We start from the raw sequence: 57,671 nt of genomic DNA on the forward strand, positions 1-57,671 counted from the left end.
CCATCGTGGTGCCGGCGTCGAGTGCGGACAGTTGGTCGTCGAGCACGTCGTCGGTGACCGCGCCGCCGCAGGCGACGAAGCGGAAGCTGGCCGGTGAGTTGGCCGCCGCCCACAGCGGCGCGTACGAGCGGTCGCTGCGCAGGCAGGTCGTCTCGTAGGGGCCGGCGCCGACGCCGGACGAGAACGAGTCGCCGAGGGCGACGTAGTGCACGGCAGGGGCGGCCTGCGCCGGGGCGGTGGCCGCGACGACGCCGACGCCGGTGGCGCCGAGGGTGACGGCCAGCGCGAGGGCGGCGCGGGCCAGGGGACGGAGGGGCATGGACGGACCTCACAAGGATGGGGGGATCCTCGTGGCCGCGCGCGTGGCCGTGGGGAGTAACGGTTGTTACTAGCCGGTAATGCTATCGAAACATCTGCATCCCCGAAAGAGGTACACAGCGGCGACCCCGATCCCTCCGGTGGGGCCCCGGGCACCTGTGCCGTTCAGCCTTGATGCCACAGGTGCATCTTGATGCACCTGTGGCATCAAGGCTGCCGAGTGAGTCTCACCCGGGCAGGCTACTCAGAGTCACCGAGATCACCGCAGGCTTGAACGCGTCGACGAAGTCCACGCCAGCAACGGGCAGCGCTGGGTCAGCGGGCGGCGAGCGGTTGCGCCGTCGGCACCACCGGTGCCGGCAACTCCCCCACCCCACCGAGGTACGAGTGGATGGCGGCAGCCGCCGCTCGTCCCTCGGCGATCGCCCACACGATCAGCGACGCCCCCCGGTGCATGTCACCGGCGACGAAGACCCCCTTGGTGGCGGTCTGCCAGTCACCGTCGGAGTCGATCGCCCCGCGCCGGTTACGGACCAGCCGCAGCTGCTCCAGCAGCGGCTGCTGCTCGGTGCCCTCGAACCCGATCGCCAGCAGCACCAGGTCCGCCGGCAGTTCCCGCTCGGTGCCCGGCACCACGGTCAGGATCCGCTCGCCGTCACGCTTGGTAACCGTCACCTCGGCGATCCGCACCGCACGTACCGCACCGGTGCCGTCGTCGACGAACTCCTGCACCGCGACGGCGAAGACCCGCTCGCCGCCCTCCTCGTGCGCCGGGTACTCGCGCAGCACCCACGGCCAGGTTGGCCACGGATCCCGGGCCTCGTCGCGGGCGCTCGGCGGCTCCGGGTAGAGGTCCAGCTGGTACACCCCGGCCGCACCCTGCCGGTGCGCCACCCCGAGGCAGTCGGCGGCGGTGTCACCACCGCCGATGATCACCACATGCCGGCCGGCCGCGTCGATCGCCGGCCGGTCCACCGGTACGCCGTCCACGTGCGACGACCCGGCGTCGGATGGCGGCTCGACGGCCACCACCCCGGCCGCCTCGGCCGTGCGGGCGTGCGCCGCCGCGGCCGCCACCACCCGGTTCGACTCGACCAGGTGCTCCATCGCCAGGTGCACCCCGCGCAGCGCCCGGCCCGGCGTCGCCGGGGTGTCCCGGCCGGCCAGCGCCCCGCAGGCCAGCAGCACCGCGTCGTGGTCGGCGCGCAGCTGCTCGGCGGTCACGTCGACGCCGACGTTCACCCCGGTGCGGAACTGCACGCCCTCGGCCGCCAACTGGGCCAACCGCAGGTCGATGTGCTCCTTCTCCAACTTGAAGTCGGGGATGCCGTACCGCATCAGGCCACCGATGGCGTCGTCGCGCTCGAAGACGGTGACCGCGTGCCCGGCGCGGGCCAGCTGCTGGGCGGCGGCCAGCCCGGCCGGGCCGGAGCCGACCACCGCGACCCGCCGGCCGGACGGCTCCGGCACCGGATGCGGGGTGACCAGGCCGGCGCCGACCGCCCGGTTGATGATCTCCACCTCGACCTGCTTGATGGTGACCGGCGCGCCGCCGGCGATACCCAGCACGCAGGCCGCCTCGCAGGGCGCCGGGCAGAGCCGGCCGGTGAACTCCGGGAAGTTGTTGGTGGCGTGCAGCGACTCGATCGCCGCCGCCCAGCCACCGGTACGGACCAGGTCGTTCCAGTCCGGGATCCGGTTGCCCAGCGGGCAGCCGTCGTGGCAGAACGGGATGCCGCAGTCCATGCAGCGGGTCGCCTGCTCGCGGATCAGCTCGTCGGTGGCCGGCGGGTAGACCTCCCGCCAGTCCATGATCCGCACCGGCACGGGTCGGCGTTGCGGCAGCCGCCGGTCGATCCGCAGGAATCCGGTCGGGTCAGGCACGAGCCACCTCCATGACGGCCTCATCCACGTCACGGCCGGCGGCTTCGGCGGCCCTCATCGTCTCCAGCACCCGTCGGTAGTCGCGCGGGACCACCACGGTGAACTCCTCCACCGCCTCCGGCCAGCGCTTGAGCAGCGCCTCGGCCACCGCCGAGTCGGTCTCGGCGAAGTGCCGCTCGACCAGCTCACGCAGCATCGGCTCGGCGTCGGCGGCCACCGGCTCCAGATCCACCAGCTCCCGGTTGACCAGGTTCTCGTCGAGGCGCCACAGGTACGCCGTACCGCCGGACATGCCGGCGGCGAAGTTACGCCCGGTCGGGCCGAGCACGACGACCGTACCGCCGGTCATGTACTCGCAGCCGTGGTCGCCGACGCCCTCGACGACGGTGACCGCACCGGAGTTGCGCACCGCGAACCGTTCGCCGACCCGCCCGCGCAGGAACAGCTCACCGGCGGTCGCTCCGTACAGGATGGTGTTGCCAGCGATGATCTGCTCCTCGGCGCCGGCGCCACCGGGCGCGGCGAACGGGGCCGCCGGGTCCGGGCGGACGATCAGCCGGCCGCCGGACAGGCCCTTGCCGACGTAGTCGTTGGCGTCGCCGACCAGCCGCAGCGTCACCCCGCGCGGCAGGAACGCACCGAACGACTGCCCGGCGGTACCGGTCAGGGTGAACTCGATGGTGTCGTCGGGCAGCCCGGCCCCGCCGACCCGGCGGGTCACCTCGCCGCCGAGCATCGCGCCGACGCTGCGGTGCTCGTTGCGTACCGCCACCGACGCCCGCACCGGGGTCCGCTCGGTCAACGCCGGCCCGGCCAGGGTGATCAGCTCGTTGTCCAGCGCCTTGTCCAGACCGTGGTCCTGGGCGCGGACGCCGCGCAGCGCCGCACCGGCCGGCAGCGCCGGCACGTGCAGCACCGCGGACAGGTCCAGGCCCTTGGCCTTCCAGTGCTCCACGGCCGGCGCGGTGTCCAGCAGGTCGGCCCGGCCGATCGCCTCGTCGATCGACCGGAAGCCCAGCTCGGCCAGGTAGCCGCGGACCTCCTCGGCGAGGAACAGGAAGAAGTTCTCCACGAACTCCGGCTTGCCGGTGAAGCGTTCCCGCAGCACCGGGTTCTGGGTGGCGATGCCGACCGGGCAGGTGTCCAGGTGGCAGACGCGCATCATCACGCAGCCGGAGACGATCAGCGGAGCGGTGGCGAAGCCGTACTCCTCGGCGCCGAGCAGCGCCGCGATCAGCACGTCCCGGCCGGTCTTGAGCTGGCCGTCGACCTGGACGGTGACCCGGTCGCGCAGCTTGTTCAGCAGCAGCGTCTGCTGGGTCTCGGCCAGGCCCAGCTCCCACGGGGTGCCGGCGTGCTTGAGCGAGTTCAGCGGGGACGCACCGGTGCCGCCGTCGTGCCCGGAGATCAGGATGACGTCGGCCTTGAGCTTGGCGACGCCGGCGGCGACGGTGCCGACGCCGATCTCGCTGACCAGCTTGACGTGCACCCGGGCGGCCGGGTTGACGCACTTGAGGTCGTGCACCAGCTGGGCGAGGTCCTCGATCGAGTAGATGTCGTGGTGCGGCGGCGGGGAGATCAGCCCGACGCCGGGGGTGGCGTGGCGGGTCTTGGCGATCCACGGCCACACCTTGTTGCCGGGCAGCTGGCCGCCCTCACCCGGCTTGGCCCCCTGCGCCATCTTGATCTGCAGGTCGTCGGCGTTGACCAGGTATTCGCTGGTCACGCCGAACCGGCCGGAGGCGATCTGCTTGACCGCCGAGCGGCGGGCCGGGTCGTAGAGCCGGTCGACGTCCTCGCCGCCCTCGCCGGTGTTGGACCGCCCGCCGAGGCGGTTCATCGCGATGGCGAGGGTCTCGTGCGACTCGGCGGAGATCGACCCGTAGCTCATGGCGCCGGTGGAGAACCGCTTGACGATCTCGCTGGCCGGTTCGACCTCGTCGATCGGCACCGGCTCGCGGACCCCGTCGCGCAGGGTGAACAGCCCGCGCAGCGAGCCGGCCTCGGCGGCCAGGCCGTCGACGGTGGCGGTGTAGCGGCGGAACACGTCGTACTGCCCGGAGCGGGTGGCGTGCTGCAGCAGGAACACAGTCTCCGGGTTGAACAGGTGCAGCTCACCTTCACGCCGCCACTGGTACTCGCCGCCGACGTCGAGGCGGCGGTGCGAGCGTTCGGCGCTGTTCGACGGGTACGCGCGGTCGTGCCGGGCGGCGACCTCGGCGTGGATGCCGGACAGCCCGACCCCGCCGACGGTGCCCGGGGTGCCGGCGAAGTAGCGCTCGACCAGCCGGGGGTCCAGGCCGACCGCTTCGAAGACCTGGGCCCCGCAGTACGAGGAGACCGTCGAGATGCCCATCTTCGACATGATCTTGAGCACGCCCTTGCCGAGCGCCTTGACGTAGTTGCGGATCGCCTCGGTGGAGGTGATGCCGGGCAGCGCGCCGGTGGCGATCAGGTCCTCGACCGACTCGAAGGCCAGGTACGGGTTGACCGCGGCGGCACCGTAGCCGATCAGCACGGCGGCGTGGTGCACCTCGCGGCAGTCGCCGGACTCGACGAGCAGCGCCACCTGGGTGCGGGTCTGCTCGCGCACCAGGTGCTGGTGCACGGCGGCGGTGAGCAGCAGCGACGGGATCGGCGCCAGGTCGACGGTCGAGTCCCGGTCCGACAGGACGAAGATCCGTACGCCGTCCTCGATCGCCTCGGACACGTGCCGGCAGATCTCGGTCAGCCGGGCCTTGATCCCGTCGGCGCCGTCACGCAGCGGGTACAGGCCGGAGACCCGGACCGCCTTGAAGCCGGGCAGATCGCCGTCCTCGTCGATGGACAGGATCTTGGCCAGCTCGTCGTTGTCGATGATCGGGTACGGCAGCACGATCTGCCGGCAGGACGCCGGACCCGGGTCGAGCAGGTTGGCCTCCGGGCCGATGGTCGACTGCAGGCTGGTCACCATCTCCTCCCGGATGGCGTCCAACGGCGGGTTGGTGACCTGGGCGAACAGCTGGTGGAAGTAGTCGAACAGCAGCCGGGGCCGGGTGGACAGCGGCGAGATCGGGGTGTCGGTGCCCATCGACCCGATCGGCTCGATGCCCTTGCGGGCCATCGGCGCGATCAGGATCTTCAGCTCCTCCTCGGTGTAGCCGAAGGTCTGCTGGCGGCGCTGCACCGAGTCGTGCGCGTAGACGATGTGGTCCCGCTCCGGCAGATCCCGCAGGTCGATCAGGCCGGCGTGCAGCCAGTCCCCGTACGGGTGGGCGGCGGCCAGCTCGGCCTTGATCTCCTCGTCTTCGACGATGCGCCCGGCGGCGGTGTCGACCAGGAACATCCGGCCCGGCCGCAGCCGGCCCTTGGCGACCACGGTCGCCGGGTCGAGGTCGAGCACGCCGGCTTCGCTGCCCAGCACCACCAGGCCGTCGCTGGTGCGCCACCAGCGGCCCGGCCGCAGCCCGTTGCGGTCCAGCACCGCACCGACCAGCTCACCGTCGGTGAAGGCGACCGAGGCCGGGCCGTCCCACGGCTCCATCAGGCTGGCGTGGAAGCGGTAGAAGTCACGCTTCGCCGGCTCCATCCCGGGGTCGTTCTCCCAGGCCTCCGGGATCATCATCAGGACGGCGTGCGGCAGGCTGCGTCCGGCCAGGTGCAGCAGTTCGAGGACCTCGTCGAAGTTGGCCGAGTCGGACGCCTGCGGGGTGCAGACCGGGAACAGCCGGCGGATGTTGCCGGGGATGTCCGGGGTGGCGAGCAGCGCCTCGCGGGCGTTCATCCAGTTCTTGTTGCCCCGGATCGTGTTGATCTCGCCGTTGTGCGCGATGAACCGGTACGGGTGCGACAGCGGCCAGGACGGGAACGTGTTGGTGGAGAACCGGGAGTGCACCAGGGCGATCGCGCTGGCCACCCGCTCGTCGCGCAGGTCGGGGTAGAACTCGGGCAGCTGGTCGGGGGTGAGCATGCCCTTGTAGACCATGGTCCGGCCGGACAGCGACGGGAAGTAGGCGGTCACGCCGCGCTCGGCGCTCTCCCGCTCGGCCTGCTTGCGTACGCAGAACGCCACCCGGTCCAGGTCCAGCCCGGCCAACGGGGTGCCGGCCGGGCCGGCAGCCGAGTCGGTCAGCCGCTGCGCGGACAGGAAGAGCTGCGCGATCCGGGGGCGGGCGGCGTCGGCGGTCTCGCCGAGCCCGTCCGGCTGCACCGGCACGTCCCGCCAGCCGAGCACGTCGGCGCCCTCGACCAGGGCGTACTTTTCGACGATCCGGCGGACCCGGGCCTCGTCGGCCGGGTCGGCGGGCAGGAACACCAGGCCGGTGGCGTACTGCCCGGCCGGCGGCAGGTCGAAGTCGACGACGGCCCGCAGGAACGCGTCCGGGACCTGGATCATGATGCCGGCGCCATCACCGGTGTTCTGCTCCGCACCCCGCGCACCACGGTGGTCGAGCCGGCACAGCGCGGCCAGGCCCTTGGCCACCACGTCGTGCGAGCGGCGGCCGTTGAGGTCCGCCACGAAAGAGACACCACACGCGTCGTGCTCGTGGGCGGGGTCGTAGAGACCCTGCGCCGGCGGCTGGGATGCCTGCGGCGGGCAGGGGTGCGGTCCCTGCGGGTACGGAAGAACCACCGGGCCTCCTGTCGTCACTCGCGCATGAACAGATTTCGGGACGACGTCGGCCCTGGAGAGTTTTCTGAGTCTACGTGAGGGGCCACCGGACATCACCAGTGCGAATTGATCACACGTCCATTGTATGGGACGTGTAGTCTCACAAGGTGGCCAACCAGGAGAACGAACTCCTCGGCCGGCTGGACCGGTTCTGCGATGCCGTACCGCGTGCTGCCGCCCGCCCCGAAGAGCTGGGTGACTATGTACTTTTCGTGCGGAATGGGGAGGCGGGTTGGCCGTTCTACGCCCGCCCCCGGGTAGGCGTGACCGCGCCGCCGGCCGCCGCCGACATCACCACCGTACGCGCCCGACAACGCGAACTGGGCCTTCCCGAGTCCTTCGAATGGATCCACGAGATCAACCCGGACCTGCTGGCGGTGGCCCGGTCGGCCGGGCTCGGCGTGCGGCAGGCACCGCTGATGGTGCTCGACCCGACCGCTCTGCCCCCGGTTGACCGGTTCGCCGACCGGCCGGTACGGCTGCTCGACCCGGACTCACCCGACTTCGCGGCCGATCTCACCACCTGGTTCACCATCGCCCAGGCCGCGTTCGCCCCGTCCGACGGCACCGGCACCGGACTGCCGACCGTCGGCGCCGACACCCCCGAGATTGTTACAGTGACATTTCCCACTGTCGACAATGGCGGTCCCGGCGGCGGTGCGCCGGACCTGACCGGGCAGCCCGCGCCGGCATCCGGCGGGCTCGCCACCGCCGCCCCGGCAGCCCCACCGGACAGCATCGAACCGCTGGCCACGACGGCCCCGGCGGCCTCACCTGTCGCGGCGGCGGCCGCCGACCCGGTCCTGCCGGACACCCTGGTCGACCACGAACGGTCGGCGATCGCCGCCGGCAGCCACACCATCGCCCTGGCCGGGCTGCCCTCGGCTGAGCTGCCCGCTGGCGGGCAGCCGGCCGCCGTCGGATCGCTCAACCGGGTCGACGACGTCGCCGAGATCGTCGGCGTCGGCACCGTGGCGCCGGCCCGCCGCCAGGGCCTGGCGTCTGCTATCACCGCCGCGCTGGCCCGGCACGCGCTCGCCGCCGGCGTCGACCTGATCTTCCTGGCCGCCGGCGACGACGACGTGGCGATGCTCTACCACCGACTCGGCTTCCGCCGAGTGGGCACCTCCTGCATCGCCGAGCCCACCGCCCACCCCGGCGGCTGACCGGCCCACTCGCCGCCGACGACCGGCCCGGTCAGCCGGGCGACAGTCAGGACGGCGGCGGCTGCCACTGCGCTGCGGTGGCGGCCACACTGCCCATCAGGCGAGGGCTGATCGTGCCGAGCGTGGCGTCCCGGGCCCGCAGCGCCAGCCGGCCCCGCGCCGACAGCACCGCCGCCATCCGCCGGGTCTGGCGCACCATCGCCACCGCCCGCGGCCGGCGCAACCGGCTGTACGAGTCGACCGCCGCGGCCAGCGCCGGCCCCGGCACGGTGTCCCGGACCAGGGCGCACAGCGTCGCCGCGTCCTCGAACGCCAGGCACGCGCCCTGCCCGAGATGATGCGGCATCGCGTGCGCCGCGTCACCGAGCAGCACCACACCGCCCGGCCCGACCGGAAACCCGTACGCCGGGGGCAGCGGCCGCAGCTCGCGGACCTCCTGCTGGACCAGGTCGGCCGGCTCGGTGGCGGCGAGCAGCTCGCCCACCGGGGCCGGCCAGCCGGCGAACCAGCGGCGCAGCAGGGTCAGCTGGGTCGCCGGCGGCTCCGGGCGGGAGGCCCCGGCGGCGGTCGCCACCCAGTAGATGCCGCCCCGACTGGAGCCGCCGGCCGAACCCCGTTCACCCAACGACGCCGAGACGAACCGGTAGCCGGCGCCGAGTATCTCGCCGCCGACCTGGCCGGCGGCCAGCTGCGGTGCCCGGTACCAGGGAATCACCGCCCGCCAGGCCGAGCACCCGGAGCTGACCACCGAACTGCCCGGGGCCAACGCCGGACGCAGCGCGCTGTGCACGCCGTCCGCCGCCACCACCAGATCGGCCTCGACGACGCCCCGGCCGATGGTCACCGCCGGCCGGTCCACCGCCGGTCGCAGGCCCTTCACGGTCACCCCGGTGCGGATCTCGGCCTGCTCGCCGAGACCGGCGATCAACGCGTCGTGCAGATCCTCCCGGTGCACCACCACCGGGGCCCGATCCTCCGGCTGCGGCCGGGGCTGCACCAGCCACTGCCCGTCGGGGCGGCGTACCCCGGTGTGCGACACCGGGGTGGCGATCGCCTCCAGCCCGGCGCCGAGGCCCAACGCCCGCAACGCGCGGACACCGTTGGGCCAGAGCACCAGGGCGGTGCCGTCGGACCGGACCCGGTCCTCACGTTCCAGCAAGGTGACCCGCCAACCGGTGCGGGCCAGGGCACCGGCGACCGCCAGACCGCCGATGCCCGCCCCCACCACGACCGCAGTACGCATCCCGCCCCCTCTTCCCCCGGTCGGTCGGCGCCCGCCGACCGGCGGTCAGCTTCCGGTCTTGCCGGTGCCGGTGCCGGCTCCGGTCTCGGCGTCGGTCTTGGCGTCGGTCTTGGCGTCGGCGTCGGCTCCGGTCTCGGTGCCGGTCTTGGCGTCGGCGTCGGTCTCGGCGACATCGTCGTCGGCAGCGTCCGCGCCGGGATCGGTGGTGCTGCCGGTGTCGGTGGTGCTGCCGGTGTCGGTTCCGGCGGTGGTCTCGGCCGGCAGCTCACCGGTGCTCTCGTACCGCCGGAACTGTTCCTCGGTGACCACTCGGTAGCCGGCGGCCAACTCGGCGGTGGGTTTCTTGCCCGAGACGTCGACCTGGGACACCCCACCGGTTGCCCCGGACCCGGCCGCCCCGCTTTCGGTCGGCTCGGCGGTGCCCGACCCGGCGTCGGTCGAACCGCCGTCGGCCGGGGTCGACGCGCCGACAGGCGGCAACGGCCGGCCCTCGGCGTCCAACGGGACGAGGAACTGCTGCGGGCCGCGTACCCGGACGAGATAGACCAGCGCGCCGAGGAAGATCAGCACCGAGGTGAACACGTTGACCCGCACGCCGAAGAACTCGTTCGCGGGATCGGTACGCATGATCTCGATCCAGAACCGGCCGGCGGTGTAGCCCGCCACGTACACCGCGAAGGCCCGACCGGCACCGAGCTTCCAGCGGCGTTCGGCGAGCAGCACCAGCGCGGCGACACCGACGTTCCAGATCGCCTCGTACAGGAAGGTCGGATGGTAGAGCCCCGGCTCCAGCACCGGGTTGCCCTCCGGGTCGCGCAGCGCCTGACCGGGGTTGCTGCGGTCCATCTGGTGCACCTGCAGGCCCCACGGCAACGTGGTCGGGCCGCCGTACAGCTCGTTGTTGAACCAGTTGCCGAACCGGCCGACGGCCTGGGCGAGCGGCAGGCCGGGGGCGAGCGCGTCGGCGACCACGCTGAGCGGGATGCCCAGTTGGCGGGCGGCCAGCCAGGCACCGACCGCGCCACCGGCGACGGCGCCCCAGATACCGAGACCGCCCTGCCAGATGTAGAACGCCTCGATCGGGTTGCCGTTGGCGCCGAAGTACGCCTGCGGCGAGGAGATGACGTGATAGAGCCGGGCACCGAGGATGCCGAACGGCACCGCCCAGATGGCGATGTCCAGCACCGCCCACGGCCGGACCCCGCGCTGGCGGAGCCGGTACTCGGTGACCGCGCTGGCCACCACGATGCCGAGGACTATGCAGAGCGCGTACGCCCGGATGGGAATTGGACCAAGTTGCCAGACAGCGGTGGCCGGGCTGGGGATCGCGGCGAGTGTCACGGGTGCACACGCTACCGTCGTGACCCCCGAACCAGGGACCCCCGGTCGCCAGCGTCAGGCGTGTCGCCGGCTCACCGGGACACCGCACCGGGTCGCCCGACCCGCTTCACCGGGTCACCGCGCGTACGCCGGCGGCGAGCTCACCGCTGAGCGAACGCAGTGCGGCCAGCCCGGCGGGCAGATCGGCCGCGTCCAGCAGGCACCGGATCAACGCGCTGCCGACGATCACTCCGTCGGCGAACGAACCGACCTCGGCCGCCTGGGTGCCGTTGCCCACCCCGAGACCGACGCCGACCGGCAGGTCGGTGACCTGGCGCAGCCGGCCGACCAGGGTCGGTGCCGCGCCGGAGGACTGCTCGCGGGCCCCGGTGACACCCATCAGCGCGGTGGCGTAGACGAAACCCCGGCAGTGCCGCACGGTCATCGCCAGCCGGGCGTCGGTCGACGACGGCGAGACGAGGAAGGTCCGGTCCAGGCCGTACGCGTCCGAGGCGGCCAGCCACTCGTCCGCCTCGTCCGGGATCAGGTCCGGGGTGATCAGCCCGGTGCCGCCGGCCGCTGCCAGGTCGCGGGCGAAGGCGTCCACGCCGTACCGCTCGATCGGGTTCCAGTAGGTCATGGTGACCACCGGCGCGCCGGTCGCGGCGACCGCCTCGATGATCCGCAGCGCGTCGGCGGTGCGGACCCCGCCGGCCAGGGCGATGTCGCTGGCCCGCTGGATCACCGGGCCGTCCATCACCGGGTCGGAGTAGGGCAGCTCGACCTCGATGACGTCGACTCCGGCGTCGACCATCGCCCGCATCGCGACGATGCTGTCGTCGACGCTGGGGAAGCCGGCCGGCATGCAGCCGACCAGCACGGCGCGGCCCTCGGCCCGGGCCTTGTCGAACGCCACCGAGATGCTCATCGGTCCTGCCCGTCGAGTCGGTCCTGCCCGTCGAGGATGCCGAAGTAGGCGCCGGCGGTGTGCACGTCCTTGTCGCCGCGGCCGGAGAGGTTGACCACGATGGTCGGCTCGCGCCCCAGCTCGGCGGTGAGTTCCGGGATGATCCGCAGGGTGCCGGCGAGCGCGTGTGCGCTCTCGATCGCCGGGATGATCCCCTCGGTGCGGCAGAGCAGCTGGAACGCCGCCATCGCCTCGGCGTCGGTGACCGGCTGGTAGCGGGCCCGGCCGACGTCGTGCAGCCAGGCGTGCTCCGGACCGACCGCCGGGTAGTCCAGGCCGGCCGAGATCGAGTGCGAGTCCAGGGTCTGCCCGTCGGCGTCCTGCAGCAGGTAGGTGCGGGCCCCGTGCAGCACCCCGGACGCCCCGCCGGTGATGCTGGCCGCGTGCCGGCCGGTGGCCACCCCGTCGCCGCCGGCCTCGAAGCCGTACAGCCGGACCTGGTCGTCGCCGACGAAGGCGTGGAAGATGCCGATGGCGTTGGAGCCGCCGCCGACGCAGGCGGTGACCGCGTCCGGGAGCGCGCCGAGGCTGTCCAGGCACTGCTGGCGGGCCTCGTCGCCGATGCCGCGCACGAAGTCACGGACCATCGCCGGGAACGGGTGCGGCCCGGCGGCGGTGCCGATCAGGTAGTGGGTGTGGTCGACGCTGGCCACCCAGTCGCGCAGCGCCTCGTTGAGCGCGTCCTTGAGGGTGCGCGACCCGTTGGTCACCGGCACCACGGTGGCGCCGAGCATCCGCATCCGGGCCACGTTGAGCGCCTGCCGTTCGGTGTCCACCTCGCCCATGTAGACCACGCATTCGAGGTCCAGCAGGGCGGCGGCGGTGGCGCTGGCCACCCCGTGCTGCCCGGCGCCGGTCTCGGCGATGATCCGGGGCTTGCCCATCCGCCGGGTCAGCAACGCCTGGCCGAGCACGTTGCGCACCTTGTGCGCGCCGGTGTGGTTGAGGTCCTCCCGCTTGAGCAGCACCGTCGCGCCGACCTGCGCGGACAGCCGCTCGGCCCGGTAGAGCAGCGACGGGGTGCCGGCGTAGTCGCGCAGCAGCCGGTCGAAGTCGGCCCGGAAGCCGTCGTCGGCCATCGCCTGCCGGTACGCGACGTCCAGCTCGTCGAGGGCGGCGATCAGCGCTTCGGGCACGAACCGCCCGCCGTACCGGCCGAAGTGGCCGGTGTCGTCGGGCAGCGCGGCGGGCCGCGCACCGGTGCCGGGCGCGTCGACGCCGGTGGCGTTCGGGGCGCTCATCGGACCGGCCTCGGCGTCGCCGGATGGTTGCCGGCGTTGACCAGCTCGGCGACCGCGTCCCGGGGGCTCTTCTGGGTCACCAGGCCCTCACCGACCAGGACGGCGTCGGCGCCGGCCGACGCGTACCGGATCAGGTCGTGCGGCCCGCGCACCCCCGACTCGGCGATCTTGACGACGCTGTTCGGCAGCCCTGGCGCGATCCGCTCGAACACCGACCGGTCCACCTCCAGGGTGCGCAGGTCACGGGCGTTGACCCCGATGACCTGGGCACCGGCTTCGAGGGCCCGGTCGGCCTCCTCCTCGGTGTGCACCTCGACCAGCGCGGTCATGCCCAGCGACTCGATCCGCTCCAGCAGACCGACCAGCACGTTCTGCTCCAACGCGACCACCATCAGCAGGACCAGGTCGGCGCCGTAGGCGCGGGCCTCGTGCACCTGGTAGCTGGAGACGATGAAGTCCTTGCGCAGCACCGGCACGTCGACGGCGGCCCGTACGGCGGTGAGGTCGTCCAGTGAGCCGCCGAACCAGCGCTGCTCGGTCAGCACGCTGATGCAGCGGGCGCCACCGGCGGCGTACTCCGAGGCAAGGTCGGCCGGGTCCGGGATGTCGGCCAGCGCACCCTTCGACGGCGAGGCCCGCTTGACCTCGGCGATCACCCCGACCCCGGGCTTGCGCAGCGCTGCGCAGGCGTCGATCGGTGGTGGCGCGGCGGCGGCGAGCTCACGGATCCGGCTCAGCGGGACCAGCCCTTCGCGGCGTTGAACCTCGGCTCGGACGCCGGCGATGATCTCGTCGAGCACTCCGAGCGCCGGCGCCGACGGTCCGGCGCTGTCCTCCTGGTCAGCAGTCACCAACGGACTCCCCTCTCCGGGTGTCATGCGCCCGATGCTAGGTGGCGGCGCAGGTGAGCTGGAGTCGGGGGTATGGCGCGCCTCACCATCTGGGCTGGGGCATAATGCCCATCTTTTGTGAGAAGAGCATCACCCACCGTGCCAACGGCTCCCAGCGGGCCGGGCCACCCGGGCAGCACCGGATCCCATCGACGCTGATCATATCGTGTCGGCGGTGCCGGCTCCGCTGTGGTGCAGATCAACACCGGCGGTACGGGTGCCACCCGCCCCGTTGGGCGATAGTTGACCTGCGGGTCACCGCCGTGAAACAGCCTCCGGTCAGCATGGGGTTCGGGCAGACTGGTCGGCGGTAGCCGCCGGCCGCGCAACCACCTGGGGGACGCCATGAGCAGCACACCACGGGACGCCAACGTCGACCTGATCGCCATCCCCCGGGCCGTGGTCTCGCTGGCCGCCGAGGTCGTGCATACCATGGAACGCGCCGTGATCGGCGATCACCGGGTACGTACCGCCAAGGGCAATGCCTGGGAGGCGATCTGCGCCGACCGGGCCCGTGCCCACCAGCGGGACGAGATCCGCCGGCTGGTGGCCACGCTCACCGCCGCCCGGTCCGTCGAGGTATCCGACGCCGCTGATGAGCCAACCGCCATCGCTGAAGCCGCCACCGCTACCGCAGCCGTCACCGGTCGGCGCCCGGGTCGTCGTCGGTCGGGTCCTCGCCCCGGTCCAGAGCGTTCCACGCGTCCAGCGTCGACCGGCTAGACCGGCCGCCCAGACCGGCCGCCCGGCCGTCGGCGCCCGGACCGGACCCGTCAGCACCGGACCCGCCGCCACCGGGCCGGCTTCGCTCGTACCGGGCGCCCATCGCCGGCCAGTGCCGGGAGCGCAGCGCGGCGACCGACCCACCGGCGGCGAGCAGCACCGCACCGACCACCGTCGCCGCCGGCCACTGCGGAGCCGACACGGTGCTGTCCGTCGTCGGACCGGCCGGACCGGCGCCAGTGAGCAGCACCATCAGCCCACCGGCCGCCATCGCCACGCCGAGGGCCGCGAGCAGCGCGCCGACCAGCCGCCGGGCCAGCCCTCGGGTGGCCAGCACCGCGCCGGTGCCGGCCAGTCCGACCAGAGCGACCGCCGGCAGCCACGGCAGCACGTCGGCACCGGTGCGGGCCACCTCGACGGCCGGCAGCGGCGCCGGGCGCCCGGTCACCTCGACCGCCCAGTCCCGCCCGGCGGCGTACAGCACCAGGCCGGCACCGGCCAGACAGGTGACGACGGCGCCGGCCAACGCCCGCCCCGGCGCGGCCGACAGGCCGGGGCCGGTCACCGGGCCGGACGCAGCGTCTCGGCGGCGGCGATCGCCACCAGCACCGCCGCCGCCTTGCTCTGCGTCTCCCGTTCCTCGGCGGCCGGGTCCGAGTCCGCCACGATCCCCGCACCGGCCTGCACGTAGGCGCGGCCGCCACGGATCAGCGCGGTCCGGATCGCGATCGCCATGTCCAGGTCGCCGCCGAACCCGAAGTAGCCGACGGTGCCGCCGTACAGGCCACGGCGGGTCGGCTCCAGCTCCTCGATGATCTCCATCGCCCGGACCTTCGGCGCACCGGACAGGGTGCCGGCCGGAAAGGTAGCCGCCAGGGCGTCGAACGCGGTCCGGTCCTCGCGCAGCTCGCCCACCACCGTCGACACGATGTGCATCACGTGGCTGTACCGCTCGACGGTGGCGAACTCGGGCACCTCGACGGTGCCCGGCCGGCAGACCCGGCCGAGGTCGTTGCGGCCCAGGTCGACCAGCATCACATGCTCGGCCCGTTCCTTCGGGTCGTTGAGCAGCTCGGTGGCGAGGGCGGCGTCGGCCTGCGGGGTGGCCCCCCGCCGCCGGGTGCCGGCGATCGGGTGCAGCATCGCCCGCCGGGTGCCGCCGGTGGTGACGGTGACCTTGAGGTGCGCCTCCGGTGACGAGCCCACCACGTCGAAGTCGTCGAACCGCAACAGGTACATGTACGGGCTGGGGTTGGTCGCCCGCAGCACCCGGTAGACGTCCAGCGGGTCGGCGGAGGTGTCCCGCTCGAACCGCTGGGCCAGCACGATCTGGAAGCACTCGCCGGCCCGGATCGCCTCCTTGGCCTCCTCGACGGCCTTGGGGTACGCGCCCGCGGCGGTGCGGCTACGGGCCGCCGGCCCGGGCGCACCGGGCGCGTCCATCATCGACACCATCGGTGGGTTGGGCCGGGACAGGGCGGTGGTCATCGCGTCGAGCCGGCCGATCGCGTGGTGGTAGGCGGCTGCCGCGGTGACCGGGTCGGCCGCCGCCGGCAGGACCGCGTTGGCGACCAGGATCGCCGTACCGTCGAAGTGGTCGAGCACCACCAGGTCGGTGGCGAGCAGCAACCCGAACTCGGGCAGCGCGAGATCGTCCTCGGTGTGCTCGGGGATCCGTTCCAGCCGGCGGACGAAGTCGTAGCTGAGGTAGCCGACCAGGCCGCCGGTCAGCGGCGGCAGGCCGCCGACCGGGTCGGTGTCCGGGGGCGGCCCGGTCAACGCGGCGACGGTCGCCCGCAGCACCTCGACCGGGTCACCTTCGGTGGGCACCCCGTCGGGCGGCTCACCGAGCCAGTGCGCACCGCCACCGGACTCGGTCAGCGTCGCCGCGCTGCGTACCCCGATGAACGAGTAGCGCGACCAGGCGGTACCGGCCGACCCGGCGCCCTGTTCGGCGGACTCCAGCAGGAAGGTGCCGGGTCCGCCGGCGAGCTTGCGGTACACCCCGACCGGGGTCTCGCCGTCGGCCAGCAGCCGCCGGGTCACCGGCACCACCCGGCGCTGCCCGGCCAGGGTCTGAAAGGTCGGCTCGTCCGGGCTGACCGTACCGGTGATCATCGATCCTCCTGGGGGTCGGTGATGGTGCCGGTCACCGGCAGCTCGTCGAAGAAACAGTTGGCGGCCCCGGTGTGGCAGGCGGCACCGACCTGCTCGACCGTGACCAGCACCGCGTCGCCGTCGCAGTCCAGCCGCACCGACCGCACGTACTGGTGGTGCCCGGAGGTGGCACCCTTGACCCAGTATTCCTGCCGGCTGCGCGACCAGTAGGTGGCCCGCCCGGTGGTGAGGGTGCGGTGCAGCGCCTCGTCGTCCATCCACGCCATCATCAGCACCTCGCCGGTGCCGTGCCGCTGCACGACGGCGGCGATCAGCCCGTCGGCGGAGCGGCGCAGCCGGGCCGCGACGGCCGGATCGAGCGCGGAGCGCCGTGGCGGGTCGCCGGGCGTGGGCCGCCGGGCGGTGGTCGGTGGGCCGGCTGCCGGTTCATCTGGTACGGACACAGTGCCCGATTGTTCCGTACGCCCGGACCGCCGTGGCGCGGCGTCCGGCATGCGGTGTCGTGAGCCCGACAGCGGTCGGCCGGAATCGACGGTTCGGGGGCTGTGCCGGTGCGGCATCAGGAGTACCTTGGCGGTGCGCCGCCACGGTCCAGGTCTGCGGGCACACCCACTGCTCGGCGGACCCCGGCCCCGGTGCCCGCCGATCGCACCTTCCGCTCAGGTTCCATGCCTGAGCCGGTGATGTGTGTCCGCCGGGCCTGTCGGCCGCGGCCGGCGCAGCGAGTCGGCGCACCACCCAGCACCACGCCCGTGCGGACGGCTCCGGTCACCCCGGGACCGGGTCGCCCCGCCGAAGCGGACGGAGGATCAGCAATGCAGCCCACCCCCACCCCTGCGCACGCCGGGCCGGTGAAGCCGGACGAGACCGGCACAGGTCCGGGTCCCGTGCACGGCACTCCCGTACCGACGCCCCGACCCGCCCTCGACGACAATCCGATCAACGAGGCGACGACGGAGATCCCGATGATCGTGCCGAAGCCGGCCCACCGCAACGGCCCGAGCCCGTTGCCGCCGATCGCCACGCAACTGCTCGGCGGCGACGGCGAGGCGGCCGGCGACTCGACTGACGACGACCGGGACGGGCCGGCTGCCGCAACGGCGCCGGCCCAGGGCGTCCCGCCGACACCGGCGGCCGGCCAGGCGCAAGGCCAGGCGGACGACGGCCAGTCGGCAGGGCAACGGGCGGAGACCGACGCCGAACCGGCCGGGGAGGATTCCGGGCCGGTCGACCAGGACGCCGCAGCCGACGACCAAGACGCCGCAGCCGACGACCAGGACGTCACAGCCGACGACCAGGACGGGAACGGCGACGGGGATCCGACCGCTGGCCCGGCCGTCGCGGCCGACAAGCCGGTCGACACCGATGTTCCGGCGGACCAGACGGTCGAGCCCGATGAGACGGCCCAGCCGGACAAGACGGTCGAGCCGGATGAGACGGTCGAGGCGGACCGGCCGGCCGCCGCGGCGACGGACCCGGATGACGACGAGCGGTCGGGACCGACAGCCGAGACGGACGACGACCCGGCCGAGGACGAGGAGACCGTCACCGCGCACGGCGACGCCGGTGATCTGTTCTACGCCGCAGACGACGGCTTCGACGACGAGGACGAGGACGACGAGTTCGACGACGATGAGGACGACGAGGACTTCGGCGAAGATCCGGAGGCCGACGAGGAGGAGCGGGCTGCCATGCTGACCACAGTGGAGGAGTCGACCGGGCCGGCGGCCGGGCACGACGACCAGCCGGCAGTGGCCCGGCCGGCGAGACCGGGCGACGTGACGCTGCCACCGATCACCATCTGGACCGAGGACGCCGCCGACGAGCTGCGCGACGAGTGGCACGAGATCAAGGCCCGGTTCGTCGACGAACCGGAGGTCGCCCTGGCGCAGGCTCAGTCGCTGGTCGGGCACACCGTCCGTACGCTGGCCGAGCGGCTGCTGGCCGAGCAGGTCGAACTCGACCCGCACCGGCACAGCGAGACGCCGGACACCGAGTCGATGCGGATGGCGTTGCGGCAGTACCGGGAGTTCCTGGACCGGCTGCTGGCGATCTGACCGCTGCGGGCGGGGCGGTCCGTTCCCGCCCCGCCCGGCCAGTCGACCTGCCGAGATAATTCATCTATCGTTGAGTTCTACAGCTGATGAGTTATCCGGAGGCAGCCATGGACCCTGTCGTCGAGGTCACCGACCTCGTGGTCGACCGCGGCCGGCGCCGCGTGCTGCACGGCATCTCGTGCACCGTGGGCAGCGGCAGCGTCACCGGCCTACTCGGCCCGAGCGGCAGCGGTAAGAGCACCCTGATGCGGGCGGTCGTCGGCGTGCAGACCGTCCGGTCCGGACAGGTCCGGGTGTTCGGCCGACCGGCCGGGGCACCGCAGCTGCGGCGTACCGTCGGGTATCTGACCCAGGCGCCCAGCGTCTACGCCGACCTCACGGTCCGGGAGAACGCCCGGTACTTCGCCGCGCTGTACGGCCTGCCGGCGGCCGACGCCGACCGGGCCGTGGCGGACGTCGGCCTGGCGGCCGCCGCCGGGCAGCTGGTCGCCGACCTGTCCGGCGGACAGCGCAGCCGCGCCTCGCTGGCCTGCGCGCTGGTCGGCCGCCCCGAACTGGTCGTGCTCGACGAGCCGACCGTCGGCCAGGACCCGGTGCTGCGGGCCGAGCTGTGGGCCCGGTTCCACGCCCTCGCCGCCGCCGGCACCACCCTGCTGGTCTCCAGCCACGTGATGGACGAGGCCGGCCGGTGCGACCGGCTGCTGCTGATCCGCGACGGGCGGCTGGTCGCCGACGACACCCCGGCGGCGGTGCGCGCCGCCGCCGGCACCGACGACCTGGACGAGGCCTTCCTGCGGCTGATCCGGGACCGCCAGCCGACCGAACCGAGCCGAGGAGCAGACCGGTGAACCCGAGAATCCTGGCCGCCACCGTCGGCCGCGTGCTGCGCCAGCTGCGCCACGACCGGCGCACCGTCGCGCTGCTGGTCGTCGTACCGGCGCTGCTGCTGACCCTGCTCTACTACATGTACGGCGACCAGCCGGCCACCGGCGGGCAGCCGGCGCTGTTCGACCGGGTCGCCCTGGTCATGCTCGGCGTCTTCCCGTTCGTGATCATGTTCCTGGTGACCAGCATCGCGATGCTGCGCGAACGCACCAGCGGCACCCTGGAACGGCTGCTCACCACCCCGCTGGGCAAGCTGGATCTACTGTTCGGCTACGGCATCGCGTTCGGGCTCGCGGCGGCTGTGCAGGCCACCGTGGCCAGCGCTGTGGCGTACTGGCTGTTCGACCTGTCCACCGCCGGCAGCCCGGCGCTGGTGATCGCGATAGCGGTGCTCGACGCGCTGCTCGGGGTGGCGCTCGGCCTACTGTGCAGCGCCTTCGCCCGCACCGAGTTCCAGGCCGTACAGTTCATGCCGGTGGTGGTGATCCCACAGCTGCTGCTCTGCGGCCTGTTCGTCGCCCGCGACGAGATGGCCGGCTGGCTGGAGGCGGTCAGCAACGTCCTGCCGCTGTCCTACGCCGTGTCGGCGTTGACCGAGGTCGGGGCGAGTCCGGAGCCGACCGCGACGCTCTGGCGTGACCTGACCGTGGTCGCCGGGGCGGTGGTGGCCGCGTTGGTGCTCGCCGCCGCGACGCTGCGCCGCCGCAGCGGCTGAACCCGACGCGACAGGAGTAGCGCGACCGATGGCACGACGCACCGGCCGGCGACCGGGCAACCCGGACACCCGCGAGGCGATCCTGACCGCCGCCCGGCAGGTCTTCGGTGAACGCGGCTTCGACCAGGCGTCGGTACGCGCCATCGCGGCGGCGGCCGGCGTGGACCCGGCGCTGGTGCACCACTACTTCGGCACCAAGGACAACCTGTTCCTGGCCGCGATGGACGCGCCGGTGGATCCGGGCGAGCTGCTGCCGCAGGCGCTCGCGGGCGGGCCCGAGGAGGTCGGCGAACGGCTGGTCCGACTGGTGCTGGGGGTCTGGGACTCGCCGGCCGGAGTGGCTGCCCTGGCGCTGCTGCGGTCGGCGTTGACCAACGACTGGACCGCCCGGCTGATGCGCGAGTTCGTCACCACCCAGATCATCCGACGGGTGCTCGGTCAACTCGACCTGGACCAGGCGGAGCTGCCGGTCCGGTCCGCCCTGGTGGCCTCGCAGATGGCCGGCCTGCTGGTGGTCCGGTACATCCTGCGGTTGGCACCGCTGTCCACCATGGCGGCCGACGAGGTCGCCGCAGCGGTCGGTCCGACGATCCAGCGCTACCTGACGGGGCCGCTGACCGCAGCGGCCGGGGCGGCCGAGACGACGTCGGGCTGAGCCCTCGCCGCCCGCGTCAGGCGGCGGCCGGTGGAGCGCAGCGCCGGCAGAGCACCGGGTGCAGCAGACGGGCGAGTTCGGCGCGGTCACGTACCGGGGCCGGGAAGGCCAACCGGGCGCGCGGTCCGTGCGGGCCGAGCGCGACCACGAACCCGTACCGGTCCATCCGGACGACCTGCGGATCCCCGGCCAGCGACCGGTGACCGGCGTCGCGCAACTGCCGGCGGATGAACGCGGTCATCTCGGCCCGGTGGTGGTCGGCGAGGTCGACGAGCAGCTCTGACTCGATGGCGCCGATCGGGTCGGGCTCGGCGGCGGCGTACTCGTCCGGGTCGACGTCGATGGTGACGCCGCAGCGTTCCAGCCGGACCTCGGCCACCTCCATCCGGTACAGGGTGGCACCCCGGCCGACGTCGAGCAGGTCGGGGCAGGCGTGCACGTCGGCGAAGTCCAGCGCGGCCATCCGGGCGGGGGCACCGTCGAGCGGGCCGACCCAGCCGGACACCCAGACCCGGCCATGGGTCGGCGAACCGGCCACCGGCGGCACGTCGGCCACTTCCAGCACCACGGCGGTGTCATCGGTGCCGGCGACCGGCCGCAGCGCGCCGTCGAGCAGGTCGGACCCGGTGGCGAGCAGCAGGATCCGCCCCATCGGGTCGGTCGCGTGCCGTACGGCGTGCGGTCCGGGGCGGCAGGCGACATGCGCCATGCCGGGCAGCCGGCCGGATGCCATCGTCCGGGCGATCTCCGCGGGACTGGGCTGCATGACACGGACCTCCGAGATCAGTTAGGCTCACCTTAGTGAGGGCAGGCTAACCTACTGAACCCGGAGACGTCCACGTGAACCACCCACGACCCAAGGCGCGAATCTCCCGCGCCCTCGGCATCCCGCTGACCCGCAAGTGCACCCGGTACTTCGAGCGGCGCCCGTACCCGCCCGGCGTGCACGGCCGCGCCCGCCGCAAGCCCTCCGACTACCAGGTACGGCTGCTGGAGAAGCAGCGCCTGCGGCACCAGTACAACGTCAGCGAGACCCAACTGCGGCGCGCCTTCGACGACGCGGTACGCGGCACCGGCAAGACCGGCGAGGCCCTGGTCACGTTGCTGGAGCGACGCCTCGACGCGATCGTGCACCGGGCCGGCCTGGCCCGCACCATCTACCAGGCGCGGCAGCTCGTCGCCCACGGCCACTTCACCGTGGACGGCCACAAGGTGGACCGGCCGTCGTACCGGCTGCGCCCGGGTCAGGTGGTCCAGGTCCGGGAACGCAGCCGGACCAAACCGCCGTTCCAGATCGCCGCCGCAGGGGCGCACGTCGGCGAGGGGCCGGGTGCGCCGTACCTGTCGGTCAGCCTCACCGAACTGACCGCGACCCTGGTCCGCGAGCCCGCCCGCCGCGAGGTGCCGGTCATCTGCGACGAGCAGCTGGTCGTCGAGTTCTACTCCCGCTGACCCCGGCCGCCGCTCCCGCCGGACCCGGTGACCTGCCCCGGCGGGTACGGCGCGGAGCCGGCGGTCACCGAATCCGCTCCAGCACGGGTCACCGGGTCTGCTCCGGTACCGGTCACCGGGTCTGCTCCAGCCAGGAGGCGAAGAGCCGACCGTAGACCGACTCCGGATCGGCGAGCAGTTCCTCGTGCGGGCCGCGCTGCACCACCCGGCCACGGTCCACGACGATCACCTCGTCGGCGGCCTGGGCGGTGGACAGCCGGTGCGCGATCGCCACCGTGGTCCGCCCCCGGGTCACCGCCTCCAGGGTCCGCTGCAGCCGTACCTCGGTCGCCGGGTCCACCGCGCTGGTCGCCTCGTCGAGCACCAGCAGATCCGGATCCGCCACGTAGGCCCGGACCAGCGCCACCAGTTGCCGCTCACCGACGCTGAGCGCCTCGCCGCGCTCACCAACCGGGGTGTGCACCCCGTCCGGCAGGCCGGTCACCCAGTCGGCCAGCCCCAGCTCCACGAAGGCGGCGGACAACTGCCCGTCGGTGAGCTCCGGGCGGGCAAACCGGACATTCTCGGCGACCGTCGCGTCGAACAGGAAACCGTCCTGCGGAACCATCACCACCCGGGACCGCAGCGACTCGAACCGGACCCGGTCGAGCGGTACGCCGGAGAGCTTCACCTGCCCGGACACCGGGTCCATCAGCCGGGTGAGCAGCTTCGCGAAGGTCGTCTTGCCGCTGCCGGTCTCGCCGACCACCGCCACCCGGGTCTTCGCCGGGATCTCCAGGGTCACCTCGGAAAGCACCTGCGGCCCGCCCGGGTAGGCAAAGCAGACCTGCTCGAACCGCACGTCCAGCGGCCCGCCCGGCAGTTGCACCCCGTCGTCGCCCGGGTCGGCCACATCCGGGGCGACGTCCAGCACGTCGAGCACCCGCCGCCAGCCGGCGATCGCGTTCTGCGCCTCGTTGAGCACCTCGGTGGCGATCTGGACCGGCTGGATGAACAGGGTGACCAGGAACAGGAACGCGGTGAGCTGGCCGACGGTCAGCCCGCCGTCCACCCCCATCCGGACGCCGACCACCACCACCCCGGCCAACGCCAGACCGGCGGCGATCTCCCCGGTGGAGAAGCTGACGACGCTGGTCCGCAACGCCCGCTGCTGGGCGCGGCGCTGCCCCTCGATCGCCTCGTCCAGCCGACCGGCGGTACGCCGCGACACGCCGTACGCCCGGATCACCGCCGCGCCGACCACGCTCTCCGCGACCGCGGCGAGCAGCGCGCCGGTGCGCTGACGAACCACGCCGTACGCGGCCGCGAGCCGACGCTGGAACGCCCGGATGATCAGCAGCGCGGGGACGAACGCGGCGAGGACCACCAGGGTCAGCTGCCACGAGTAGACCGCCATCACGACCGCGGTCACCACCACCTGCCCCATGCTGATCAGCAGGATGACCCCGCCCCACTGCAGGAACTGGGTGATCTGGTCGACGTCGCTGGTGACCCGGCTGACCAGCGAACCGCGCCGCTCGGACTGCTGGTGCAGCATGGACAGGTCGTGCACGTGCCGGAACGCACGGGTCCGCACGGCGGCGAGAGCGGTCTCGCTGACCGTGAACAGCCGGCGCACCATGAAGTAGCCGCAGACGGTCGTCACGACCAGCACGGCGGCGGTGGCCGCGACGATCGTGCCCACCACTTCGAGATCGGGGCCGCCCGGCGCGCGCAGGCCGTTGTCGATCGCCTGCTGGACCGCGACCGGAATGGCTGCCCGGCCGATCATCGACACCAGCGCCAGCAGCAGGGTGCCGGCCAGCCCGGTCCGCAGCTCCGGGGAGAGCGCCAGCCCGCGGCGCATCGTCTGCCAGGTCGACTCGGCTCTGCCCGCCAGTGGGCCGGCGGCGGGCCCGCCCGACTGGTCGACGGGGTCGGGTCGACGCTCGCCGCCGGCGCGGTCGACGGTGGGCGCGCTCACGCGACCACCTCCGCCGCCCGCGCCGGACCGCCACCGGGATCGCCGTCGCCGCCGTCGCCGCCGTCGGTGCCGGACCGGGTCCGCTCCCGCTCCGCCTCCGCCTGCTCGTACGCGGTCACCAGGTCGTTGTAGCCGGGGCAGCGGGCCAGCAGCTGCTGATGCGTGCCGTGGTCCACTACCCGACCCTGGTCTAGGTAGACCACCTCGTCGGCGAGGGCGATGGTGGCCCGCCGGTACGCGACGATCAGGATCGACGTGGCGATCTCGGAGTTGCGCAGCGCGGCCAGGATCGCCGCCTCCACCCGGGGGTCGACGGCGCTGGTCGCGTCGTCGAGCACCAGCAGCCGGGGCTGCCCGGCCAACGCGCGGGCCAGGGTGAGCCGCTGCCGCTGGCCGCCGGAGAGTGTGGTGCCGCGCTCACCGACGACGGTGTCCAGCCCGTCGTCGAGCGCCGCGACGAACCCGTCCGCCTCGGCCAGCCGCAGCGCCGACCAGGCCACCTCGTCGGTCAGCCCGGGCCGGTCCAGGGTGACGTTCGCCCGGACCGTGTCGTCGAAGGCGAACGGCACCTGGGCGACCAGGGAGACCGTGCGGGCCAGCGAGCCGGCGGTCAGCCGGGGCAGTTCGACGTCGTCCAGCACGACCCGGCCGCCGGTCGGATCGACCAGCCGGGCGGCCAACGCGGCGACAGTCGACTTGCCGGCTCCGGTCGGCCCGACCAGGGCCACGGTCCGCCCGGCGGGCACGGTGAACGACACGTCACGCAGCACCGGCGGCAGCGCGGCGTCGGTGCCAGGCGCGGTGACCGCGGTCGGGTCGACGGACTGGTCGGCCGGGGCCGGCGCGGCGGGCTGATCGGTGCCGGCCGGCCGGTCGGCCGTGGCCGGCGCGGCGGGCTCGCCGACCGGGGGCCGGTAACTGAACCAGACCCGGTCGAAGACCAGGCTCGCCGGGGTGGCGGCGGCGGGCAGTTCGGTGTCGCCGTACGGCATCTCGCCGGTGGCGGTGAGCACATGCCGCACCCGGTCCCAGCCGGCGACGCTGCGCGGCAGCTCGGCCAGCACCCAGCCGATCGCCCGGACCGGGAAGGCCAGCACGGTGAACAGGAACGCGACACTGACCAGGTCGGCCACGCTGACCGCGCCCTGCCGCAGCCGGGCGGCACCGACCAGCAGTACGGCGAGGGTGCCGAGGCTGGGCAGGGTCTCCAGCAACGGGTCGAACAGCCCGCGCAGCCGGCCCACGGAGATCAGCGCGTCGCGCAGTTCGACCGCCCGCCCGGCGAACCGGGCGGTCTCCTGGGCCTCCCGCCCCATGGTCTTGACCACCAGGGCCCCGTCGAAGCTCTCGTGCGCGATCCCGCTGACCTCGGCCCGCAGCTGCTGTGCCCGAACCTGCCGGGGGGCCATCCGGCGCGAGTAGACCACGTTGAGGGCGAACAGCGCCGGGAACACCGCAAGCCCGACCAGTGCGAGCACCCAGTCGGTGGCGAACAGCGCGGCGATCGCCGTGACCAGCATCACCACCGTGCCGACGGCGAACGGCAGCGGGGCGACCGGGAACCAGGTCGCCTCGACGTCGGAGTTCGCGTTCGACAGCAGGGTGCCGGTGGGGTGCCGCTGGTGCCAGGACATCGGCAGGTCGAGGTAGCGGCGGGTGACCCGGCGGCGGTAGCTGGCCTGCAGACGGTACTGCATGAAGCCGGCGCCGAGCCGGCGGCCGAAGATGCCCACCACCTTGACCACGCTCACCGCCAGCAGGGCCGCCGCGCCGGCTCCGAGCAGGCCGGTCTCCACCTGCCCGGACTCGATCGACGGGACCACCACCTCGCCCACGATCGCCCCGACCACGTACGCGCTGGCGATGGTGAGCAGCCCGAACACGACGCTGCCGCCGACGCCGACGGTGAACAGCCCCGGCTGCTCGCGGATGCCCTGGCCGAGCACCCACAGGCCGCGGAGCAGGACGTCACGGCTTGTTCGATTGGCCACGCTACCCCCGACTGTAAGTCCTGATCATCAAATCTCGTCCTTACCGACCCACGATGCCAGCGGGGTACGACGACTGTGGCCACCGCCACAGCACGCCCCCGGTCCCGGCACCCGACCCGGTGCCACGACGTCGACTCGCTCGGCGCGCCGTCCGTCGCCCGCCTAGGATCGGTTCATGGCGCGGTTCGCACAGATGGAACGTCATGCCCTGGCCGACCTGTTCCTTGCCGTTGGTCCGGATGCCCCGACGGTGAACGACGGGTGGACCACCCGGGACCTCGCCGCGCACCTGGTCGTCCGGGAGCAGCGGCCCGACGCGGCTGCGGGCATCTGGTTGCCGGTGCTGCGCGGCTACAGCGAACGGGTCCGGCTCGAACTCGCCGCCCGCCCCTTCCCCGACCTGGTCCGGATGGTCCGGCAGCCACCGGCGTGGAGTCCGGTGAGCAACCGGATCACCGACGAGGTGGCCAACCTGATGGAGTTCTTCATCCATCACGAGGACGTCCGACGGGCCCAGCCGGACTGGCAACCCCGGGACCTGCCGCCCGGCGAGCAGGCCGCGCTGTGGAAACGCGTCTCGGCGCTGACCAGGCTGCGGCTGCGCCGGTTCCCCGGCACGGTCACCGTCGTCGCCGACGGCTACGGGGACGTGGCGACCGGGACCGGTGGGGACCGGGTGTCGATCAGCGCCCCGCCCGGAGAGCTGGTGCTCTTCCTGACCGGCCGGCAGCGGGTGGCCCGGGTCCAGATGGACTGCGCCGCTGCGGTCGAAGAACGATTGCGTAACGCCCGCTTCGGCTTCTAGCGGTGATCCTCGTCGCGGCCCGGCCGGACCGCGATGATGATCATACCGGTACGCCATCCCTCCCCTTGGCGGCCGGCTGGAGGCCGTATGCGCGCGTTCGCACCGACGTCCGTGGTCGCCCCACCGTTCCGGCCCCGCGCCAACCCGTACCGGTCGACCCTCGCCAGGGCGTCGGCGAGCTGGGCGGACCGGCACGGGCTGACGGCTGATCCGCAGCGTGCCGCCCGGCTGCGCCGCGCCAACGCCGCCGAGTTGGCCGCCCGGGTCGCGCCCGACGCCGACGTCGTCCGCGTGCAACTGCTCAGCGACCTGATCACCTGGCTGTTCGCGCTCGACGACCGCTGCGACGAGGACGGGCTCGGCACCGACCCGGGCCGGGTCGCGCCGGTGATCAGCCAGCTGATGCGGACACTCGACGGACCCGGTGCCACGCCACCGACTGACCTGGGCGACCGGTCGCCACTGGCGCTGACCCTCGCGGATCTGTGCCACCGGGTCCGCCGGCTGGGCCGGCCCGGGGTCCTGCTGCGGTTCACCGCTTCGCTGCACCAGTACCTCTTCGCGCTGCTCTGGGAGGCCGGCAACCGCCAGCAGGGCCGGGTGCCGGCGGTCGCCGAGTACATCCAGATGCGCCGGCACGCCGGCGCGGTACTGCCCAGTTTCGCGCTCACCGACCTCGCCGAAAGCGGACTGCCGCATTCCCGTCACCGAGTTGACCCGACGCTCGCCAGACTGAACACTGTGGCGGCGGATCTGGTCTGCTGGTGCAACGACCTGTTCTCGTACGGCAAGGAACATGGCCAGGATCCCCACAACCTGGCCACCGTGATCGCCCACGAGACCGGCCACGGTCCGGCGGCGGCCCTGGCCACCGCCGCCGAACGGTTCAACGACGGTCTCGCGCTGTTCCTCCGGCTGCAGGCCGAGGTGCTGACCGACGCGCCGCCGTCGGTGGCCCGCCTGGTCGCGACGCGACGAAACTGGATCCGTGGCACCTACGACTGGTCGGTGAACTCCAGCCGGTACCAGTGACCGGGCGTCGCGCCGCCGGGGTCGCCGGGGATTCAGCCGCGATTCAGTCGTCCAGCTCCCAGCCGATCTCCGGCTGGTCACCGAAACACACCGCGTCGACCTCGTACTCCCCCGCCGGTCCCACGAAACTCACCTCGACGTCGTCGTCCGGCCCCCGGTCCACGTCGGTCGCCCTGTAGCCCTGCGCCGGGGCCCAGGACACCAGCCGGGCCCGGCCCCCGGCGCACTCGGCGACCACCGTCCCGCCGGGGGTGGCGGCCGCCCGGCGTACGGCGTCGGGCCCGCCGGTCGGGTCCGGACTCGGCGTCGCCGGACTGGACGTCACCGGACTCGGCGTCGCCGGACCGATCACGGTGGGACCGGACGTGGCCGCCAGCTCGCGGGCGATCTCGTCCTGGCTCAGCACCTCACCGCCCGGCCCGCCGGTGAGGCCCTCGCCGACCACCCGGACCGCGGCCACCGCGATCAGCGTGGCCAGGCCGGCGGCAAGACCCCAACCGGCGGCGGTCAGCAGTACCCGGCGGTTGACGGTCACGATCCGACTATGCCCGCCGCCGGGTTAACGGCGACGCCGGGGCACCCTAAGGCGCGGTTAACGCCGACGGTCCGGCCTGCCGGAGCGGGTAACGTGCGTGGGCGTGGCCCGGCTGCTGCTGATCGAGGACGACCTGGCGATCCGTACCCCGTTGATCCGGGCGTTGCGGGAACGCGGGCACGCGGTGGCCGCCGCGCACACCGCGATGAACGGACTCCAGCACGCCCTGGACGACCGCCCCGACCTGGTGGTGCTGGACCTCGGGCTGCCCGATCTGGACGGACTGGAGATGCTGCGGATGCTACGGGCGGTGAGCCGCGTACCGGTGATCATCGCCACGGCACGCGACGACGAGGCCGAGATCGTCCGCGGGTTGGACGCCGGCGCGGACGACTACGTGGTCAAACCGTTCACCGCCGCGCAGCTCGACGCGCGGATCCGCGCGGTGCTGCGGCGCGGTGCCGGCGAGCCGGTGGACAGCGCGGTGACCGTCGGGGCACTGCACATCGACGTACGGGCCCGGCAGGTCAGCCTCGCCGGGACCGGGCTGGAGCTCACCCCGCGCGAGTTCGACCTGCTGCACTACCTGGCGGCCCGGGCCGGGCAGGTGGTGACCAAGCGGGAGCTGCTCACCGAGGTCTGGCAGGTGCCCTACGGCGGCGCGGACAAGACCGTCGACGTGCATCTGTCCTGGCTGCGCCGAAAGCTCGGGGAGACCGCCGGGGCGCCGCGCTACCTGCACACGGTGCGCGGCGTCGGCGTACGGCTGGACGACCCGGACGCCGTGCCGTGAGACGACGGTTGACCACGCTGGTCGCTGCCACCACGACGCTGGTGCTGGTGGCGTTCCTGGTGCCGCTGGCGCTGCTGCTGCGGACCATCGCCCAGGACCGGGCGATCACTGCGGCGACCGCCGACGTGCAGTCGATCGTGGCGCTGGTCGGCACCGCCGACGCCGACAGCCTGCGGCTGACCGTCGACCAGCTGTCCGCCACCGCCGACCGGCCGGTCACCGTCTACCTGCCGGACGGCACCGTACTCGGCGACCAGGTCGACGTCACCCCGGCGGTACGGCTGGCCAGCACCGGCCGTAGCCTCACCGCCACCGACGGGCAGGGGCGGGAGATCCTCGTCGCGGTGCAGGGTCGCGACGACGGCACCGCGGTGATCCGCACCTTCGTGCCCGCTGCCGAACTCGACCGGGGCGTCGCACGCGCCTGGGCGGTGCTCGCCGGGCTCGGAGTGGTGCTGATCCTGCTCGGCGTGCTCGTCGCCGATCGGCTGGCCCGGCGGTTGACGGCACCGGTCGCCGAGCTGTCGGCGGTGTCGCACCGACTCGCGAACGCCGAACTGTCGGCCCGGGCACGGCCCAGCGGTCCGGCCGAGTTCCGCGAGGTCGCCGGTGCGCTCAACCACCTGGCCGGCCGGATCCAGGAGCTGTTGCGCGAGGAGCGGGAGCAGGTCGCGGATCTGTCCCACCGGCTGCGTACGCCGCTGACAGCGCTGCGGCTGGAGGCCGAGACGCTGTCCGATCCGGCCGACGCGGCCCGGGTGACCGCCGGCGTCGACTCGCTGGAGCGGGCGGTGACCGGGCTGATCGAGCAGGCCCGGCGACGCAGCGCCGCGCCGGTCCGGTCGGCCGGACCGGTGGCGGCCGACGCCACGGCGGTGGTACGCGACCGGGTCGAGTTCTGGTCGGTGCTGGCCGAGGACACCGCCCGGGTGGTGCGGCTCGACCTGCCGGACGGTCCGCTGGCGGCGGGGATCGACGCCGATGAGCTGGCCGCCGCCGTCGACGCGGTGCTGGGCAACGTCTTCGCGCACACCCCGGACGGCACCGGATTCACCGTCACGCTCACTTGCGCGCCGGGCGGCGGCGCGGTGCTGTCCGTCGCCGACGACGGCCCCGGCATGCCGCACGGGCTGGTCCTACGTGGCGTCTCAGGGGCCGGCTCCACCGGTCTGGGTCTGGACATCGCCCGCCGGGCGGCGCAGGCCAGCGGTGGTCGGCTCGAGCTGGCTGACGGCTCCCCCGGCGCGGTGGTGACGCTGTGGTTCGGGCCGCCCACCGGCGGCTGCATCAGCCCGGCCCGTTCGGTTTAACCCCGCTTTATCGATGACGCAGCGCGCCGCTATCCGCCGCCGGGCGAACCTTCGGTCGTACCACGACGACAGGAGGTTCGACATGGCCAGCAGACCGGTGATCGTGATGATCGGGGTGGGTGCGGTCGCCGCGCTCGCCGTCGCGGGCACCGCGCTCGGCGCGGCGGCGCAGGACGTGACCGACGGTGCCGGGTCACCCAGCCCGGCCGTGGTCGCCAGCGAGTCGGGACAGCAAACGACGTCGGTACCGCGTACCGGCACGGACGGGGCCGCCGACGACGGGCCGAGCGGTGCGGCCGCCACTGGCAGTGGGCCCGCCGACCAGGTCACCCTGGACCGGGCGGCCCGGATCGCTGTCGACGAGGTGGGCGGCGGTCGGGTCACTGAGATCGAGCGGGACCACACGGACGGCCGGCCGATCTGGGAGGTCGAGGTCGTAGCCGACGGCGTCGAGTGGGACCTCGACATCGACCGGGTGACTGGAGACATCGTCAAGGTCGACCGCGACGACGATGACGACGACCGCTGGGACGACGACGACCGGGACGACGACCGCCGGGATCGCTGAGCGGCGGTGCGGGCCGGTCGTGCCGGCCGCCGGGACGAGGTGACGCCCGTCCCGGCGGCCGGACGGATCAGCCGATCGGTGCGGGCAGCAGCGGCGGACGCTGGGTCAGCGTCGGCACCGCGGTCAACGTCGGGCGTGGGGTCAGCGTCGGCACTGCGGTCAACGTCGGGCGTGGGGTGAGGGTCGGGCGTGGGGTGAGGGTCGGGATCACGGTCGGGTTGACGGTCAGCGTCGGTGCCGGAGTGATGACGTTCCGGAACAGTACGTAGAGCAGCAGGTTCGGCGAGCCGGGCCCGGGGTTGACCACCACGTTCGGCGTGGCGAGCCGCAGGATGAAGGTGGTCACCTGCGCCGGGGTGTAGTTCGGGTACGCCTGCAGCACCATGGCGGCCGCGCCGGCCACGTGCGGTGCGGCCATCGAGGTGCCGCTGATCGTGTTGGTCGCGGTCGGGCTGGTGTGCCAGGCCGAGGTGATCTGCGATCCGGGCGCGAACAGGTCCAGGCAGCGTCCCCAGTTGGAGTACGGTGCCCGGTTGTCGTTGCGGTCGGTGGCCCCGACGGTCATCGCGGTGGGCACCCGGGCCGGCGAGAAGTTGCAGGCGTCGGCGTTCGAGTTGCCGGCCGCCACCGCGTAGCTGACGCCGGAGGCGATCGAGGCGGTCACGGCGCTGTCCAGCGTGGCGCTGGCCCCGCCGCCGAGGCTCATGTTCGCCACCGCCGGCCGGCCGGCGGCGTTGGTGGTGACCCAGTTGACGCCGGCGAGGACCCCGGCGACGGTCCCGCTGCCGGAGCAGTTGAGCACCCGGACGGCGACCAGCCGGACCTGCTTGGCCACGCCGAACCTGGTGCCGCCGACCGTACCGGCGACGTGGGTGCCGTGCCCGTTGCAGTCCGCCGACGTGCCGCCGAACGCGTCGTACCCGGGGACGGCCCGGGGGCTGAGGTCGGTGTGGTCGAACCGGATTCCGGTGTCGATGATGTACGCGGTGACCGTCGAACCGGTGTTCGGGTAGGTGTAGGAGCGGTCCAGCGGCAGGTAGCGCTGGTCGATCCGGTCCAGGCCCCAGGACGGCGGGTTGACCTGGGTGCCGGCCAGCGAGACGGTGTGGTTCTGCTCCACGTACGCCACGGACGAGTGCGCCGCCAGGCGACGGGCGGCGGCCTCGGAGAGTTTGATCTCGAAGCCGGTGAAGGCGGTCTCGTACAGCCGGTTGACCACACCACCGTAGGTGCTGGCGAGGTCGGCGGCGCGGGTCGCGATCCGGGCGGTCCGCATGGTGCGGGAGCCGCTCACCGCGCTGGCCTTCAACGCGACGATGTAGCTGCCCGCCACCGCGGTGGCGCCACCCGCCTGGCGGATCTCGCCGGTGGGTGCGGCCGCGGCCGGCGGGGTGACCGTGGTGGTGGCGACGGCCGCCGCCACGACCAGTACCAGGGCCCGCCGGACGTGCGTGCGCAAGGGTGTCATCTCCGTCCTTCCTTCGATCTTTGATCCACAGCGGAGCGCCCACTGCGGACAGATGGACGATCGACGATGCCGATCGGACCGATCGTAGGTCGGAGCTGATTGACAGTTTCCTATATCTCTTGGGTCATACTACTTGCAGTATGCATACGACTACCCTCCGCACCATCGCCATCCGGTCGGTAGCAACGGGTGCGGCCCCCGGGCGCTGGGGTGCCCGGGGGCCGCGCGCGCTGCTCGACTCGTCGGATCGGTCAGCTGATCACCGAATCAGTTGACCACGAAGAGCAGGCGGTTCGGCGAGCCGGAGCCCGCGCTGGACACGACGCCGGTGGTGGCGTTGCTGACCAGATAGCTGGCCACCTGCGACGGGCTGTAGGAGGGGAACCGGCCGAGCACCAGAGCGGCGGCACCCGCAGCGTGCGGGGAAGCCATCGAGGTGCCGCTGATGGTGTTGGTCGCGGTGTTGCTGTTGTACCACGGCGCGGTGATCGACGAGCCTGGCGCGAAGATGTCCAGGCAGGAGCCGTAGTTGGAGTACGACGCACGGGCGTCGCTGCTGGTGGTGGCGCCGACGGTGATCGCGCTGGAGACCCGGGCCGGCGAGTAGTTGCAGGCGTTGGCGTTCGAGTTGCCGGCCGCCACCGCGTAGCTGACGCCGGAGGAGATGGAGTTCGCCACCGCGCTGTCCAGCGTGCTGCTGGCCCCGCCACCGAGGCTCATGTTCGCCACCGCCGGCTTGACCGCGTTGGCGGTGACCCAGTTGACCCCGGCGACGACCCCGGCGATGGTGCCGCTGCCGGAGCAGTTCAGCACCCGGACGGCGACCAGCCGGACGCCCTTCGCCACCCCGTACGAGCTGCCGCCGACCGTACCGGCGACGTGGGTGCCGTGCCCGTTGCAGTCCGCCGACGTGCCGCCGAACGCGTCGTAGCCGGCGCGGGCCCGCCCGCCGAAGTCGTTGTGCGTGGTGCGGATGCCGGTGTCGATGATGTATGCGGTGACGTTGCTGGCCGTCGTGGGGTAGGTGTAGGCGTTGTTCAACGGCCGGTTGCGCTGGTCGATGCGGTCCAGACCCCAGGACGGCGGGTTGGTCTGGGTGGCGGCGAGCGACACGGTGTGGTTCTGCTCCACGTACGCCACGGACGAGTGCGCGGCGAGCCGGCGGGCGGCCGACGCCGACAGCCGCGCCTCGAAGCCGTTGACTGCGGCGCCGAAGACACGGTTGACGGCACCGCCGTACTGTGCGGCGAGGCGGTCGGCCCGGTCGGCGACGGCGGCCGCGCGGGCCGCGTCACCCCGGGCCGCGACGGCGGCGTCGGTGAACACCACGATGTAGCTGCCCGCGACCGCGGTGGCCCCGCCGGCGAGCTTGATCTCCCCGGCCGGAGCGGCGGCCGCCGGGTTGCCGACCAGCGCGGTGGCGACCGCGGCGGCGCAGCCGGCCAGCAGCAGCCGGCGGCCGGTGGTACGGAGAACGGTCATCCCTGTTCCTTCCTGGATGCGGACACCCGCGTCGGCTTGTGGCCGTTTCGGTCGCGGGCGGGCGATCGGGATATCGATCGATGGGATCGTATGCGGGAGCGTTGGCAGGTTTATATATCGATATCCCTATACCGCCGACCCATGGTTTCCGGTGCCCGGCGCCGGGCGCGGGCCGCCTACCCGGAGCCGGGCACCCCCGCCGGGCACCGGCGAACCAGCCCTTGACGAGGAACGGCACCGCGAGACCTGGCCGGGTTTGCCACGCTGGGCGATGCTTGGGGCTAGCCGAAAGCCGACCCTGGCACTACTGTTCGGTAACACAGAATTTACGTGACGGCGCTCACTATCACATATGCGGAGGCGACGGACCCGATGGCTCTCGACGTCCCATACCGGTCGATTCCCGACATGTTTCTGCAGCGGGTGGCTGCCACGCCGGACCGGAACGCGATCGCCGGACCGGCCCCCGGCGACTCCGGCCTGACCTGGATGACCTGGGCCGAGGTCGCCGGCCGGACCAGGGCGATCGCCGCCGGCCTGTACGCGCTGGGCGTCGGCAACGAGGACCGGGTGGCCATCCTGGCCAACACCCGGATCGAATGGGTGCTGGCCGATCTGGGCATCATGTGCGCCGCCGGCGCGACGACCACGGTCTACCCCACCACCGAGCCGGCCGACGCGGCGTTCATCGTCGGCGACTCCGGCTCGAAGATCCTGATCGCCGAGAACCGCACCCAGGCCGACAAGATGGCCGGCGCGGACCTGCCCGCGCTGACCCACGTGGTGCTCATCGACGGAGCGGCCGACCCCGCCGCGACGGTCCCCCAGCTCACCCTGGCCGAGCTGGAGGAACGCGGCGCCCAGGCCCTCGCCGAGGAACCCGGCCTGGTCGAACGGATCGCCACCACCATCGAGCCGGAGCACCTGGCCACCCTGATCTACACCTCCGGCACCACCGGGCGACCCAAGGGCGTCGAGCTGCTGCACCGGGGCTGGTGCTGGGAGGCCGTCGCCCAGTCCCAGCTGGGCATCATGAACCCCGACGACCTGCAGTACCTCTGGCTGCCGCTGTCGCACTCGTTCGGCAAGACCCTGCTCTGCAGCATCATCCACGTCGGACTTCCGACCTACGTGGACGGCCGGGTGGACAAGCTGGTCGACATGCTGTCGGTGGTCCGGCCCACGCTGATGTGCGCCGCCCCGCGGATCTTCGAAAAGGTCTACAACAAGGCGGTCACCACGGCGCAGGAGGCCGGCGGCGCCAAGGCCCGAATCTTCGACTGGGCGGTCGGCGTCGGTCGCCAGCGGGTCGCCCGGCAACAGGCCGGCCGGCCGGTGCCGGGTGGGCTGAAGCTCAAGTACGCGATCGCCGAGAAGCTGGTCTTCAGCAAGCTCCAGGCCCGCCTCGGCGGGCACATCAACGCGCTGGTCTCCGGTTCGGCACCGCTGAGCCCGGACATCGCCGAGTTCTTCGCCGCCGCCAACCTGCCGATCTGTGAGGGCTACGGGCTGACCGAGGCGAGCGCGGCCAACTTCGTCAACCGGCCGGTCCAGATCAAGATCGGCACCGTCGGGCAGGCGCTGGGCGATCTGGAGTGCCGCATCGACGAGGACGGCGAGGTGCTGCTGCGCGGCGCACCGGTGATGCGTGGCTACCACAACCTGCCGGCGGAGACCGCCGAGGCGTTCACCGCCGACGGGTTCTTCCGCACCGGCGACATCGGCAACCTCGACGACGAGGGCTTCCTGACCATCACCGACCGCAAGAAGGACCTGGTCAAGACGTCCGGCGGCAAGTACGTGGCACCGTCGCACATCGAGGGCCTGTTCAAGGCGGTCTGCCCGTACACCTCGCAGGCGGTGGTGATCGGCCAGGCCCGCAACTACTGCACCATGCTGGTCACCCTGGACCCGGACGCCATCACCAGCTGGGCCGCCGACGGGCCGTTGGCCGGCCGCCCGTACGCCGAGATCGTCGCCTCCCCCGAGGTGCAGACTCTGGTGGCGGGCTACGTCGCCGAACTCAACGGCAAGCTCAACCGGTGGGAGACAATCAAGAAGTTCGCTATCCTCAGTCGGGACCTGACCATCGAGGACGGCGAGATGACGCCGTCGCTCAAGATCAAACGCCGGATCGTGGAGAACAACTTCGCCGCCGAGATCGACCGGATGTACGCCGGTCAGCTCGCCGAGATCTGACCGTGGGGTCGGGCACCAGCCGCCGTCAGGCGATCATGGCGGGCTCCCGCCACTGGCGGCGGCTGGTGCGGTCAAGGTCGTAGCGCACGGCGGCGATCCGCCGTACCGCGTCGGTCAGCACCGGCACCGGCAGGGTGAACGGCAACCGCAGGAACCGCTCCAGGGTGCCGTCGATGCCGAACCTGGGGCCGGGGGCCAGCCGTACCCCGGACTCCTCGGCCGCTCGGGCGAGCGCGCTGGAGATCGGGCCGTCCAGCTCCGCCCAGAGGGTCACCCCGCCGTGCGGCACGCTGACCCGCCACTCGGGCAGCACGTTGGCCAGCTCGGCGAGCAGCGCGTCCCGCTGGGCGGTGAGCTGCGCCAACCGGGCCGGCACGATGGTGTCCGCCGCGGCCAGCAGGTGGACCCCGACCAGCTGGTCGAGCACCGGACCGGCCATGTCCACCCCGACCCGCAGGGCGGCGAGCCGCTGCACCAACGGCGCCGAGGCCCGTACCCAGCCGATCCGCAACCCACCCCAGTAGGGCTTGCTCATCCCCCCGATGGAGATCACCCGGGAGTGCCGATCGAAGACCGCGGTCGGCGGCGGCACCGGGGTGCCGTCCAGCGGCAGGTCCACGAACGACTCGTCGACCACCAGGTCGGTGCCGCTGGCGTGGGCCGCCGCGACCACTCGTTCCCGCAGCTCGGCCGACATCAGGTGACCGGTCGGATTCTGGAACTCGGGGATCAGGTAGGCCAGCCGGGGCCGGTCCTGCCGGATCGCGCCGAGCAGCAGGTCGGCGTCCCACCCGCCGCCGGCGGTGGTCGCCAGTCCGTGGGTGGCGATCCGGGCCCGACGGGCGGCGAGCGCGGCGAGCGCGTTCGGGTAGGTGGGCGACTCGACCAGCACCGGCGCACCGGCCGGCAGCAGCAGCCGCAGCACCAGGTCGAGGGCGTGCTGGGTGCCGCTGGTCACCATGATCTGCTCCGCGCTGGTAGGCAGGCCACGCCGGGTGTAGCCGTGCGCGACCGCGGCCCGCAGCTCGGCCAGCCCGGTCGGGTAGTAGCCGGCGTGCTGCAGGAAGCGGGGCAGGTCCTCGGCTGCGGCCCGGGCCGCCGGTACCAGCTCGGGTGGGGCGGCCAGCGCCGCGTACCCCAGGTCGATCATGTCGGGAGCGGTCTCCGCGGTCCACAGCCCGGAGCTGGCCACCTGGTGTCCGGTGGGCAGCGTGGTCCAGCTGCCGGCCCCCCGGCGGCTGGTCAGGTGGCCGGTCTCCCGCAGACTGCGGTACGCGGCGGTGACGGTGGTCCGGCTGACCCGCAGCGCCTCGGCCAGTTCCCGCTCGGCCGGCAGCCGTACGCCGAGCGCCAGCCGCCCGTCGGCGAGCAGGCCGCGGACCGCCCCGGCCAACGCGGCGTAGTCCGGGTTGCGCCGCCGGCCGGGCAGGGCATGCCACTGGCCGAGCAGCCGGGCCAATTGGCTGCCACGCACAATCACCGCCATAACCAGTTGCCTCCGATTGGTCGTTTCGCGATCGCCGATTGGCCTTCAGAGTGGCATGCATGACCAAAATTGGCAATGGCGGTGGCCTCCTCCGCAGATCGGACCCCGACCCCGGTCACCACCCCGGTGGCCGCCCCGGCCGACACCCGGGTCGGCGGCTGCCCCGGCGGCTCGGGCAGCTCTACGCCGGCCTCGCCCTGTACGGCGTCAGCATGGCGCTGATGATCGAGTCGGATCTCGGGCTGAACCCGTGGGACGTCTTCCACCAGGGGTTGACCCAGCTGACCGGGCTGAGCTTCGGGACCGTCACGGTGCTCGTCGGCGGCGCCGTGCTGCTGCTGTGGATACCGCTGCGGCAGCGGCCCGGCCTCGGCACGGTCAGCAACGTGGTGGTGATCGGCGTCGCGGTGGACGCCGGCCTCGCGCTACTGCCCGCACCGACGCAGCTGCCGGTCCGGGGTACGTTCCTGGTCGCCGGAATCGTGCTCAACGGACTGGCCACCGGCCTGTACATCGGGGCGCGGATGGGCCCCGGCCCCCGGGACGGGCTGATGACCGGCTGGGTCGCCCGGCACCCGCGCAGCTCGGTCCGGCTGGTCCGCACCGTGATCGAGCTGACCGTGCTGGCATGCGGCTGGCTGCTCGGCGGCACCGCCGGGGTGGGCACCGTACTCTACGCGGTCGGCATCGGGCCGTTGGCGCAGTTCTTCCTGCCGCTGTGCACCGTACCCACCGGCGCGACCGCGCCCGACCACACCGCGCCCGACCACACCACACCGGACCTCACCGTGTCTGACCCGGCCGCGCCTGACGCCACCGCGCCCGAGCCGGTCCCGGCGGTCAGTCGTCCGGCGGACGGTAGCTGACGCCGACCCGGTCCAGCCGGCGCAGCTGCCCGGTCAGCCGACCACGGAACTCCGCCCACACTCCGGGCGGCACCGCGCCGGTGTCGTCGGTCGGCACCGGTCCGGACCAGCCCACCTCCGCCAACGCGGCCAGCCGGGGGAAGGCCCGCCACCACACCCGCTGCTCGGTGGGCAGGTACTCGCTCCACAACTGCCCCTGCACCCCGAGCACGTCGCCGGGCTGGAACCCGTACACCGTCCGCAGCGGCAGCACCCCGGCGATGGCCAACGGCTCGGCCGGATCGTCGGACTCGGCCCAGTCGAAGTACGTGTGGCTGTACGGCGCGGCGACCACCGGAAGACCGGCGGACCGGGCCAGGTCGATCCGGTCGATGCCCCGCCACGCGAAGACGGTGGACCCGCCCGGAACTCCCCGGTCGAGCAGTTCGTCCCAGACCGCGGTCCGCCGGCCGTGACCGGCCAGATGCTCGGCCAGCCGCCCGGTCCACCAGCCCTGCAGGTCGGCCACCCGGGGCAGGCCGAGCTCGGTGGCCCGGGCGACGGCCGCCGGGTTCGCCGCCCACTCGGCGGTCGGCACCTCGTCGCCGCCGACGTGCACGTACTCGAACGGGAAGACCTCGACCACCTCGTCGAGGATGTGGTGCACGGCGGCCAGGGTGGCCGGTTCCAGGTTGAGTACGTGGGTGGAGATCCCCCAGGTCGTCCCGACGGCCAACTGGCGGGTCGGATCGTTGCCGAACTCGGGATAGGCCGCGATCGCCGCCTGAGCGTGCCCGGGCAGGTCGATCTCCGGCATGATCCGCACGCCGCGCCGGGCCGCGTAGGCCACCAGGTCACGCAGCTCTGCCTGCCGGTACCAGCCGCCGTGCGGCACCCCGTCGCTGCGGCCGTCCCGAAGATGACCGGCCGGCGACGCCGCCCGGAACCCGCCCACCTCGGTCAACCGGGGGTACCGCCGCACCTCGAACCGCCAACCCTGGTCGTCGGTCAGATGCAGGTGCAGGGTGTTGAGCTTGTGCATGGCCAGCACATCGACATAGCGGTAGAGCAGCGGCAGCGGGTGGCACCAGCGGGCCACGTCGAGCAGCGAACCCCGCCACGGGTACGCCGGCACGTCGACGATCTCCACCGTCGGCAGCCGCCACGGCACGCCGCGGATTGGCCCGGCCGCGTACACCTGGTCGGGCAGCAACTGACGCAGCGTCTGCACCGCCCAGCGCAGCCCGGCCTCGGCGGCGGCCACCGCCCGAACCCCGGACGGGTCGACCCGCAGCCGGTAGCCCTCGGCGCCGAGCTCGGGATCGTCGCGCACCAGCAGGCCGATCACGCCGTCGCCGGGCGCCCCGGCCGTCGGCAGCGGCAGCCCGGTCGCCGGGGTGAGCAGTTCGCGTAGCAGGTCGGCGACGCCGGCCGGCGCGAACACACCGGTCGTCGCATCGAGGGCGAAATGCCCGGCCTCACGGATCAGCCGGGTGGGACGCGGCAAAAGCATGTCCACAGCCAAGCACAGGAGTTCCGCCCGCGCGCCCGGCGCGGCATCATGGGCAGATGATGGACGAGGGGTGGGCTTGGTCGGACGCGTGGATCTTCGTCTCGACGGTCATCGCGGGCAAGGTGGGTCGGCACCGCAGGTCGCCGCTGAGCCGCCGACCCGAAGGGGTACGCCTGGTCGACGTGCTCACCACCGCCGAACACCTCAACCAGGCGATCCCCACCCGGGAAGAGATCGAGACCGGGGTACGCCGACTGCTCGGTGCCGGGCTGGTCTCGGTCAGCGACGGCTGGTTCCAGGTGACCGAGGCCGGTGAACAGCTGTGGCGGGACCGGCCACGTAGCGGTCTGACCACCACCGTGGACAGTGTGCACGGGGTGCTCGACCAGCGGTACACCACCGCCGAGGCCGAGTGGCAGCTGGACGACCAGGACCATGCTGCCGCGATGCTCGAATACACCGGGCGTTTCCTACCGCCGGCGCCCCGGCGTTCGGTGGAGAACTCCGCCGCCGCCCGGCAGGGCCGGGCCTGACCTCGGGCGGGTCGACAGGGCCGGCTACGGCGGTCAGCGCACCGGGTGGCCGGCGTCGCGCAGCTCCTGTTTGACCGCGCCGATGGTCAGCTCGCCGAAGTGGAACACGCTAGCGGCGAGAACCGCGTCGGCACCGGCGGCCACCGCCGGTGGGAAGTGCGCGGTGGCACCGGCCCCGCCACTGGCGATCACCGGGATGTCGACCACCGCCCGTACCGCGGCGATGAGTTCGACGTCGAAGCCCGCCTTGGTGCCGTCGGCGTCCATCGAGTTGAGCAGGATCTCCCCGGCACCCAGTTCGGCGCCGCGCCGCGCCCAGGCCACCGCGTCGATCGCGGTCCCCCGCCGACCGCCGTGCGTGGTCACCTCGAACCCGCTGGGCGTGTCACCGCTGGCCACCGTCTGCGGCCCGGCGCGGCGCACGTCCAGGGACAGCACCAGCACCTGCCGGCCGAACCGGTCGGCGATCTCGGCGATCAGATCGGGTCGGGCGATCGCCGCGGTGTTCACCCCGACCTTGTCCGCCCCGGCGCGCAGCAGCGTGTCCACGTTCTCCACCGACCGCACCCCGCCGCCGACGGTGAGCGGGATGAAGACCGACTCGGCGGTCCGGCGGACCACGTCCAGCATGGTGCCGCGGGCGTCGGAGGAGGCGGTGACGTCGAGGAAGGTCAACTCGTCCGCGCCGGCCGCGTCGTAGGCCGCGGCCAACTCGACCGGGTCCCCGGCGTCGCGCAGGTCGACGAAGTTGACCCCCTTGACCACCCGGCCCGCGTCCACGTCGAGGCAGGGGATCACCCGGACCGCGACGGTCACGCGGAAACCTCCGATCGGCCGGCGTCGCGCAGCGCGGCGAGCGCCTGCGCGACGCTGAACGCGCCGGCGTACAACGCCTTGCCGGCGATCACTCCCTCCACGCCGGCCGATTCCAGAGTGGCAAGCGCCCGTAGATCATCCAGGGTGGACACGCCGCCGGAGGCGATCACCGGTGCGTCGGTCCGCGAGCACACCTCACGGAGCAGGTCCAGGTTCGGTCCCCGCATGGTGCCGTCCTTGGTGATGTCGGTGACCACGTACCGCGCGGCACCGGCCTTGTCCAGCCGTTCGAGGATCTCGAACAGGTCGCCACCGTCGCGGGTCCAGCCCCGGGCGGCCAGGGTGCGGCCGCGCACGTCCAGGCCGATCGCGACCCGGTCGCCGTACTCCGCGACGATCCGGTCACACCAGACCGGGTCCTCCAACGCGGCGGTGCCGATGTTGACCCGGGCCGCGCCGGTGCCCAGCGCGGCGGCGAGCGACTCGTCGTCGCGGATCCCGCCGGACAACTCCACCGCCACGTCGATCTGCCGGACCACCTCGGCGAGCAGGTGGGCGTTGCTGCCCCGGCCGAAGGCGGCGTCGAGGTCGACCAGGTGGATCCACTCCGCCCCGTCACGCTGCCAGGCGAGCGCCGCCTCCAGCGGATCGCCGTAGGAGGTTTCGCTACCGGCCGCGCCCTGGACCAGGCGGACAGCCTGGCCGTCGGCGACGTCGACAGCGGGAAGCAGGGTCAGGGTCACGGATCGTCTCCTCGAAGATGGTGGGTCTCAGGTCCGTCGGCCGAGCGCGATCACCACGACGGCGGGTGCCACGAGCAGCAGTACGGCGATCAGCAGCAGGCGCAGCGCCATGTCCGGCACGGCCAGCCAGACGACCGCCAGCGCCGCCACGGTCAGCACCGCGATCCCGGCACGTTCGGCGCGGCTACGCCGGATGAACAGCCGCCCGGTGCGCCCGCCCGGCCGACGCGGGGTGAGCCGGCGCAGCGCGGACCGGCGCCGCTGCCGGCGGGCGCTGGTCCGGGCGCGGGCGGCCCGCTCGCGTTCCGCCTCGGCCAGCCGGGCGGCCCGGCGGCGGGCCCGTTCCTTGCTCACCGGTCCTCCCCTCCCGGCATGGTCGGTGGAGTCAACGTGGCCAGCCAGTTGCCCAGCAGGATCGCCCCGGTCTGGGCAGACTTCTCCGGATGGAACTGCGTCGCCGACAACGCACCACGTTCGGCGGCGGCCACGAAACCGGCCCCATGGTCGGTGGTGGTGACCAGGACGTCGGCGGCGGTCAGCTGGTCGACGGCGAGCGCCGCGTACGAGTGCACGAAGTAGAACCGGGCATCGTCGGGCAGGCCGCCGAACAGCGTGCTGCCGGCCGGCGCGGCCACGGTGTTCCAGCCCATGTGCGGCACCCGCTCGGCGGGCAGCCGACGAACCCCGCCGGGCAGCAGGCCGAGCCCTTTGGTGACCACCCCGTGCTCCTCGCCGTACTCGAAGAGGATCTGCATGCCGACGCAGATGCCGAGCACCGGGCGACCCTCGGCGACCCGCCGCGCGATCACCGGCGCCGCACCCAGCTCGTCGATACCGGACATGCAGGCCGCGTACGCGCCGACGCCCGGCACCACCAGCCCGGCGGCGGCGTCGGCCACGGCCAGGTCGGCGGTCACGGTCACCTCGGCACCGGCCCGGGCCAGAGCCCGTTCGGCGGAGCGCAGATTGCCGGAGCCGTAGTCGAGCACCACGACGGCCGGCGGTGGCGTGGCCATCAGTCACCTCCGGGTAGCAGCCAGAACACGCCGGCGGCGACCGCCAGCAGGGCGAGACCGGCGGCGAGGCCGACGGCACCGCGCCCGGCACCCTGACGACGCAGCGACCAGGCACCACCGACCAGCACCCCGGCCAGCGCGAACAGCGCCACCGGCAGGAAGCTGTCCACGTTACAGCGCGCCTTTGGTGCTGGGCACCGAGCCGGCCGACCGAGGGTCGATCGCCACCGCCTCGCGCAGCGCCCGGGACACCGCCTTGAACTGGGCCTCGACCACGTGGTGCGCGTCCGGGTGGCCGCCGTCGCGGGCGGCCCGCAGCACCGACACGTGCAGCGTGATCATGGCCGAGTGGCCGAGCGACTCCCAGATGTGCCGGGTCATGCTGGTCGGGTAGACCGGCCCGATGTACGGCGCCAGCGCCGGCTCGTCGTGCACCACGTACGGCCGGCCGGACAGGTCGACCGCCGCCCGTACCAGTACCTCGTCCATCGGGATGGTGGCCGAGCCGTACCGGCGGATGCCCGCCTTGTCGCCCAGCGCCTGGCGCAGCGCCGTGCCCAGTGCGATCGCCGTGTCCTCCATCGTGTGATGTGCGTCGATCTCCAGATCACCGACCGTCTGGACGGTCAGGTCGAAGCCGCCGTGCCGGGCGATCTGGTGCAGCATGTGGTCGTAGAAGCCGACACCGGTGCCGATGTCGGCGGTGCCGGTGCCATCGAGGTCCAGCTCCACCAGCACCTTGGTCTCGGCCGTGGTGCGTTCGACCCGCGCGGTGCGGTTCATCACTTCACTCCGTTCCGCCGGCGCGCGCCGGACGCAGGCCGGCGCGCGACTCGGTCATCGCGGCTGTCTCGGACTTGGTAGCTCGTTCGGACCCGGCGACCGGCTCGGACCTGGCGACCAGTTCGGTCATCGCGCCGAGGAACGCGTCGGTCTCCTGCGGCGTCCCGGCCGTCACCCGCAGCCAGCCGGCCAGCCCGACGTCACGGACCAGCACCCCACGTTCCAGCAACGCCTGCCAGACGGCCCGCTGGTCGCCGCCGCCACCGACGCCACCGCCGTCGTCGTCACCGACGCCGTTGACGCCGAACAGCACGAAGTTGGCGTCGCTGTCCGCCACGGCGAGCCCGAGCCGACGCAGCTCGGCGACGATCCGGTCCCGCTGTTGCATGATCACCCGTACCGTACCGAGCAGGGTGTCCCGGTGCGCCAGCGCCGCCCGGGCCGCCGCCTGGGTCAGCGCCGACAGATGGTAGGGCAGACGGACCAGTTGGACCGCGTCGACCACCGCGGGATGCGCGGCCAGGTAGCCCAGTCGACCGCCGGCGAACCCGAACGCCTTGCTCATCGTCCGGGTCACCACCAGCCGTGGATGCGTCGACAGCAGCCGCACCGCGCTGGCCGTACCCGGACGGGCGAACTCGGCGTACGCCTCGTCGACGACGACCATGCCCGGCGCGGCGGCCAGCACCGCCCGCACCACCGCCGGGTCCAGAGCGGTCCCGGTCGGGTTGTTCGGGGAGCAGAGGAAGACCAGGTCCGGCTGGTGTTCGACCACCTGGCCGGCAGCGTCGTCGGCGGACAGGTCGAAATCGGGTCCGCGTCGGCCGTCCACCCACCGGGTGCCGGTGCCCACCGCCAGCAACGGATGCATCGAGTACGCCGGGGTGAAGCCGAGCGCCACCCGGCCGGGACCGGCGAACGCCTGCAGCAACTGCTGCTGGATCTCGTTGGAGCCGTTGGCCGCCCACACCCCGGCGGTGGTCAGCCCGTGGCCGAGATAGCCGGCCAGGTCGGCCCGCAGTGCGACCGCGTCGCGGTCCGGGTAGCGGTTGAGTTGCCGCAGCTCGGCGGTGACCGCCTCGGCGATCGCCTCGACCACGACGTCCGGCAGCGGGTAGGAGTTCTCGTTGGTGTTGAGCCGCACCGCAACGTCCAACTGCGGTGCCCCGTACGGGCTGCGACCGCGCAGATCGTCGCGGATCGGCAGGTCGTCCAGGGTGATCGGGCCGGTCATCTGGCCACCGCCGATCGACCCGCGGCCGGGGAGACGGCCGGTGAGTTCGCCGCCGGGCCGGCGATGCCGGTCGGGTCGGTGAACCGGGCCCGGACCGCCTGCCCGTGCGCCGGCAGGTCCTCCGCCTCGGCCAGGGTGACCACGTGGTCGGCGACGTCACGCAACGCGTCCGCGTCGTACTCGACGAGGTGGACGCCGCGCAGGAAGGACTGCACCGACAGGCCCGAGGAGTGCCGGGCGCAACCGCCGGTGGGCAGTACGTGGTTGGAGCCGGCGCAGTAGTCACCCAGCGACACCGGGGCGTACGCGCCGACGAAGACCGCCCCGGCGTTGCGGACCCGCAGCGCCCACTGCCGGGCGTCCCGGGTCTGGATCTCCAGGTGCTCGGCGGCGTACGCGTCGACCACGGCCAGACCGGCTTCGAGGTCGTCGACCAGGACCGTGCCGGACTGCTCGCCGCCGAGCGCGGTCGCGATCCGGTCGGCGTGCCGGGTGGCCGGCACCTGCCGGGCCAGTTCCTGGTCGACCGCGTCGGCCAGCCCGGTCGACGGGGTGACCAGCACGCTGGCCGCCAACGGGTCGTGCTCGGCCTGGCTGATCAGGTCGGCGGCGACGTGCACCGGGTCCGCGGTGTCGTCGGCGAGGATGGCGATCTCGGTCGGGCCGGCCTCGGCGTCGATACCGACCACCCCGCGCAGCAGCCGCTTGGCGGCGGTGACCCAGATGTTGCCCGGCCCGGTGATCACGTCGACCGGGGCGCACCGGTCGGTCCCGTCCGGGTCGACCGCAGCACCGTAGCCGAGCATCGCGACGGCCTGGGCGCCGCCGACCGCGTACACCTCGTCGACGCCGAGCAGGGCGCAGGCGGCCAGTACCCGCGAATCGGGCAACCCGTCGTTGTCGCGCTGCGGCGGGCTGGTCACCACCAGCGATGCCACCCCGGCGACCTGGGCGGGGACCACGTTCATCACCACGGTCGACGGGTACACCGCCAACCCGCCGGGCACGTACAGCCCGACCCGGCCGACCGGCACCCAGCGTTCGGTGACGGTGCCGCCGGGCACCACCTGGGTGGTGACGTCGGTCCGGCGCTGGTCGGCGTGCACCCGCCGGGCCCGGTCGATGGATTCCAGCAGGGCTGCCCGGACCCCGGGATCGAGGTCGCGCTCGGCCGCGGCGAGCGCCTCGGCGGGCACCCGCAGCCGGTGCGGGCTGACCTCGTCGAACCGCTCGGCCGCCTCCCGGATCGCCGGGTAGCCATGGTCACGGACCGCCTCCACCAGCGGGCGGATCCGCTCGACCGCCACGGAGACGTCGAGCTGGGCACGGGGCAGCAGGCCACGCGGGTCAGGTGACCCGCCTCGCAGGTCGATCCGGTTCAGCACGCTTGCGAGTCTAGGCGTCCTCCCACTGGCCGGACGCCGGCCGTCCAGCGGACGGGACAGTGAGCGTGACCACGCTAGGCTCGACCGGTGGGTCAGCGGCTACCGGTCTTTCCGCTCGGGACGGTGCTCTTCCCCGGGTTGGTGCTGCCTCTGCACATCTTCGAGGAGCGTTACCGGGCACTGGTCCGGCATCTGACCAGCCTGCCCGAGGGCGTCACCCGGGAGTTCGGGGTGGTGGCGATCCGGCGTGGCTGGGAGGTGCTGCCGAGCGCCGGGCCGCCGGGCGCGCCGGCACCGACCTCGGTGAGCCTGCACGAGATCGGCTGCACGGCTCAGCTGCGGCAGGTCACCGAGCTGCCGAACGGGCGGTACGACATCGTGACGGTGGGCCGGCGCCGGTTCCGGATCACCGACCTGGCCACCGAAGGTACGCCGTACCTCACCGCGTCGGTGCAGTGGCTGCCCGAGCCGACCGGGTCCGAGGAGCTGGCCGACCTGCTGGCCCCGCAGGTACTCGCGGTGTTCCGGCAGTATCTCGACCTGGTCCGGACCGACTCGGCCGAGATCACCGAGCAGCTGCCGGAGACGCCGACCGTGCTCTCCCACCTGGTGGCGGCGACCGCCGCGTTGCACATCAGCGAGCGGCAGGCGCTGCTGGCGGAGCTGGACACCGCCCGACGGCTGCGGGCCGAGCTGCGGATGCTCAATCGGGAGGTGGCGCTGCTGCGCCGGGTGCGGGCGGTGCCGGTCCCGTTGCCCGAGTTGGCGGTTCCGGCGAGTCCGAACTGATCCGCGGATCGGCGGCGACGTCCGGGGCCGGACGCACGTCCGGGGCCGCTGGGAGGATCGGAAGGTCAGGCCCGGCTTCGCCCCGGTCCGGCCCGGGACGCAGGTCCGGGTGGCTGGACCAGCCGGCCAGCATGGTGTACGCCAGCACTGCGCCGAGCGCCGGAGCGCCGAACGCGCCGGTGACCGTCGGCAGCACGCCGAACCACAGGTCGAAGTCGCCGGCCTGCAGGTCCGGTGGCCGCTCCAACTGGGCACCGAGCGCCGCCGCCTCGATCGCCCGCTGGTAGCCGGCCAGGCCGATCTGCCGGCCGAGGGCCCAGGCCAGCGCCGCCGCGCCGAGCCCACCGGCGGTGACGGCGACCAGCCCGTACGGGCCACGGGACCGGGGCAGCGACGCCCAGACGACGATCCCGGCGAGGATCCCGTAGCCGACGCCGAGCATCGCGAACCAGCCGTCGGCGGCGACGAAGACCTCCGGGTCGCCGCCCCGTACCGCCGCGCCCTGCTCGGTCTTGACCACCGGGATCCAGGGGGCCAGCAGCGACCAGGCGACGCCGAGCGGAGCACCGCCCACGGTGATCGCGGCGGCGACGTACAGCCCTGGCCGTCGCCAGATCCGGCGCCGGCCGGCGGCTGGGTTGGACGCCGCCGCGCCGACGTCGGGCGGGGGTGCCGGCGACGCGCCGATGTCGGGCGGGGGTGCCGGCGACGCCCCGGACGGGCCGGTCGGGTCGCCGGGTGGGCCGGCGTCGGCGGTGGAACTCACCCGTCGATCCTCTCGCAGATCTCAGCCGGCCACGGCGGTAGGGCCGAGGAGCGCCTTGAGGTCGGCCATCAACGCGGTCGTCGGGGCGACCCGGTGCGGGCCGAGACGCAGCAGGGTGGCGCGGCCACCGTTGACGAGTTTGACGTGCACCTCGGCCGAACCGGGGTGGCTGGTCAGCACGTCGCGGAGGCTGTCGACCAGCGGCGGGGTGCAGCGGGCCGGGGACAGCGCGATCACGATGGGCTTGATCTCGTCCGCCGCGGTGATCTCTGGTACGGACAGGTCCATCGCCATCAGTCGGGGCTGGTCGTCGCGTCGGTCGACCCGGCCCTTCACCACGACGATCGCGTCCTCGGCGATGTACTGGCCGACGAGTTCGTAGGTGTTCGGGAAGAACAGCACCTCGACTGCGCCGCCCAGGTCCTCCAGGGTGGCCGAGGCCCACGCCCGGCCCTGCTTGGTGATCCGCCGCTGCACCCCGGAGAGGATGCCGGCCAGGTTGACCACGGTGCCGTCGGCGACCGCGCCGTCCTCGGCCAGGGCGGCGATGGACATGTCCGCAGCGTTGGCGAGGACGTGCTCGACACCGAACAGCGGGTGGTCGGAGACGTACAGGCCGAGCATCTCCCGTTCGAAAGTGAGCAGGTCGGTCTTGTCCCACTCGCCGTCCGGGATCGGCGGGGTGACCACCATCGGGCCCGCGCCGCCGCCGGCCGGGTCGGCGGCACCGAACGCGTCACCGAACAAGTCGTACTGGCCGACCGCCTCGTTGCGTTTCAGATCCATGAACGAGTCGATCGCGTCGGCGTGCACGGTCAGCAGACCCCGGCGGGTGTGCCCCAACGAGTCGAACGCGCCCGCCTTGATCAACGACTCGACGGTACGTTTGTTGCAGGCCACCGCGTCGACCTTGCGCAGGAAGTCGTAGAAGTCGGTGTAGGCGCCCTTGTCCTTGCGGCACCGGGCGATCGCGTCGACCACGTTCGTGCCCACGTTACGCACGGCGGCCAGGCCGAACCGGATGTCGGCGCCGACGGCGGTGAACCGGGCCCCGGAGGCGTTGACGTCCGGCGGCAGCACCTTGATCTTCATCCGCCGGCACTCGGCCAGGTAGACGGCGGCCTTGTCCTTGTCGTCGCCGACGCTGGTCAGCAGCGCGGCCATGTACTCGGCCGGGTAGTTGGCCTTCAGGTACGCCGTCCAGTAGGACACCAGTCCGTAGCCGGCGGTGTGCGCCTTGTTGAACGCGTAGTCGGAGAACGGGACCAGGATGTCCCACAGCGTCTTGATCGCCTCGTCGGAGTAGCCGTTGTCCCGCATGCCCTGCGAGAACGGCACGTACTCCTTGTCCAGGATCTCCTTCTTCTTCTTACCCATCGCCCGACGCAGCAGGTCCGCGGCGCCGAGCGTGTAGCCGGCCAGCTGCTGGGCGATCGCCATGACCTGCTCCTGGTAGACGATCAACCCGTAGGTGTCGCCCAGGATGTCGGCGAGCGGTTCGGCCAGCTCGGGGTGGATCGGCACCACCGGTTTGCGGTTGTTCTTGCGGTCGGCGTACTCGTTGTGCGCGTTGGCGCCCATCGGACCCGGCCGGTACAGGGCGAGGACGGCGGAGATGTCCTCGAAGTTGTCCGGCACCATCGAGCGCAGCAGTGACCGCATCGGCCCACCGTCGAGCTGGAACACCCCGAGCGTGTCACCCCGGGCGAGCAGCTCGTAGGCGCGTTTGTCGTCCAGCGGCAGATCCTCCAGGACCAGGTTCAGGTTCTGGTTGTCGGCGATCCCGGCCAGACAGTCGTCCATCACGGTCAGGTTGCGCAGCCCGAGGAAGTCCATCTTCAGCAGGCCGATGGACTCACACGCGCCCATGTCCCACTGGGTGATGATCGCCCCGTCCTGCTCCCGCTTCTGGATCGGCAGCACGTCCACCAAGGGGTCGCGGGACAGGATCACCCCGGCCGCGTGCACCCCCCACTGCCGTTTCAGCCCCTCCAGGCCCTTGGCCGTGTCGACGATCTTGCGGACCTCGCCGTCGGACTCGTACAGCGCCCGGAACTCCACCGCCTCCGGGTAGCGCGGGTGCTTCGGGTCGAAGATGCCGGTCAGCGGGATGTCCTTGCCCATCACCGGCGGCGGCATCGCCTTGGTGATCCGGTCACCCATCGCGAACGGATAGCCGAGCACCCGCGCCGCGTCCTTGATCGCGGCCTTCGCCTTGATCGTGCCGTAGGTGATGATCTGGGCGACCCGTTCCTCGCCGTACCGCTCGGTCGCGTAGCGAATCATGTCACCGCGGCGACGCTCGTCGAAGTCCATGTCGATATCCGGCATCGACACCCGGTCCGGATTCAGGAACCGCTCGAACAGCAGGCCGTGCGGGATCGGGTCCAGCTCCGTGATACCCAGGGCGTACGCGATCAGCGCCCCGGCCGCCGAACCACGGCCCGGACCGACCCGGATCCCCTCCCGCTTGGCGTAGTGCACCAGGTCCGCGGTCACCAGGAAGTAGCCCGGGAACCCCATCTTGAGGATCACGTCGAGCTCGTACTCGGCCTGCCGGCGGTGCCCGTCGGGCACCCCGCCGGGGAAGCGGCGCTCCAGCCCACGCAGCACCTCGGCCCGCAGGAACGACTCCTCGGTCTCCCCGGCCGGCACCGGGAACTGCGGCATCAGGTCCCGGGACGCGAACAACGCCGAATAGTCGCCGATCTTCTCGGCGATCTCTAGGGTGTTGTCACATGCTCCCGGCACCTCCGCGTCCCACAGTTTCCGCATGTCCGCCGCGGATTTCAGATAGAAGTCCCGCGCGTCGAACTTGAACCGCTTCGGGTCCGCCATCGTCGAACCGGACTGGACACACAGCAGCACCTCGTGCGCGTCCGCGTCCCGTTCATGCGTGTAGTGCAGATCATTGGTCGCGACCGGTTTGAGATTCAACCGCTTTCCGAGCCGGATCAGATCATCCCGGACCCGGGTTTCGATACCCAGTCCGTGATCCATCAGCTCCAGGTAGAAATTGTCAGCGCCGAAGATGTCGCGGAATTCGGCCGCCGACGCGCACGCCTTCTCGAAGTCACCGATCCGCAACCAGGTCTGGACCTCACCGGACGGACACCCCGTGGTCGCGATGATCCCCTTACCGTACTCGTTCAGCAGTTCCCGGTCCGCACGCGGCTTGTAGAAGTACCCCTCCAGGCTCGCCCGCGAGCCCAGCCGGAACAGGTTGCGCAGGCCGTCCGCGTCCGCCGCCAGCATCGTCATGTGCGTGTACGCGCCACCACCGGAGACGTCGTTCTCCCCGCCGTCGGCCCACCGTACCCTCGTCCGGTCCCGCCGGTCCGTCCCGGGTGTGAGATACGCCTCCAGGCCGATGATCGGTTTCACCCCGGCACCGGTCGCCTGCTTGAAGAAATCGTACGCGCCGAAAAGATTGCCGTGGTCGGTCATCGCCAGGGCCGGCATTTCCAGACGGTTGGCCTCGGCGAACAGTTCCTTCAACCGGGCCGCTCCATCGAGCATCGAATACTCTGTGTGCACGTGCAGGTGCACAAAACTATCGGACACCGACCCGGCCCCCTTCTCCCGTCCCGGCACGACCAGCGAACCCTATCGTGTCGCCACCGACGCCGCACCGAGGCGCGCGGGTCCACAGCCGCACGGCGGGCACCACTTTCACTCACCCCGACTCGCGACACTCCCGGGAGAGTACGAGCTCCACCCGACAACACCGTCAGTGAGGGTTTACCGTCTCTGTGTGAGCACAGCCAGACAGAGACCCACATTTCGCTCCAGGCTGGCCGGCATCGGCGTCGAGGCGCTGGTCAGCATCGGCGCCGCGTTCGGGTTCCTGGCCTGGAGCAAAGACATAAATGTCGATCCACTGGACCGAAAGGGCCAGGTGAGCGGCCTGGCAGCACTCCAGCTCCGGTTCGCGGTGCTGGCCGGCGTGCTGGTTGTCGCGATGGTGCTGACCCACCGGCTGCTCGCCCCGGCGCACCGCCCGTACGTCGTCCGGGCCGGCTGCGCCGCGGTCGCCGGGCTCGCCACCGGGCTCGTCGCCGGTGGGATCGCGGTGGCGCTGCGCGGCACCCAGCTGCCGCTGTGGGCCGGCGGCGGCGACTACCAGTGGATCCTCGAATGGACCGCCGCGTTGTGGTCCGGGCAGGAGATATCCGACCACTACCCACCGGTCGTCTTCTGGGTGATCGGGGCCTGGGCCGGGCTGACCGACCAGCCGCACGTCCTCGCCCTCAAGGACCTCCAACTGGCCGGTACCGCCCTGTTCGGCCCGGCCGCCTACCTGGCCTGGCGACTGGTGCTGCGTCCGCTCTGGGCGGTGGCCGTCGGTGTGCTGGCGATGCTGCCGATGATCGAACCGGTCAAGCCGTACCCGCAGATCACCCTGGTGATGCTGATCCCGGTGCTGGTGAAGTTCCTGTCGACGGTCCGCCGGGCGGATCGGATGACCGCCCGGCGGGCGCTGCTGGCCGGCGCGCTGGCCGGGGTCGGCCTCGGGCTGCTCTTCCTGCTCTATTCCGGATGGTTCGTCTGGTGCGCGGGCGGCATGCTGGTGGCCGTCGCGCTGACCGCCCCGTGGCGGACCGGTTGGCGGTCGGTCCTGCTACTCGGCGGCGCGACCGTGGTCAGCTTCGTGCTGGTCGGCTGGGTACATCTACGCGGCCTGCTCGCCCCGACCGGCGGCACCTCCGACGACTACTTCTACTTCGACACCGACACCGAGCCGGCGTACATCGCGATGTGGCGCAACGACCGGCCGGCCGACGTCGGCCCGGTCTGGCCGCCGGTCGGCGAACTCGGCGGAGTCGGGCTGTTCACCCTGCTGCTCGCGGCCGGGCTCGGGCTGGCCCTCACGCTGGCCTGGCGGCGTAGCATCGTGATCGCCCTCGGCGCGTGCGCGGCCAGCGCCTGGTTCCTGCGGATGTGGCTGGCCAGCGAACAGTGGGAGACCCAGACCGTACGGCTGTATCCGCGGACCACCGCCGTGGTGCTCTACTGCCTGCTGATCCTCACCGGATTCGGGGTGCTGCTCGCCGTCCAACGCTGGCGCGGCCGCACCGGCCCCGGCGCCACCGGCCCAGCCGGCCGGGAGTCGACCGCTCCGGTCGGGCTGCTGCTCGTGCCGCTGCTGTTCGTGCTCGCCTCCGCCGGGTCGGCCACCGTCGACCGGTACCTGCCCGACGAGCGGACCAACCACGCCGGCTACTTCGCCTGGATCGCGCACACGACGCCCTACCCGGACGGCCGGTGCTCCCGCTGGGGGGTGGCGCACGGCTGCCAGCCGACGGCCGACCGGGTGCCAGCCGACTGACCGGGCCCAGCCGACTGACCGGCTCAGTCAACCGACCGGGCTCAGCGGACGAACGGCTCCAGCATCATCGAGGCCGCCTGCAGCCACGCCTGCCGCGTCTCCGGCTGCAACTGCACGTACTCGATCGACGACCCGGTCTCCAGGGCCGGGTCGTAGGGCACCACGGCGACCGCCCGGGTCCGGGTGGCGAAGTGCCGACGCAGGTCGTCGAGCAGCGGCATCGGCCCCGGGCTCGGGCAGGACAGCAAGGTCACCGCGTTGCGCACCAGGTCGCCCATGCCGACGTCGTCCAGCAGGTCCAGCATCCAGTCCGCGGTGAACGCCGCGTCCTCGCGGGGCACGCAGGTGACCACCAGCTGATCGGCGGCCTGCAGGACGGTCTGCCAGTTGGCGCTCTCCACGTTGTTGCCGGTGTCCACGCAGATCACGTCGTGGGTTCGGCGGAGCAGCTCCAGCACCCGCCGAACGGTGTGCGGGTCGAGACGCTGCGCGAACCGAGGGCTCTCCTCACCGGCGAGCACATCGTACGAGCCGTCGGAGGCGTGCCGGAGGTAGTCGTCGAGCCGGTCGGTCAGCTCGTAGCCGTGCGAGCCCTCGATCTCCACCAGATCGGAGATCAGATGGCGGATTGTCCGGGCGTGACGGGCGCTGCCGGCCCGCAGCCCGAGCGTGCCGCGCAGCTCGTTGTCGTCCCAGGCGAGCACGCCACGGCCACGGACGCTACCGATCGTCGCCGCGGCGAGGACGGTCGCCGTCGTCTTGTGCACCCCGCCCTTCGGATTGGCGAACGCCAGCACCCGCGGTATGCCGAGGTTGCGGCGCAGGATGCCGGTGGCCCGGTCGACCTCCGCGTCGGGCCGACTCTCCCGCCACTCGATCCGCGCCGGGTATCCGCCGCCGCCGTCCGGACCCGGCGGGTATCCCGGCCCCGGCCCGCCCCGGCGGGGCGGCTCGGCGACCGGCGGATAGCCGCCGACCTCGGGGCCGGACGGGAAGCCCTGCTCCGGAGGTGGCGGCACGCTCGGACGCACCGGGCGACCGCCTCGGTCCGGCGGGTGGCCGGGCATCACCGGATAGCTGGGTGCGTAGCCGCCGGGGGCGACCGGACCCGGCGGCGGTGCCAGGGCGGCGTACCGACCGGCGGCCCGCGCCGGCGGCCCCGGGTCGGCCGGATAGCCGGGATCGGCCGGATGGCCGGAGTCGCCCATCCAACTGGAACCGGTGGAATGCCCCGGCTCCGGGTGGTGACCCGGCACCTGTGCGATGCCGTTGGGCACCTGGGCGGTGCCGCGACCGTTCTCCCGCGGCCGGGGCGCCGCCCCGTTGCGGTCCGCCACCTCGGGATGCTCACCGGTACGGCCACCGAGTCGAGCCCGGTCGAGCAGCGCACGCCAGCGCGGCGCTGGTTCGGCAGGCCGGCCCCAGCCGGACTCGGTGCCCTCCACGGCTCGCCCTCCCAGCGCTATCGGTCCCCGCCTGACAGGCTACGAAGCTAGACCTGTTCAGGCCACACCGCCAAAGGCCCGTTGTTCGGCCCGACCGGCCATCTCTACCGGACTCCCCGGTCCGGTCACCGCAGCCGTCACCTGACGAGGATCGTGGCGGCACCGGGGGTAGCGTACGGAACCGAGACACCGGTGGTCGATACCGGCCCGCTACTAAGGTTCACCGGGGGTGCTCCGGGCAGACCGGCGGTCCCACGGTGGCCGGCGACGCGCCGGTCCGTGACGGGGTACAGCCAGCCGGCGTGGCCGGACGGCCCGCCCCGCTGGTCGACCGGCCCGACGGAGCCGTGGTCGGGCTCCCCGACCCGGCCGACGGATTGGCCCGACCCGCCGGATTTCCAGAAGCTGCCGGATTTCCAGAAGCTGCCGAGTTTCCAGGACCGGCCGGCGACGTGTCGGCGCCGTCTCGGGTGCCGTCCTCGGCGTCCGGGGCGGAATCGGCGCTGTCCGGGGCGGAATCGTGGTCGGGCGCGGACCCGGTCTGCGTGCCTGGCCCCACGTGCGGGGCGCCGTCGGTCGCCGGAGCGACGCCGGTCGGACCACCGCCGACCGCGCTGTCGGCCGCACCGCTCGGCTCGGCGGCCGGAACATCGAACGGCAACCCGCTGCTGGTGAGCGCGGCGTCGCCAACCGGCACCACCCCGTCGTACTCCGGTAGCGGAGGCAGGAACACCGCCCGGTCCAGGCGGCGGACCTCGGGCGCGGGATCGACGGCCCGGATCTCGGCCAGCCGGGCCAGCCTGCGCAGGTCTACCGGGACGCCCTGGACCACCGCCGCGAACACGCAGGCACAGTGGTCGCGATAGGCGGCGGCCTCGGCGGTGGCCACCCGGGCACCCTTGTCGTAGACCAGCCACTGGTCCAGGTCGGCTGCCCGGCCGAGTTCGGCGACCCGGCGGCGGTAGTCGGTCGCCTGCCTGCTCTTGCGCTCGGTGACCTGATCCATCCCGGTCAGCACGTCCTCGGGCAGCTGGAAGGCCGGCATCCGGATCACCTGGGTCTTCTCCCGCCCCAGCGGGACCCGGGTGTACACCTCCACGGCGGACACTCCGGACAGGACAGCGGCGAGCCGGTCGGGTGCCAGATATCCGTTGAAAGTCACCAGTGCGTAGCTGTCGCCGGTCGACCCGGCCGGGGCCGGTTCCTCCGGTAGGGTGGCCAGCTCACCACGTACCGCCCGGAGGTAGTCCGGTATGGACTCGCCCTCGGCTACTCCCACCTGCACGATGTCGTCCACCGCGCGGACGGCGCCGTCGTCGTGGTCCACCGCCCAGACGGCGGCGACCAGCACCGCGCTGATCGACACCCCGGCCACCCCGACGAGCAGCTGGGGACGGACCGGTCGCTGCGCGAGCCGGACGGCGGCGTCCACCAGGATCGGCAGCAGCCGTCGGTCGATTCGCCGCAACAGGTCGCCGGCACGCACGGGCGACTCCCCTTCCCCGATGGCGGGTGGACGCTGAGTGACCGCGTGTTCGCCGGCTCTCAATCGCCGAGCACGGCCAGGGCACGCTTCAAGTCGTCAGGGTAGTCGCTGTGGAAGCGAACTTCCTCCGCCGTACGGGGGTGTAGGAAACTGAGCGCACGGGCATGCAGCCACTGGCGGGTCAGTCCGAGTCGGGCGGCGAGTGTCGGATCCGCACCGTACGTCAGGTCACCTACGCACGGGTGACGCAGCGCGGAGAAGTGCACCCGGATCTGGTGGGTACGGCCGGTTTCCAGGCGGATGTCGACCAGGCTGGCGGCGGGGAAGGCCTCCACCGTCTCGTAGTGGGTGACGCTGGGTTTGCCGCCCGAGACGACCGCCCACCGGTAGTCATGGGTGGGATGACGGTCGATCGGGGCGTCGATGGTCCCGCGCAACGGGTCGAGATGCCCCTGCACGACGGCGTGGTACCGCTTGTCCACCTCGCGTTCCTTGAACGCACGCTTGAGTACCGAGTACGCGTGCTCGCTCTTGGCCACCACCATCAGCCCGCTGGTGCCGACGTCGAGCCGGTGCACGATGCCCTGGCGTTCGGCCGCGCCACTGGTCGCGATGGTGTGACCGGCAGCCGCCAGACCGGCCAGCACGGTCGGGCCGGTCCATCCGGGGCTCGGGTGTGCCGCCACGCCGACCGGCTTGTCCACCACCACGATGTCCTCGTCGGCGTACTCGACCCGCAGTCCGTCGACCGGTTGGGCGATCACCACCGGAGCCGCGACGGGCGCCGGCAGGACCACCTCCAGCCAGGCGCCGGCGGTCACCCGGTCGGACTTGTGCCGGGTCACCCCGTCCACCGCGGCGTCGCCGGACTCCACCAACGCGGCGGCCGCGGTGCGGGACAGTCCGAACAGCCGGGAGACGGCCTGATCGAGCCGGGTGCCGTCGAGCCCGTCGGGCACCGGCAGCGACCGTCGCTCCCCATGGCGGGCAGGTGTGGTCAACGGTCCACCTTTCCGGACAGCCGGCGGCCGTCACGCTGTCGGCCGGTCAGTTCCAGCAGTACGGCGAGGA

General features: G+C 72.8%; 48 protein-coding genes and 2 pseudogenes (2 of these 50 running past the window's edge). 17 read left to right on the top strand and 33 right to left on the bottom strand.

Annotation, left to right across the window (positions count from 1 at the left end; all coding sequences use genetic code 11):
• The 3 genes from O7629_RS16095 to gltB form a co-directional block, all read right to left on the bottom strand.
• A protein-coding gene (locus O7629_RS16095) for an SGNH/GDSL hydrolase family protein (RefSeq protein WP_278170142.1) crosses the window boundary here: on the bottom strand, window positions 1–319 show its 5' end (the start). It extends 485 nt beyond the left edge of the window; 319 of the gene's 804 nt are visible here — the first part of the coding sequence; its start codon is at window positions 317–319; the stop codon falls past the left edge of the window.
• A 314-nt stretch (window positions 320–633) separates the two neighbouring features.
• Window positions 634–2,202 carry a glutamate synthase subunit beta gene (locus tag O7629_RS16100; RefSeq protein WP_278170143.1) on the bottom strand — a complete coding sequence of 523 codons (1,569 nt, stop codon included), beginning with the start codon at window positions 2,200–2,202 and terminating at the stop codon, window positions 634–636.
• Window positions 2,195–6,814, bottom strand: coding sequence for a glutamate synthase large subunit (gltB, locus tag O7629_RS16105; protein WP_278170144.1), 4,620 nt, complete (start codon window positions 6,812–6,814; stop codon window positions 2,195–2,197). The genes O7629_RS16100 and gltB overlap by 8 nt, the downstream gene beginning before the upstream one ends.
• A gap of 146 nt (window positions 6,815–6,960) precedes the next feature.
• On the opposite strand from gltB, the gene O7629_RS16110 reads away from it, so the two are divergent.
• Window positions 6,961–8,019: a GNAT family N-acetyltransferase gene (locus O7629_RS16110; RefSeq protein WP_278170145.1), complete on the top strand. Its 1,059-nt coding sequence runs from the start codon at window positions 6,961–6,963 to the stop codon at window positions 8,017–8,019.
• Window positions 8,020–8,065: 46 nt separating this feature from the next.
• On the opposite strand, the gene O7629_RS16115 is transcribed toward O7629_RS16110, so the two are convergent.
• The 5 genes from O7629_RS16115 to trpC form a co-directional block, all read right to left on the bottom strand.
• Window positions 8,066–9,262, bottom strand: coding sequence for an NAD(P)/FAD-dependent oxidoreductase (locus tag O7629_RS16115; RefSeq protein ID WP_278170146.1), 1,197 nt, complete (start codon window positions 9,260–9,262; stop codon window positions 8,066–8,068).
• Window positions 9,263–9,307: 45 nt separating this feature from the next.
• On the bottom strand, window positions 9,308–10,588 hold the full coding sequence (gene lgt, locus O7629_RS16120) for a prolipoprotein diacylglyceryl transferase (RefSeq protein ID WP_278174551.1): 1,281 nt from the start codon (window positions 10,586–10,588) through the stop codon (window positions 9,308–9,310).
• A 121-nt stretch (window positions 10,589–10,709) separates the two neighbouring features.
• On the bottom strand, window positions 10,710–11,510 hold the full coding sequence (trpA, locus tag O7629_RS16125) for a tryptophan synthase subunit alpha (RefSeq protein WP_278170147.1): 801 nt from the start codon (window positions 11,508–11,510) through the stop codon (window positions 10,710–10,712).
• Window positions 11,507–12,790 carry a tryptophan synthase subunit beta gene (gene trpB, locus O7629_RS16130; protein ID WP_278170148.1) on the bottom strand — a complete coding sequence of 428 codons (1,284 nt, stop codon included), beginning with the start codon at window positions 12,788–12,790 and terminating at the stop codon, window positions 11,507–11,509. The genes trpA and trpB overlap by 4 nt, the downstream gene beginning before the upstream one ends.
• The gene (trpC, locus tag O7629_RS16135; protein WP_278174552.1) at window positions 12,787–13,590 is read right to left on the bottom strand and encodes an indole-3-glycerol phosphate synthase TrpC; all 804 of its coding nucleotides are present in this window, start codon (window positions 13,588–13,590) and stop codon (window positions 12,787–12,789) included. Before trpC ends, trpB begins: the two co-directional genes overlap by 4 nt.
• 435 nt (window positions 13,591–14,025) lie before the next feature.
• Between trpC and O7629_RS16140 the strand changes: the two are divergent.
• Window positions 14,026–14,253: pseudogene (locus tag O7629_RS16140) on the top strand (hypothetical protein); the annotation flags it as partial.
• Between the two features lie 67 nt (window positions 14,254–14,320).
• On the opposite strand, the gene O7629_RS16145 reads toward O7629_RS16140, so the two are convergent.
• The 3 genes from O7629_RS16145 to hisI are packed head-to-tail and all read right to left on the bottom strand — an operon-like array spanning window position 14,321 to window position 16,964.
• Window positions 14,321–14,968 (bottom strand): Trp biosynthesis-associated membrane protein, encoded by a 648-nt coding sequence (locus tag O7629_RS16145; protein WP_278170149.1) that lies wholly within the window; start codon window positions 14,966–14,968, stop codon window positions 14,321–14,323.
• Complete coding sequence (locus O7629_RS16150; protein ID WP_278170150.1) at window positions 14,965–16,521, bottom strand: anthranilate synthase component I; 1,557 nt, start codon at window positions 16,519–16,521, stop codon at window positions 14,965–14,967. The genes O7629_RS16145 and O7629_RS16150 overlap by 4 nt, the downstream gene beginning before the upstream one ends.
• Window positions 16,518–16,964: a phosphoribosyl-AMP cyclohydrolase gene (hisI, locus tag O7629_RS16155; protein ID WP_278170151.1), complete on the bottom strand. Its 447-nt coding sequence runs from the start codon at window positions 16,962–16,964 to the stop codon at window positions 16,518–16,520. The genes O7629_RS16150 and hisI overlap by 4 nt, the downstream gene beginning before the upstream one ends.
• A gap of 372 nt (window positions 16,965–17,336) precedes the next feature.
• On the opposite strand from hisI, the gene O7629_RS16160 reads away from it, so the two are divergent.
• The 4 genes from O7629_RS16160 to O7629_RS16175 all read left to right on the top strand — a co-directional run bounded on the left by O7629_RS16160 (window position 17,337) and on the right by O7629_RS16175 (window position 20,833).
• Window positions 17,337–18,578: a hypothetical protein gene (locus O7629_RS16160; RefSeq protein WP_278170152.1), complete on the top strand. Its 1,242-nt coding sequence runs from the start codon at window positions 17,337–17,339 to the stop codon at window positions 18,576–18,578.
• Between the two features lie 107 nt (window positions 18,579–18,685).
• On the top strand, window positions 18,686–19,426 hold the full coding sequence (locus O7629_RS16165; RefSeq protein ID WP_278170153.1) for an ABC transporter ATP-binding protein: 741 nt from the start codon (window positions 18,686–18,688) through the stop codon (window positions 19,424–19,426).
• Window positions 19,423–20,178 carry an ABC transporter permease gene (locus O7629_RS16170; RefSeq protein WP_278170154.1) on the top strand — a complete coding sequence of 252 codons (756 nt, stop codon included), beginning with the start codon at window positions 19,423–19,425 and terminating at the stop codon, window positions 20,176–20,178. The genes O7629_RS16165 and O7629_RS16170 overlap by 4 nt, the downstream gene beginning before the upstream one ends.
• 28 nt (window positions 20,179–20,206) lie before the next feature.
• Window positions 20,207–20,833: a TetR family transcriptional regulator gene (locus O7629_RS16175; RefSeq protein ID WP_278170155.1), complete on the top strand. Its 627-nt coding sequence runs from the start codon at window positions 20,207–20,209 to the stop codon at window positions 20,831–20,833.
• A 16-nt stretch (window positions 20,834–20,849) separates the two neighbouring features.
• Here the strand turns inward: O7629_RS16175 and O7629_RS16180 are convergent, their stop codons facing one another.
• Complete coding sequence (locus O7629_RS16180; RefSeq protein WP_278170156.1) at window positions 20,850–21,599, bottom strand: DUF2470 domain-containing protein; 750 nt, start codon at window positions 21,597–21,599, stop codon at window positions 20,850–20,852.
• A gap of 74 nt (window positions 21,600–21,673) precedes the next feature.
• Between O7629_RS16180 and rpsD the strand changes: the two genes are divergently transcribed.
• On the top strand, window positions 21,674–22,285 hold the full coding sequence (rpsD, locus tag O7629_RS16185) for a 30S ribosomal protein S4 (RefSeq protein ID WP_278170157.1): 612 nt from the start codon (window positions 21,674–21,676) through the stop codon (window positions 22,283–22,285).
• Between the two features lie 112 nt (window positions 22,286–22,397).
• On the opposite strand, the gene O7629_RS16190 is transcribed toward rpsD, so the two are convergent.
• Window positions 22,398–24,131: an ABC transporter ATP-binding protein gene (locus O7629_RS16190; protein WP_278174553.1), complete on the bottom strand. Its 1,734-nt coding sequence runs from the start codon at window positions 24,129–24,131 to the stop codon at window positions 22,398–22,400.
• 113 nt (window positions 24,132–24,244) lie between these two features.
• Window positions 24,245–26,239, bottom strand: coding sequence for an ABC transporter transmembrane domain-containing protein (locus O7629_RS16195; RefSeq protein ID WP_278170158.1), 1,995 nt, complete (start codon window positions 26,237–26,239; stop codon window positions 24,245–24,247).
• 175 nt (window positions 26,240–26,414) lie between these two features.
• Here O7629_RS16195 and O7629_RS16200 point away from each other — a divergent pair, with 175 nt between their 5' ends.
• Window positions 26,415–27,044, top strand: coding sequence for a TIGR03085 family metal-binding protein (locus tag O7629_RS16200; protein WP_278170159.1), 630 nt, complete (start codon window positions 26,415–26,417; stop codon window positions 27,042–27,044).
• Window positions 27,045–27,131: 87 nt separating this feature from the next.
• Entirely contained in the window at window positions 27,132–28,076 is a 945-nt protein-coding gene (locus O7629_RS16205) for a terpene synthase (protein WP_278170160.1), read from the top strand.
• Between the two features lie 43 nt (window positions 28,077–28,119).
• Here the strand turns inward: O7629_RS16205 and O7629_RS16210 are convergent, their stop codons facing one another.
• Entirely contained in the window at window positions 28,120–28,611 is a 492-nt protein-coding gene (locus O7629_RS16210) for a septum formation initiator (RefSeq protein ID WP_278170161.1), read from the bottom strand.
• A gap of 103 nt (window positions 28,612–28,714) precedes the next feature.
• Between O7629_RS16210 and O7629_RS16215 the strand changes: the two genes are divergently transcribed.
• The 3 genes from O7629_RS16215 to O7629_RS16225 all read left to right on the top strand — a co-directional run bounded on the left by O7629_RS16215 (window position 28,715) and on the right by O7629_RS16225 (window position 31,282).
• Complete coding sequence (locus O7629_RS16215; protein ID WP_278170162.1) at window positions 28,715–29,404, top strand: response regulator transcription factor; 690 nt, start codon at window positions 28,715–28,717, stop codon at window positions 29,402–29,404.
• Window positions 29,401–30,714 carry a HAMP domain-containing sensor histidine kinase gene (locus tag O7629_RS16220; RefSeq protein ID WP_278170163.1) on the top strand — a complete coding sequence of 438 codons (1,314 nt, stop codon included), beginning with the start codon at window positions 29,401–29,403 and terminating at the stop codon, window positions 30,712–30,714. Before O7629_RS16215 ends, O7629_RS16220 begins: the two co-directional genes overlap by 4 nt.
• Before the next feature lie 82 nt (window positions 30,715–30,796).
• Entirely contained in the window at window positions 30,797–31,282 is a 486-nt protein-coding gene (locus tag O7629_RS16225) for a PepSY domain-containing protein (protein ID WP_278170164.1), read from the top strand.
• A 67-nt stretch (window positions 31,283–31,349) separates the two neighbouring features.
• Here O7629_RS16225 and O7629_RS16230 read toward each other — a convergent pair whose 3' ends face one another.
• A complete protein-coding gene (locus O7629_RS16230; RefSeq protein ID WP_278170165.1) occupies window positions 31,350–32,750 on the bottom strand; it encodes a S8 family serine peptidase in 1,401 nt (466 codons plus the stop codon).
• A gap of 267 nt (window positions 32,751–33,017) precedes the next feature.
• Entirely contained in the window at window positions 33,018–34,232 is a 1,215-nt protein-coding gene (locus O7629_RS16235; protein ID WP_278170166.1) for a S8 family peptidase, read from the bottom strand.
• 372 nt (window positions 34,233–34,604) lie between these two features.
• On the opposite strand from O7629_RS16235, the gene O7629_RS16240 reads away from it, so the two are divergent.
• Window positions 34,605–36,431 carry a long-chain fatty acid--CoA ligase gene (locus O7629_RS16240; RefSeq protein ID WP_278170167.1) on the top strand — a complete coding sequence of 609 codons (1,827 nt, stop codon included), beginning with the start codon at window positions 34,605–34,607 and terminating at the stop codon, window positions 36,429–36,431.
• Between the two features lie 25 nt (window positions 36,432–36,456).
• Here O7629_RS16240 and O7629_RS16245 read toward each other — a convergent pair whose 3' ends face one another.
• Window positions 36,457–37,917, bottom strand: coding sequence for a PLP-dependent aminotransferase family protein (locus O7629_RS16245; RefSeq protein ID WP_278170168.1), 1,461 nt, complete (start codon window positions 37,915–37,917; stop codon window positions 36,457–36,459).
• 59 nt (window positions 37,918–37,976) lie between these two features.
• On the opposite strand from O7629_RS16245, the gene O7629_RS16250 reads away from it, so the two are divergent.
• Window positions 37,977–38,783 carry a hypothetical protein gene (locus O7629_RS16250; RefSeq protein ID WP_278170169.1) on the top strand — a complete coding sequence of 269 codons (807 nt, stop codon included), beginning with the start codon at window positions 37,977–37,979 and terminating at the stop codon, window positions 38,781–38,783.
• Here the strand turns inward: O7629_RS16250 and O7629_RS16255 are convergent.
• Window positions 38,758–40,275, bottom strand: a complete 1,518-nt coding sequence (locus O7629_RS16255; protein WP_278170170.1) for a beta-N-acetylhexosaminidase — start codon at window positions 40,273–40,275, stop codon at window positions 38,758–38,760. The genes O7629_RS16250 and O7629_RS16255 overlap by 26 nt on opposite strands.
• Before the next feature lie 56 nt (window positions 40,276–40,331).
• On the opposite strand from O7629_RS16255, the gene O7629_RS16260 reads away from it, so the two are divergent.
• Window positions 40,332–40,808 carry a hypothetical protein gene (locus tag O7629_RS16260; RefSeq protein WP_278170171.1) on the top strand — a complete coding sequence of 159 codons (477 nt, stop codon included), beginning with the start codon at window positions 40,332–40,334 and terminating at the stop codon, window positions 40,806–40,808.
• 33 nt (window positions 40,809–40,841) lie between these two features.
• Here O7629_RS16260 and hisF read toward each other — a convergent pair whose 3' ends face one another.
• The 8 genes and pseudogenes from hisF to hisD form a co-directional block, all read right to left on the bottom strand.
• A complete protein-coding gene (gene hisF / locus O7629_RS16265) occupies window positions 40,842–41,624 on the bottom strand; it encodes an imidazole glycerol phosphate synthase subunit HisF (RefSeq protein WP_278170172.1) in 783 nt (260 codons plus the stop codon).
• Entirely contained in the window at window positions 41,621–42,367 is a 747-nt protein-coding gene (gene priA / locus O7629_RS16270; protein WP_278170173.1) for a bifunctional 1-(5-phosphoribosyl)-5-((5-phosphoribosylamino)methylideneamino)imidazole-4-carboxamide isomerase/phosphoribosylanthranilate isomerase PriA, read from the bottom strand. The genes hisF and priA overlap by 4 nt, the downstream gene beginning before the upstream one ends.
• 27 nt (window positions 42,368–42,394) lie before the next feature.
• Window positions 42,395–42,721, bottom strand: a complete 327-nt coding sequence (locus O7629_RS16275) for a hypothetical protein (RefSeq protein WP_278170174.1) — start codon at window positions 42,719–42,721, stop codon at window positions 42,395–42,397.
• Window positions 42,718–43,383: an imidazole glycerol phosphate synthase subunit HisH gene (hisH, locus tag O7629_RS16280; RefSeq protein ID WP_278170175.1), complete on the bottom strand. Its 666-nt coding sequence runs from the start codon at window positions 43,381–43,383 to the stop codon at window positions 42,718–42,720. Before hisH ends, O7629_RS16275 begins: the two co-directional genes overlap by 4 nt.
• On the bottom strand, window positions 43,383–43,553 hold the full coding sequence (locus O7629_RS16285) for a hypothetical protein (RefSeq protein WP_278170176.1): 171 nt from the start codon (window positions 43,551–43,553) through the stop codon (window positions 43,383–43,385). The genes hisH and O7629_RS16285 overlap by 1 nt, the downstream gene beginning before the upstream one ends.
• Before the next feature lies 1 nt (window position 43,554).
• Window positions 43,555–44,166, bottom strand: coding sequence for an imidazoleglycerol-phosphate dehydratase HisB (hisB, locus tag O7629_RS16290; protein ID WP_123602584.1), 612 nt, complete (start codon window positions 44,164–44,166; stop codon window positions 43,555–43,557).
• 112 nt (window positions 44,167–44,278) lie between these two features.
• Window positions 44,279–45,400, bottom strand: a pseudogene (locus O7629_RS16295) (histidinol-phosphate transaminase); the annotation flags it as partial.
• The gene (gene hisD / locus O7629_RS16300; RefSeq protein WP_278170177.1) at window positions 45,397–46,785 is read right to left on the bottom strand and encodes a histidinol dehydrogenase; all 1,389 of its coding nucleotides are present in this window, start codon (window positions 46,783–46,785) and stop codon (window positions 45,397–45,399) included. The pseudogene O7629_RS16295 and the gene hisD, both read right to left, overlap by 4 nt.
• Before the next feature lie 87 nt (window positions 46,786–46,872).
• Between hisD and O7629_RS16305 the strand changes: the two genes are divergently transcribed.
• Window positions 46,873–47,574: an LON peptidase substrate-binding domain-containing protein gene (locus O7629_RS16305; RefSeq protein ID WP_278170178.1), complete on the top strand. Its 702-nt coding sequence runs from the start codon at window positions 46,873–46,875 to the stop codon at window positions 47,572–47,574.
• Here O7629_RS16305 and O7629_RS16310 read toward each other — a convergent pair.
• Window positions 47,489–48,340 carry a DUF2567 domain-containing protein gene (locus O7629_RS16310; protein WP_278170179.1) on the bottom strand — a complete coding sequence of 284 codons (852 nt, stop codon included), beginning with the start codon at window positions 48,338–48,340 and terminating at the stop codon, window positions 47,489–47,491. The genes O7629_RS16305 and O7629_RS16310 overlap by 86 nt on opposite strands.
• Window positions 48,341–48,361: 21 nt before the next feature.
• Entirely contained in the window at window positions 48,362–51,904 is a 3,543-nt protein-coding gene (dnaE, locus tag O7629_RS16315; RefSeq protein ID WP_278170180.1) for a DNA polymerase III subunit alpha, read from the bottom strand.
• Window positions 51,905–52,094: 190 nt separating this feature from the next.
• Between dnaE and O7629_RS16320 the strand changes: the two genes are divergently transcribed.
• On the top strand, window positions 52,095–53,669 hold the full coding sequence (locus tag O7629_RS16320) for a hypothetical protein (protein WP_278170182.1): 1,575 nt from the start codon (window positions 52,095–52,097) through the stop codon (window positions 53,667–53,669).
• 41 nt (window positions 53,670–53,710) lie between these two features.
• On the opposite strand, the gene O7629_RS16325 is transcribed toward O7629_RS16320, so the two are convergent.
• From O7629_RS16325 to lspA, 4 genes are all read right to left on the bottom strand, one after another.
• Complete coding sequence (locus O7629_RS16325; RefSeq protein ID WP_278170183.1) at window positions 53,711–55,114, bottom strand: AAA family ATPase; 1,404 nt, start codon at window positions 55,112–55,114, stop codon at window positions 53,711–53,713.
• Between the two features lie 220 nt (window positions 55,115–55,334).
• Window positions 55,335–56,600, bottom strand: coding sequence for a hypothetical protein (locus O7629_RS16330; RefSeq protein ID WP_278170184.1), 1,266 nt, complete (start codon window positions 56,598–56,600; stop codon window positions 55,335–55,337).
• Window positions 56,601–56,659: 59 nt separating this feature from the next.
• Entirely contained in the window at window positions 56,660–57,601 is a 942-nt protein-coding gene (locus O7629_RS16335) for an RluA family pseudouridine synthase (protein WP_278170185.1), read from the bottom strand.
• On the bottom strand, window positions 57,598–57,671 hold the 3' end of the coding sequence (lspA, locus tag O7629_RS16340; RefSeq protein ID WP_278174554.1) for a signal peptidase II. 451 nt of this gene lie beyond the right edge of the window; 74 of the gene's 525 nt are visible here — the last part of the coding sequence; its start codon lies off the right edge, out of view; the stop codon is at window positions 57,598–57,600. The genes O7629_RS16335 and lspA overlap by 4 nt, the downstream gene beginning before the upstream one ends.

It is taken from the genome of Solwaraspora sp. WMMD792 (genome assembly GCF_029626105.1).
In the GTDB taxonomy this organism is placed as follows: Bacteria; Actinomycetota; Actinomycetes; order Mycobacteriales; family Micromonosporaceae; genus Micromonospora_E.

Excerpts from the sequence above, each read along its gene's own strand:
- O7629_RS16115 (WP_278170146.1), bottom strand. The coding sequence starts at position 9,262 with ATGCGTACTGCGGTCGTGGTGGGGGCGGGCATCGGCGGTCTGGCGGTC.
- trpA (WP_278170147.1), bottom strand. The coding sequence starts at position 11,510 with ATGAGCATCTCGGTGGCGTTCGACAAGGCCCGGGCCGAGGGCCGCGCC.
- trpB (WP_278170148.1), bottom strand. The coding sequence starts at position 12,790 with ATGAGCGCCCCGAACGCCACCGGCGTCGACGCGCCCGGCACCGGTGCG.
- O7629_RS16150 (WP_278170150.1), bottom strand. The coding sequence starts at position 16,521 with ATGATCACCGGTACGGTCAGCCCGGACGAGCCGACCTTTCAGACCCTG.
- O7629_RS16160 (WP_278170152.1), top strand. The coding sequence starts at position 17,337 with ATGCAGCCCACCCCCACCCCTGCGCACGCCGGGCCGGTGAAGCCGGAC.
- O7629_RS16165 (WP_278170153.1), top strand. The coding sequence starts at position 18,686 with ATGGACCCTGTCGTCGAGGTCACCGACCTCGTGGTCGACCGCGGCCGG.
- O7629_RS16175 (WP_278170155.1), top strand. The coding sequence starts at position 20,207 with ATGGCACGACGCACCGGCCGGCGACCGGGCAACCCGGACACCCGCGAG.
- O7629_RS16180 (WP_278170156.1), bottom strand. The coding sequence starts at position 21,599 with ATGCAGCCCAGTCCCGCGGAGATCGCCCGGACGATGGCATCCGGCCGG.
- O7629_RS16190 (WP_278174553.1), bottom strand. The coding sequence starts at position 24,131 with ATGCGCCGCGGGCTGGCGCTCTCCCCGGAGCTGCGGACCGGGCTGGCC.
- O7629_RS16200 (WP_278170159.1), top strand. The coding sequence starts at position 26,415 with ATGGCGCGGTTCGCACAGATGGAACGTCATGCCCTGGCCGACCTGTTC.
- O7629_RS16205 (WP_278170160.1), top strand. The coding sequence starts at position 27,132 with ATGCGCGCGTTCGCACCGACGTCCGTGGTCGCCCCACCGTTCCGGCCC.
- O7629_RS16225 (WP_278170164.1), top strand. The coding sequence starts at position 30,797 with ATGGCCAGCAGACCGGTGATCGTGATGATCGGGGTGGGTGCGGTCGCC.
- O7629_RS16230 (WP_278170165.1), bottom strand. The coding sequence starts at position 32,750 with ATGACACCCTTGCGCACGCACGTCCGGCGGGCCCTGGTACTGGTCGTG.
- O7629_RS16235 (WP_278170166.1), bottom strand. The coding sequence starts at position 34,232 with ATGACCGTTCTCCGTACCACCGGCCGCCGGCTGCTGCTGGCCGGCTGC.
- O7629_RS16240 (WP_278170167.1), top strand. The coding sequence starts at position 34,605 with ATGGCTCTCGACGTCCCATACCGGTCGATTCCCGACATGTTTCTGCAG.
- O7629_RS16245 (WP_278170168.1), bottom strand. The coding sequence starts at position 37,917 with ATGGCGGTGATTGTGCGTGGCAGCCAATTGGCCCGGCTGCTCGGCCAG.
- O7629_RS16250 (WP_278170169.1), top strand. The coding sequence starts at position 37,977 with ATGACCAAAATTGGCAATGGCGGTGGCCTCCTCCGCAGATCGGACCCC.
- O7629_RS16255 (WP_278170170.1), bottom strand. The coding sequence starts at position 40,275 with ATGCTTTTGCCGCGTCCCACCCGGCTGATCCGTGAGGCCGGGCATTTC.
- O7629_RS16260 (WP_278170171.1), top strand. The coding sequence starts at position 40,332 with ATGATGGACGAGGGGTGGGCTTGGTCGGACGCGTGGATCTTCGTCTCG.
- hisH (WP_278170175.1), bottom strand. The coding sequence starts at position 43,383 with ATGGCCACGCCACCGCCGGCCGTCGTGGTGCTCGACTACGGCTCCGGC.
- hisB (WP_123602584.1), bottom strand. The coding sequence starts at position 44,166 with ATGAACCGCACCGCGCGGGTCGAACGCACCACGGCCGAGACCAAGGTG.